Here is a 54815-nt window from a genome sequence, read left to right as displayed (position 1 = left end):
CTGCAGCAACGCGGGCCTTGTCGGCGGCGCCTTTGGCAGCAACGTCACGGTCGACGAATTCGATGATCGCCATAGGCGCCATGTCACCATAGCGGAAGCCCGCTTTCAGGATGCGAACATAGCCGCCCTGACGGTCTTTGTAGCGGGGGCCAAGCACGTCAAACAGTTTGGAGACATACTGGTCTTCTTTCAGGCGCGCGTTGGCCTGACGACGGGCGTGCAGGTCGCCGCGTTTTGCCAGGGTGATCATCTTTTCGATGATGGGGCGCAATTCTTTTGCTTTTGGCAGAGTCGTTTTGATCTGCTCGTGCTCGATCAGCGAGCCTGCCATGTTTGCAAACAGGGCCTTACGGTGCTCATGAGTACGGTTCAGGCGGCGGTAACCACGTGCGTGACGCATTGTTGAATTCCTTCTTTCGCGTTTTTGCTTTGTCTGTCAGCCGATGCGTGTCAGCCGATCTCCTTGGGGCAGATGCCCGGATCTTCCCCGCACTTGCGGGCATTGTTTAAGGGCAGACCGGGGCCTGCCCTTATAACCGGTGTGGTCAGAGGTTCTTAGAACGTGTCTTCGAACTTCTTGGCCAGATCTTCGATGTTGTCCGGTGGCCAGTCCTCGACGTCCATGCCGAGGTGCAGCCCCATGCCAGACAGAACTTCTTTGATCTCGTTCAGCGACTTGCGGCCAAAGTTTGGCGTGCGCAGCATTTCTGCTTCGGTCTTCTGGATCAGATCGCCGATGTAAACGATGTTGTCGTTCTTCAGGCAGTTTGCAGACCGCACAGACAATTCCAGCTCGTCCACTTTCTTGAGCAGAAGCGGGTTGAACTCGAGACCATCGTCTTCGTCCTGACGGTTGGCCGACTCGGGCTCCTCAAAGTTGACGAAGATCGACAGCTGGTCCTGCAGGATGCGTGCGGCATAGGCCAGCGCGTCATCCGGGGTCACGGACCCGTCTGTTTCGATTTTCAATGTCAGCTTGTCATAGTCCAGCACCTGGCCCTCACGGGTGGGCTGCACGTCATAGGAGACCTTTTTCACCGGCGAGTAGATGGCATCGATTGGGATCAGACCAATGGGTGCATCTTCTGGCTTGTTCTTATCGGCAGAGACATAGCCCTTACCGGTGTTCACGGTGAGTTCCATGAACAGGTCGGCACCATCATCCAGGTGGCAAATCACGTGCTCGCGGTTCAGAACCTCGATGCCTGCGGATTCGGAGATATCACCAGCTGTAACAACCGCTGGGCCCTTGGCATTGATCGACAGGCGCTTGGGGCCTTCGACTTCCATGCGCAAGGAAACACCTTTCAGGTTCAGGATGATGTCAGTGACGTCTTCACGAACGCCAGCAACGCTGGAGAATTCATGCAGAACATTGTCGATCTGTACGGATGTGATCGCGGCACCCTGCAGCGAGCTCATCAGAACACGGCGCAGTGCGTTGCCCAGCGTCAGGCCAAAGCCACGCTCAAGCGGTTCGGCAATAATAGTTGCCTGACGTGCGGGATCATTGCCCGGCTTAGCTTCAAGCTGTGTTGGCTTGATCAGCTCTGCCCAATTTTTATGGATCATGCAGTCCCTCCATTCCTGTCTGTACCTCATGTCCGAAGGTGCAGACGCCCGAGGTTTAAAATGACGGACTGGGGCCCAGCACACAAGCGGGGCCCCAGCGTAATTCTCGACGTCTTAGACGCGACGACGCTTAGGTGGACGGCAGCCATTGTGTGCCATCGGTGTAACGTCGCGGATCGAGGTGATGTTGAAGCCGATTGCGGCCAGAGCGCGCAGAGCGGATTCACGACCGCCACCGGGGCCCTGGACTTCAACTTCAAGAGTTTTAACACCGTGATCCTGGGCCTTTTTGCCTGCATCTTCTGCTGCCATCTGAGCCGCATAAGGAGTCGACTTACGCGAGCCCTTAAAGCCCATGGAACCAGCAGAGGACCATGCAATAGCGTTACCCTGAACGTCAGAGATCAGGATTTTGGTGTTGTTGAACGAGGAATTCACATGCGCCACACCAGTGGCGATATTCTTACGTTCTTTTTTCTTCGTACGAGTCTTATCGCGTGCCATTGATCAAACCCTCCCTTACTTCTTCTTACCAGCAATGGCCTTTGCAGGACCTTTGCGAGTGCGAGCGTTGGTGTGGGTCCGCTGACCGCGAACGGGCAGGTTACGACGATGGCGCAGGCCGCGATAGCAACCAAGATCCATCAGGCGTTTAACGTTCATCTGAACTTCACGACGCAGATCACCTTCAACGGTGAAGTTTGCATCGATGTACTCACGGATGGACAGTACTTCGGCATCAGACAGTTCGTTGACGCGACGAGTCACATCGATGCCAACGGCTTCGCAGATGGTCGCGGCCGAGGTGTTTCCGATTCCGGTGATATATGTGAGGGCGATAGGCACCCGCTTAGCAGCGGGGATGTTTACGCCGGCAATACGTGCCACGTGTCACTTTCCTTTTCGTTGCGGTTCCGTAGTCCCAGAACCTTTTTTCACAACGCTTGACCTTGGCATTCAGCCGTTCAGCCCAGCATTTTGAGGTGGTCATGTGAGCAAAAGAATCCGCCCACATGGAATCATCCCGCGAAGGGATGGGCTTGCGTATGAGGATTTCAACAAAGCGTCAACCCGTCATTGGACCAACCAGTCATTTTTCCTCAAAGCATGGGCTTTTCAGGCAATTGGCCTCACAATCCGCAGGCATAAAACCGTTGCGGCTCGCCCTCACCTGTAAAAATCGTGACCTCCCCTGGACTATAGGGATCCAGCAGGATCGAAAACAGCTGTGGCATGATATAGGGGCCAGGTTCTTCGCAATAGCCCACATGGGTGGTGACTTTCGCCTCACTCCAATCAAAGCTGAACGCAGGTTCAAAACTGCAATGGTATTCGATGGAGGAATAGCCAGTTTCGTCAAGAACCATGCCGCCCTCACTGGCGAAATCAAATACCCCATCAGGATTGCCTGCGATCATGGCGCAGCCTTCCAGATCATTTACGTATATATCTTCACACAGGGCGGCCTGTGCGGATGCCACGACGATCAAACTTGCAATTAAAGCGCGCATAGCTGCCCCTTTGGATAAAGATATCTATCTAGATACATCCAAGGCTCCCGCAGAACGGGAAGTTTCTAAACATGCCCGCTAGGAACGTGGCTTGCAGGCAACAAACCCCGGCTGCCGCAAATGAAAATGGGAGGGCCCAAAGCCCCCCCCACCTAGATCTTTCGCTCTCTGTCGCTGAGATGGTTAACCCAGAACCTTGGCGATATCCTCACGAACGGCGTCCATGGAGCCGAGGCCATCTACTGAGGTCAGGTCGCCTTTGGCATAGTAATAGCCCAGCAGCGGCGAAGTCTTCTTGTAATACTCCATCAGACGAGTCTTGAGGCTTTCCTCATTGTCATCTGTACGGCGCTTTACCTCAGTGCTACCGCAATTGGTGCATTTGCCATCTTCAGGCCAAGGCTTGGTCTCATCGTGGTAGACCTCGCCGCAGCCCCCACATGTCGAACGACCGGTGATGCGGGCAACAAGCGCAGTGTCATCGACAGCCATTTCGATCACTGCATCCAGGGAAAGCCCCATTTCAGCAAGCAATTCACCCAAAGCGTCTGCCTGCCCGAGCGTCCGGGGGAAGCCATCAAAGATGAAACCACCCTCAGCACCCTCGGCGATCTTCTCGCGGATCAGTCCGATAACGATCTCATCTGTGACGAGCTCGCCGCGCGCGATAACATCAGCCACCTTCTTGCCCATCTCAGAGCCATTGGCCTGGGCTTCACGCAGCATGTCACCAGTAGAAAGCTGCACCATGCCGCGGCTATCTGTCAAATGGCGTGCTTGGGTGCCCTTACCCGCACCGGGTGGTCCAAGTAGAATAATGTTGGTCATCGACGCGAGGGCCCCCGTTTTGCACGTTTCTTGTTACGGCCCCGCAGTTGGCTCTTCTCGATGAGCCCCTCATATTGGTGCGCCAACAAATGGCTTTGGGCTTGCTGAATGGTGTCCATGGTCACAGAGACCACGATCAGCACAGATGTGCCGCCAAAATAGACTGGGAAGGCAAACTGCCCACGCAGCACTTCGGGCAACAGGCAAACAAGCGCCAGATACAACGACCCCAGAACCAGCACACGGTTCACGACATATTCAATATATTCTGCGGTCTTCTTGCCAGGGCGAATACCGGGAACAAAACCGTTCTGGTTTTTGAGGTTATTCGCAACATCCTCGGGCTTGAAAGCCACATTGAAGGTGTAGAAATAAGCGAAGAACACAATCATCGAGACGAAGAACAACAGGTACAGCGGCTGGCCGGGGCCAAAGTTGGCCAGGAGCCAGGACATTACTGGACCGTTGGTTGCCCCGGATGAGAAGGCCGAGATCGTGGTTGGCAGCAACAAAAGCGAGCTGGCAAAGATCGCCGGGATAACGCCTGCGGGGTTCACTTTGACCGGCAGATGCGAAGAGCCACCATCATAGACCTTCATGCCGACCTGGCGGCGTGGGTACTGGATGTGAATCTTACGCAGGGCACGTTCCATGAAGACAACAAACATGATCACAGCAATCACCATCAGGATCACACCAATGATCACGGCAGGGCTGATCGCGCCGGAGCGGCCAGAGGCAAAGAACTGGGCGATGGAGGCAGGAACCTCGGCAATGATGCCAACAAAGATAATGAGCGAAATACCGTTGCCGAGACCACGCTGGGTGATCTGCTCACCCAACCACATCAGGAACATGGTGCCACCCACCAGGGTGATCATGCAGGCCATGCGAAAATACATGCCCGGATCGGTCGCCAGATCACCGGCTTCCAGCGATACCGCAAGGCCATAGGCCTGGGCTGTTGCCAGCGCCACGGTACCGTAACGGGTGTATTGGTTGATTTTCTTCTGGCCCTGGGCACCCTCTTTTTTGAGTTGCTCAAGTGCCGGAACCATCGAGGTCAGCAACTGGACAATGATCGAAGCCGAGATATAGGGCATGATCCCGAGGGCAAAGATACCCATACGGCCAAGTGCGCCACCGGTGAACATCGACACCATGCCGCCAATGCCCTGCCCCGCCGCTTCCATAAAGTTGCGTAGGGCGTTCGCGTCGATGCCAGGAACCGGAATAAAGGTGCCGAGGCGATAGACGATCAAAAGGCCAAGCGTAAACAAGATGCGATTGCGCAGATCCGTGGCTTTGCCAAGTGCGGACCAGCTGGTGTTCGCTGCCATTTGTTCTGCTGCTGATACCATGAAATGGGTCTCTTTTTGCGAAAACGCCGCCCGGAGCCATTTTCCGGCTCGGACGGCGTACTGGAAAACTGATGACCTATGTAAGCGGCATTTTCGCCGCTCACAAGGTGTTACTCAGCTGCGGCTGCTGTTGCCACGGTCAATGCGCCACCGGCCTTTGCAACTGCTTCTACTGCAGCGGCGGAGGCACCGGTTACGGCGATGGTTGCCTTTGCCGTGAATTCACCCTTGGCCAAAACGCGGACGCCGTCTTTTTTGCGGCGGATCAGACCGGAAGCCACCAGAGTGTCTTCGGTGATCGAAGCTGCGTCCAGCTTGCCCAGGTCGATGAATTTCTGGATCAGGCTCAGGTTTACAACGGCGAATGCCTTGCGGTTTGGCTTGTTGAAGCCACGCTTAGGCAGACGTTGGTACAAAGGCATCTGACCACCTTCGTAGCCATTGATCGAAACACCCGAACGGGATTTCTGACCTTTGATACCACGGCCACCCATTTTACCCTTGCCGGAGCCGGGACCACGGGCAACGCGCATGCGTTTCTTGGCGGCGCCTGGATTGTCGCTGAGTTCGTGAAGTTTCATTTCGCTTCTCCTTCGCCGGATGTGATCCCAGAAGCGTAAACAGGATCAACCACGGCATGTCTTTGATGTATGATTCCATGACCCCAAGAGGCCACCGTGTGCCTATAGCCCCCCTGCCCGAATGGTTCAAGCCCCAAGCGTGTGGTCGACTATCAGCCAAGCAGCAATATGACGCGTGGTCCTTCCCCCGTATCCAGCCCCAGAGACCGAAACGCCAAACGCCCCCACATAGCTGCAGGGGCGCTGGGTCAAACCAAAACCGAGGGAGGAGATCTCAGGCTGGTTAGAAACTCTGATGAACATGTTTGCGGGCGATATCGGCGATATCGCAGCGCCGTACACCGATGTCCGCCAGTTCACGATTGGTGAGCCGGGACAGCTGCGCATAGGTCCGCTTGTATTCGCGGTTCATGGCCCAATTTGCAGCAACCTTCGCCACAACGGCGCGCAGGCGCGACATGAGACCGAACTCGGTGGTGGTGTTTTGAACAAAAGCCAAATCAGTATTCCTTATCTCTGGCCGAGACCCATTTCTCAGCCCTTTTCAAACCTGTTTAGGTGTCTCTGGAATAAAGGAATAAATTTGTTACAAACAACCACTGCAACAAGACAACCCGCTATGCATCCGGCGCATAGGCTTGGCTTAAGACAGCTGCAACGGCTTTGTTACGCGTGAAGCAAACCACACCCTCCCACACAAAAAGACGCCCCCGGTTTCCCGGAGGCGTCCATAATCATTCGCTCGAAAGAGGCTTAGTCGCGCTCTTCGATGATCTCCACCATGTGAGAGACCTTGCGCACCATGCCACGAACCGAAGGGGTATCTTCGAGTTCACGGGTTTTGTGCATCTTGTTCAGACCCAGACCGATCAGCGTTGCGCGCTGGTCGGCGGGGCGGCGGATCGGGGAGCCGATCTGCTTAACAACGATTGTTTTAGCCATCTGTCCGTTTCCTTACGCTTCTGCTGCTTCAGCAGCAGGTGCTTCGTCCCGCTTGGGCAGGATGTCGGCAACCTTTTTACCACGACGCTGAGCAACCGAACGGGGGCTCTGCTCTTTGGTCAGGCCATCAATGGTGGCGCGGATCATGTTGTATGGGTTCTGCGAGCCAATCGATTTGGACACAACGTCTTTGACGCCGAGCATTTCGAAAACTGCACGCATAGGACCACCAGCAATAATACCGGTACCTTCAGGAGCCGTCCGCATGACAACCTTGCCGGCGCCGTGGCGACCGTTCATGTCGTGATGCAGGGTGCGGCCCTCTTTCAGAGGTACACGGACCATCTGACGCTTGGCCTGTTCGGTGGCCTTGCGGATCGCCTCGGGGACTTCTTTGGCTTTACCTTTGCCAAAGCCAACACGGCCCTTTTGGTCACCAACAACAACCAGTGCTGCAAAACCAAAGCGCTTACCGCCTTTTACAGTTTTGGATACACGGTTAATCGCAACCAAACGATCCGCAAATTCAGGTGTCTCATCGCGGTCGCGACGGTTGCCCCGACGGTTTTCACGTTCTGCCATAAAGCATTCCTTTGTATGTGGCGACTGGCGCCAATTGTTCCAATCCTGGTGAGGCACGCCTTACGACGTACCCCCCGGATCATCGGGGCGGCGCTATCGCCGCCCGCAGGTCTTTAGATCTTGAGGCCACCTTCACGCGCAGCGTCGGCCAGAGCCTTCACCTTGCCGTGAAACAGGAAGCCGCCACGATCGAAATAGGCCTCGGTGACGCCAGCAGCCTTGGCACGCTCGGCGATAACCGACCCTACTTTGGTTGCAGCTTCGATGTTGTTCTTGCCAACAAAGCCGAGATCTTTTTCCAGGGTCGATGCGGACGCCAGTGTCTTGCCTGCCAGATCGTCGATCAGCTGAACCGAAAGGTTCTTGTTCGAACGGTGGACGGAAAGACGCAGACGGCCAGCGTTGACCTTGCGAAGTTTGTTCCGGACGCGCAGGCGACGCTTCAGAAACAGGGTACGTTTGCTGTTTGCCATTGTGCTGGTCCTTACTTCTTCTTGCCTTCTTTGCGGAAGACGAACTCACCCTTGTAGCGGATGCCTTTGCCCTTGTAGGGCTCGGGACGGCGCCAATCACGGATCTTCGCCGCGACTTCGCCCACCTGCTGCTGGTCGTTCCCTTCCACAACGATTTCTGTCTGCTTCGGTGCGGTGACAGTGACACCTTCCGGAGCGACAAACTCGACATCGTGGCTGTAACCGAGGTTCAGCTTCAGGGTGTTCCCCTGCATCTGAGCCCGGTAACCCACACCCTGGATCTCCAGCTCTTTCTTAAAGCCGGTGGTCACGCCGGTTACCAAGTTGGCAACCATGGTGCGGGACATGCCCCACTGCTGACGGGCGCGCTTGGACATGCCGCGAGGCGTGACCGAAACAGCGTTGTCTTCAACAGTCAGAGTGACATCGTCGGTTGCAGTGAAGCTACGGGTCCCTTTGGGGCCCTTCACTTCGATGCTTTGGCCGGAAACGCTTGCGGTAACACCGCTGGGCAGTTCGACCGATTTTTTACCAATACGGGACATCGATTAGGCCTCCTTAGAAGACGGTGCAGAGCACTTCGCCGCCAACATTGGCTGCGCGTGCTTTTGCGTCCGACATCACACCCTGGGGGGTGGAGACAATCGACACGCCCAGGCCCTGACGGACCGACGGGATGTCATTGACGCCCATGTAAACGCGACGGCCAGGCTTGGAAACCCGCTTCACTTCGCGAATGACAGGATCGCCATCGTAGTACTTGAGGCTGATTTCCAGCGACGGGTGGCCGCGTTCGTCAGTGGATTTCTCGTAGCCGCGGATGTAACCCTCGTCTGCCAGCACGTCCAGAACCCAAGCCCGCAGCTTTGACGCTGGGGAGCTTACGGTGGATTTGCCACGCATTTGCGAGTTACGGATACGGGTGAGCATATCGCCGATAGGATCGTTCATATCTGTCTCTCCCTTACCAGCTCGATTTCACCATACCGGGGATCTGGCCATTCGAGCCCAGTTCCCGCAGCGCGATCCGGCTGACCTTCAGCTTACGATAGTAAGCGTGGGGACGACCGGTCAGCTGACAACGGTTGTGCAGACGAGTTGCCGAGGAATTCCGCGGCAGTTTGGCCAATGTCAGGCGCGCTTTGAAACGCTCTTCCATCGGTTTGGATTCGTCATTCGCGATTTCTTTCAGCTCGGCGCGTTTTGCGGCATATTTTGCCACCAGACGCTCGCGCTTTTTCTCGCGTTCGATCATGCTTTTCTTAGCCATGTCTCTACTATCCTTCCCGCGCTCAGCTATTGAAGGGCATGTTGAAAGCTTTCAACAGCGCCTTAGCTTCGGCATCGGTTTTCGCGGTGGTGGCAATCACGATATCCATGCCCCAGTTCTCGTCGATTTTATCAAAATCGATTTCTGGAAACACGAGATGCTCTTTCAGACCCATGGCGTAGTTGCCACGGCCGTCAAAGGAGGTACCCGATACGCCGCGGAAGTCACGGATACGGGGCATCGCGATGGTGATCAGACGGTCGAGGAATTCGAACATCCGGTCGCCGCGCAGAGTTACCTTTGCGCCCATCGGCATGCCTTCACGAACGCGGAAGCCAGCGATGGAGTTCTTTGCCACGGTGGTCAGAGCTTTCTGGCCAGCGATGGTGGAAAGATCGGCCTGAGCGGATTTGGCTTTTTTGCTGTCACGAACAGCAGCCCGGCCGCAGCCGATGTTCAGAACGATTTTTTCCAGCTTGGGCAGCTGCATGTCGTTCTTGTAGCCGAACTCTTCTTTCAGGGCACCACAGATGGTTTCCTTGTAGAGAGTTTTCAGACGTGGAGTGTAGGTTGCGTTATCAAGCATCAGACAGTCTCCCCAGTCGTTTTGGCGAAGCGCACTTTCTTGCCATCTTCCTCACGGAAGCCAACACGAGTTGCTTTGCCTTTGGAGTCGAGCAGAGCCAGGTTCGACAGTTCGATTGGCAGTGCCTTGGGCAGACGTCCGCCCTGTTCGTTCTGCGACTGACGGGTGTGGCGGATCGCCATGTTCACACCATCAACAACAGCCTTGCCAGCCTTTGGGTCAACAGAGGCAATGGTGCCCTCTTTGCCCTTGTCCTTGCCGGCCAGTACGACAACCTTGTCGCCTTTGCGGAGTTTAGCAGCCATTGTTACAGCACCTCCGGAGCAAGCGAGATGATTTTCATGAAGTTCTTGGCGCGCAGCTCACGAACAACTGGTCCAAAGATACGTGTACCTACGGGCTCGTTGTTGGTGTTCAGGATGACGGCGGCATTGCGATCAAAACGGATCGCGGTACCATCGGCACGACGGACTTCTTTGGCGGTGCGAACGACGACGGCCTTACGGACATCACCTTTCTTAACGCGACCGCGGGGGATGGCTTCCTTAACCGAGACAACAATGATGTCGCCTACGGATGCGTATTTACGCTTGGAACCACCCAGAACCTTGATGCACTGAACTCGGCGAGCGCCGGAGTTGTCAGCAACATCCAGGTTTGTTTGCATCTGGATCATGTGGTTTCTCCCGACCTATGGGGCAGCGATGCGTGCTGTTATCCCCCAGGGTTTCGACAAACTGGTCAGTTTGCCGCTTATGGGACCTTACGGTCTCTTAAGCGGTCAGAACTTCCCAGCGTTTCGTTTTCGATTTCGGCGCGCATTCGATGATGCGGACTTGGTCGCCGACCTTGAAAGCGTTCTGCTCATCGTGCGCCCGATACTTTTTGGACTTACGAATGGTCTTTTTCAGAACAGGGTGCGTGAAGCGGCGTTCAACCGAAACTGTTACGGTCTGGGCGTTGGCGTCGCTGGTCACGGTGCCTGTGAGAATACGTTTGGGCATCTGTCAGGCTCCTTATTCTGCAGCTGCGGCTGCAGCTTTTTCGTTCAGGATGGTTTTCACACGGGCAGCATTGCGGCGTGCCGCTTTGATGCCTGCAGTGTTTTCCAGCTGACCGGTAGCTTGTTGAAAACGGAGATTGAAGCTCTCTTTTTTCATGTTGGCAAGCACATCGCGGAGTTCATCCACGGTCTTGTCACGCAGATCATTGGCGTTCATCGCCTTTGTTCCTTGTCCAAAGCACCAGAAGGCCCCGTGAGGGTCACCTTTTCATCTGGTGGGTTATGTAAAAACCGCACTTAAGAAAGTGCAGAAAAGAATCACCAAGCCCAAATCCAAGGAGGATTTAGCCCAAGCGATGTGCCCTTATAGGGGAGATAGTGCGTGGGGGCAAGGGAAAGGTTGGGGAGGCCGTGACTAACCTCGCAAAACTATTCTTCTCAATGCCGATTGGAGAAAACCCACTTTCTGCCTATGGTAGCCGAAAACTATTTCCAACGGTTTTTGACATGGAAACACTATCCAAGTTCTCGGCATCGGAGCAGGCTTCCGCCAGGAACTATACCCACCCCGATATTTGGGAGCGCCAGAACTATCCCGGTTGGTCCCGTCTGGCCATAGGTCCAAGACTGCATGAAATCCCTCTGCTCCTTGACTTGTGCAAGAATTGGGATGGCCCATTTGGGGTGTTGTATGTCCTATCGGCACCTCGCACGATTGAAACCGGGGGGCGCTTTCAAAGCCCTCATCCCGTCAGCTACGAAGACCTTGAGCTATTCCTCTACTCATTTCAGGAGTTTTTCGAACAAGATGGCCGCCACGACATCTGGGTGATCTCACTCCCCACCCAGAACCAACTGATTTTAGATCGGCACAATGTTATCTACGCGTATGGAAACCTCGACACACTGGAGCGAGCGCTCGAGGAGAGAGAGTTTTCTCCGGCACCAATAGAGACGCCCGTACCCCACACGCACCACTATCACCCGGAGTTTGACACCGCCGAGAGAGAACTGCTCACCTATTGGGATTGGATACAGTACGAACTGCTTCCATCGGATGAAGTGTGAGATCTGCCCGTGCGATGGTCGCTTTACCTGCGGAGCCTCACTCCCACTTGTAGTTAAAGCTCACCGAAATCCGCTCGTCTTCGGCCATGTTCATCGGCACCTCATGGCGCAGCCAGCTCTCCCAGAGCAACACATCCCCCACGGCAGGCTTCATGTAGATAAAGGGCTGCAGCTCGCGCCGGGCCTCCTTGGTGCGGGTGGGGGCGGCCATCATCCGGCCAGAACGGGGATCTTCCAGTTTCAGCGCCGAGGCGCCTTCGGGCATCGCCACATAGGTGGTGCCGGAAATGACGGAATGCGGGTGAAGATGTGAGGAATGCATGCCGCCTTCTGGTAGGATATTGATCCAGAGATCCTCAAGAACCAGCTTGCGGCCATCGAGATCAAACTCCAGATCCTTGGCAAAATTGGCGACATGCGCGTCCAGTGACTTCACCAGATCGGCAAAGACCGGAAAGCGCCAAGGCAGATCGGTCAGGGAAGCATAGGAGGTATAGCCGGGATAGCCGTTCTCCTCGCACCAATCCTGTCCGGCCTCGTCATCTTCAGCGATAACAATGCAAGAGGTTTCCATTTCCTGCGCATCAATGGCCGGTCCGCATTCGGACAGGGCAGCGCGGTACAAGCGGGTCACAAAGAGGGATTCTATCTGGGCCATGGCCTCACCTTTACCGCAGCGAGGCGGCAGAACCAATCCGCCTTAGCCAAGGAAGTTGCACTGCAAGGCGCCTCCACCTAGGATTGCGGAATGACAGAAGCGAGCAACCAAATATACCGCCCTCCGTTCAGCTATCCGAGCGAAGATGACACCGCCTATCTGGATCATTTCGCGGGTAAGTTTTCCTCTGTCTTTATCGCTTTGAACCCCTTCCTCAGGCTCCCCGATCACCCACCATTCAAAAATAGTGATCCGGTGCCAGACAGTGCCATTCAAGATGCGTTGAAATTAGGACCTTCCTGCGGAGTCAGCTGGCAGGAGGTTGCGGAGCTCTGCGGCTTTGCCTCGATCCACCAAGTCAACCGCGCCCTGCGGCTGACCGGCTCAAAGCGTATATCCACCAGATATGCCAGTCAGCATGAAACAGACCACATGCTAGGGATCTGCGCTGCTCGAAGTATCTACCCACCAGATGAAGGCTGCTCCTCTCCCCTGCTGGAACTCTCCCTGGGAAGTTTTGCGAAAGCTGCGGGCCACGACAGCCTGATCAGCGCGGGCCATTTTGGATCTTTTCCGGAGGAATTACAGGTCGCGACCCTCTTGGATAGGCAAACTGAACACGGATGTGTAGAGCTCTGGGCTGAGGACAAATCACTCTATTGCGCGATCTATATTGATTATCATTACTTTCTGATCTGCCAGAGCGATGAGAGCCTGAAGCAGGTCAAGCCCCGCGACTATTTCGAAGGCTTCTATGCCGATGGTCGGACCAATGATTTCTGGGGCGTTGGCAATTTCTCTGGCAACGAGCTGCAAAAAAAACGACTGACCTCCCAACGACCTAAAAAAGAAAACCCCCGCTGATTGCTCAGCGGGGGTTTCTGATTTTTCTCGATGACCGGGCTTACCAGTCTTCGCGAACCACGACACGGGTTTTCACCGGCAGCTTCATCGCAGCAAGACGCAGGGCCTCACGCGCGATGTCGTCGTTGACGCCGTCGATTTCGAACATCACGCGGCCAGGTTTGACCTTGCATGCCCAATAATCCACGGAACCTTTACCCTTACCCATACGAACTTCGACAGGTTTGGAGGTTACTGGAGTATCTGGGAAGATACGGATCCAGACACGACCCTGACGTTTCATGTGACGGGTCATGGCACGACGGGCAGCTTCGATCTGACGCGCGGTGACGCGCTCAGGTGTGGTTGCCTTGAGGCCGTAGGTGCCAAAGTTCAGATCAGAGCCGCCTTTGGCTTCGCCCTTGATCCGGCCTTTGTGCATCTTGCGGAATTTTGTACGCTTTGGTTGAAGCATCTATTCTCTCCTTAGCGACGACCGCCACCAGCACCACGAGGTGCAGGGCCGTCCTGGAGTTCCTGTGCTTTACGGTCACGTGCCTGAGGATCGTGTTCCATGATCTCGCCTTTGAAGATCCAGGTTTTGATCCCGATGATACCGTAAGGTGTCATGGCTTCGTTGTGAGCGTAATCGATGTCGGCGCGCAGAGTGTGCAGAGGCACACGACCTTCGCGGTACCATTCGGTACGGGCGATTTCAGCGCCACCCAGACGGCCAGCAACGTTCACCCGGATACCCAGGGCGCCCATACGCATGGCAGACTGTACGGCACGCTTCATCGCGCGACGGAAGGATACACGACGTTCCAGCTGCTGAGCAATGGACTCACCAACCAGCTGCGCGTCCAGCTCGGGCTTGCGCACTTCAACGATGTTGAGGTGCAGTTCCGAGTCTGTCATCGAGGCCAGCTTCTTGCGAAGCACTTCGATGTCAGCGCCTTTTTTGCCGATGATCACGCCAGGACGTGCAGTGTGGATTGTCACACGGCATTTCTTGTGAGGGCGTTCAATGATCACGCGAGCGATGCCAGCCTGCTTGCACTCATCTTTGATGAAGTCACGCAGTTTGATGTCTTCCAGCAGCAGATCACCAAAATCTTTGGTGTCGGCGTACCAGCGGCTGTCCCAGGTGCGGTTGATCTGCAGGCGCATGCCAACCGGATTGACTTTATGTCCCATTAGGCTTGCTCCTCAACTTGACGCACCTTGATGGTGATCTCAGCGAACGGTTTCAAGATCTTGCCGAAACGACCACGCGCCCGTGGACGACCACGCTTGAGGGTCATGTTCTTACCAACCCAAGCCTCGGCAACGATCAGCTCGTCAACGTCCAGGTTGTGGTTGTTTTCAGCATTGGCAATCGCGGACTGAAGGCATTTCTTCACGTCCTGAGCCACGCGCTTGTTCGAGAAAGTCAGGTCGGTCAGAGCCTTGTCAACTTTCTTGCCGCGGATCATTTGCGCAACCAGGTTCAGCTTTTGCGGGGAAGTACGCAGCATGCGAGTTTTCGCCATTGCTTCGTTGTCTGCCACGCGGCGGGGATTTTGTACCTTACCCATGACTTACTTCCGCTTCGCTTTTTTGTCAGCGGCGTGGCCATAATAGGTACGAGTTGGCGAATATTCACCGAACTTCTGACCAATCATGTCTTCCGAGACGTTGACAGGAATGTGCTTCTGACCGTTGTACACACCAAATGTCAGACCCACGAACTGGGGCAGAATGGTGGAACGACGAGACCAGATTTTGATGACATCATTGCGGCCCGACTCGCGCGCAGCTTCGGCTTTTTTAAGCACGTAGCTGTCGACAAAAGGACCTTTCCATACAGAGCGAGACATAAATTAACGTCCCTTCTTCTTGGCGTGACGCGAGCGGATGATCAGCTTTTGCGACGCTTTGTTTTTGTTACGGGTACGCTTACCTTTGGTTGGCTTACCCCATGGGGTTACCGGGTGACGACCACCAGAGGTACGACCTTCACCACCACCGTGTGGGTGATCGATCGGGTTCATAACAACACCACGAACCGAAGGACGCTTGCCCTTGTGACGCATACGGCCAGCTTTACCGTAGTTCTGGTTCGAATTGTCTGGGTTCGACACGGCACCAACGGTGGCCATGCATTCCTGACGCACCATGCGCAGCTCGCCCGAGGACAGGCGGATCTGAGCGTAGCCACCATCACGACCAACAAACTGAGCATAAGTCCCAGCTGCACGGGCGATCTGGCCGCCTTTGCCTGGTTTCATCTCGATGTTGTGGATGATGGTACCGATTGGCATGCCAGAGAAAGGCATTGCGTTACCGGGTTTGATGTCAGCTTTTGCCGAAGCAACAACCTTGTCACCAACTGCCAGACGCTGAGGGGCCAGGATATAGGCCTGCTCGCCATCGTCATATTTGATCAGCGCGATGAATGCGGTCCGGTTCGGGTCATATTCGATCCGTTCAACGGTTGCCGCAACATCCAATTTGTTCCGTTTGAAGTCAACGATCCGGTAGAGACGCTTTGCGCCACCGCCGCGGCGGCGTGAAGTGATCCGTCCGGTGTTGTTCCGGCCGCCCGATTTCGTCAAACCCTCAGTGAGAGACTTGACGGGACGTCCTTTCCAAAGCTCCGAACGGTCGATCAGAACCAGCCCACGCTGGCCCGGCGTCGTCGGCTTATACGACTTGAGTGCCATGCTTTCTGTCTTCCGTTTAGCGTGCGGATCCCTAGGTTTTTGTCTTTGGACCCGCTATGTGTAAGCCCCCCGTCCGCCTGCCCCTATGGAACAATGACTACTAAGGTGGCCAGTCTTTAGGGCCCCGAAGGTCCCCAGCTCATGTGTTTCCCACAAAGATAACGGCCCCAGAACGAATCTGAGGCCAGTAGGATTGGGCGGATGTAGCAGGGTTGGAGGTGGGTGGCAATGGGGAAGCCGCCACAACTGCGCGCTTTCTCAACAGCGGATATGTGCACCAGCGCTCCGTGTGCCGGTGAACTTTTCAATTCATATTTGGCTTCGCCAAGGCCTAGCGAATTTTTCACCCCTGATCAGCTTGGAATACAGGGGAACATATATATCACCGGGCTTTCATCTAGCGAAAACCGAATGGGTTTTAGCGTGATGGGCTTGCCATCTAGGCGCACCGTATTTGGCGAAAAGACGATGCGGACATTGTCCTCCACTCCCGAAGGCGATGGAAAGGCAACGACAAGGGATGTTCCTATGTCGAATGTTCGGGTGTCGTCTAACCGACCGCGCAGAACGCGCCCCCCTTCTTCCAGTCTAATCCGGGACGCGCTCAGCGATACCTTCGAGAGTCTACCGTTGGCATTTCGTTCCGACACCGAGAGCGACAAGATAGCCCGTGGCGATGCACCCTCTAGGTCTCGGGTATACAGTCGGCTTTTGAATTCGACGCCTCCAACCCGCTGCAGGCCCCAGTCAGAGTTTTCATTAAAGGCGCATCCGCTTCGGTGGCCACGCTCCACAGTCACATCTGCCTTGTTGGGTTGGTAGTATCTCTGTGCAAACGGGATCGGCACACAGCCGGCAAGCGATGCAACCAGCACCAAACCGGTCATCGAAATACGTCTTGTGAAGCGCTGGAGGTCTGTTTTGCGCGTTTTGTTCATTACCGTATCCTGTCCTGTCTTAAAGGCCTGCGCGCAAGTACAGTAACAAAGTGTCTTGGTGGTACCTTCGCCTTATACGCTAATTACACACGCAATCATCGCAGACCATGGGACAGCCGCACAGTACGCTATACCGGACCCTACCAAAGACACCGTAACAATGAAAAAGGCCCCCGCTTCGCAGCGAGGGCCTCTCTCGTCAGGTCAAAAACCTCAGTCTCAGAGTCCGGTGGACACGTCGATTGTGTTGCCCTCTTCGAGCGTCACATAGGCTTTTTTCACGTCTTTGCGACGGCCAATCTGGCCGCGGAACCGCTTTTGCTTACCCTTGGTGATGGTGGTGTTGACCGCCTTCACTTTCACACCAAAGAGGCTTTCAACAGCTTCTTTGATCTGGGGTTTGTTGCTGTCGATCGCAACTTCAAAAACAACCGCACCGTTTTCGGATGCCATGGTGGTTTTCTCGGTGATGATCGGCTTGCGGATCACATCGTAGTGTTCTGCTTTAGCGTTCATTTCAAACGAGCCTCCAGTGCTTCGAGACCAGCCTTGGTGATAACCAGGGTGTCACGCTTCAGGATGTCGTAAACGTTTGCACCCATTGTTGGCAGGATATCCAGACCTTCAATGTTGCGCGAGGCTTTCAGGAAGCCTTCGTTTACTTCGGCACCGTCGATGACCAGCGCGCGTTTCCAGCCCAGGTTTGCAACCTGTTTGGCCAGAGCACCGGTTTTGCCTTCGGCAGCGGCGTCAGAGATCACCACCAGTTCGCCGGCTTTTGCCTTAGCGGAGAGTGCGTGACGCAGACCCAGCTTGCGGAACTTTTTGGTCAGCTCGTGGCCGTGCGAACGCACAACGGGGCCTTTGTAGATACCACCACCGCGGAAGATCGGAGCAGAACGTGCGCCGTGACGTGCGCCGCCGGTGCCTTTCTGACGGTAGATCTTCTTGGTCGAGTATTTGACTTCCGAACGGGTCTTTACCTTGTGGGTACCGGCCTGTGCGTTGTTACGCTGCCAGCGGACCACACGGTGCAGAATGTCCGCACGTGGCTCCAGACCAAAGAGGTCAGCGTTCAGCTCGATGTCGCCAGCTTTGCTGCCGTCGAGATTCATCACATCAAGTTTCATGCTTCACCACCTTCCGCAGGGGCTTCGCTCGCAGCGGCTTTGATACCAGCTGGGAAGGGAAGACCTTCAGGAGCTTTCTTCTTCACGGCATCCTTGACGGTAACCCAGCCGGATTTCGGACCAGGTACGGCGCCTTTGATGAAGACCAGACCACGGTCGGCGTCAGTTTTGACGACTTCCAGGTTCTGTGTGGTAACGCGGGCAGCGCCCATGTGACCAGCCATCTTCTTGCCTTTGAAAACCTTACCGGGATCCTGACACTGGCCGGTGGAACCGTGCGAACGGTGCGAAATCGAAACACCGTGTGTCGCGCGCAGACCACCAAAGTTCCAGCGCTTCATCGCACCGGCAAAACCTTTACCGATCGAAGTACCGGTCACGTCAACTTTTTGACCTTCCAGGAAGTGCTCGGCCGAGATTTCGGCGCCAACTTCGATGAGAGCATCGGCAGGCACGCGGAATTCCACGAGCTTACGCTTAGGCTCTACTTTGGAGGCCGCAAAGTGACCGCGCATCGCTTTGGATGTGCGTTTTGCTTTGGCGGAACCCGCACCGAGCTGAACAGCTGTGTAGCCGTCTTTGTCATCGGTACGCTGAGACACGACCTGCAGGCCGTCCAGGTGAAGAACGGTCACAGGGATCTGCTGACCATCTTCCATGAACAGACGGGTCATGCCGACTTTTTTTGCAATAATACCAGAGCGCATTATCTATACCCTCCGATCTTAAGATTGCAGCTTGATCTCGACGTCCACACCAGCGGCCAGGTCGAGCTTCATAAGCGCGTCCACGGTCTGGGGGGTCGGATCAACGATGTCGAGCATACGCTTGTGCGTACGGATCTCGAACTGGTCACGAGATTTCTTGTCAACGTGGGGACCACGCAGAACAGTGAATTTCTCGATCTTGTTTGGCAGTGGGATCGGGCCGCGAACAGTCGCGCCGGTCCGCTTGGCAGTGTTGACGATCTCTTGTGTGCTGGCGTCCAGTACACGATAGTCAAATGCCTTGAGCCGAATACGGATATTTTGGCTTTGCATTAGTCAGCCTTTATCTAGGCGTGAAGGTTGAGAGGAGGGGCAGCGACCACCGCTTACCCTCATCGAACCCAAAAGGCGGGAATCACCCCGCCTTCATTCGCACGAAGCGAACTAGCGCCCTATACGCCTGAATAGCGAGTCAGGCAAGAGACATCGCCATGCTGGAAGAAAAAAGAAAGACGGGCTTTTAAGGTAGCCCTTAGATGGATCTCTTAACCAATAAAACCAGGCCCCCCGAGACAAGGGGCCCTGGCTACACTTTTGAAAATCAGAACGGCTTCATCAAGCCCACGCGGAGCCCTACAGATTTGTAGTTGCTGTCAAAGCCGCCGGGCTGGTGGGAGGACCGAAAGTCATCATAGATCACTTCGGCAAAGATTTTTCCGAACTTTTCGACCTCACGAGCAGCACCCACAGCCACAGTAGCGCCTCTTATCGAGCCGCTAGCCTGAGTGTTGGTGTTTGTCGCAAAATCACCAAAAGCCGCGCCGTACCCCAATTTACCGTAGAGATCGAAACCATCAAACTCCTTGCCGATAACCCCGTAAACCCGAACCGCTGCTGTTTGGTCACACACATATGGGCCGCTAGCGCTGGTGGAGCAGCGAGTGCCGTTGTTATCGAAGTCCTTACCAAAGTTCATTGTGGCACTGCCTTCAATACCCCAAAAGAAGTTCCCAGTTTCATAGGTACGGCCCACAATAACCGAGACACCTGGAACGACCGCCTTCGAGACATGTCCACTTACACTTCCGGTCGTTGTTGATTCCGCCGACATGCCCTCAATCGCGAAACCAAAATAGTTTTCGGCCGATACGGCTGGTGTTGCGGAAACAGCAATAAGGGCCAAAGCGGCAATAGTTTTCTTAGTCATATTTTCCCTTAGAAATTATATCGATCAAAATCGACCATTGTAATCGCGTGTATTGTCTAACGAACGCAGGTGTTTGTCTGAATACTGGGTGTGCCTACGCGTTTTTCCTGCACACTAAAATGGCACCTCAATCCATGCAGGCGCGCGCTCTACCGCCCGTGCCCATTTCGCAACACTACTAAAGACCCTTGAAACCTTCATTGTTTGCAAAACCAATAGAGGAGGGAACCACACAGCTACCTTTTCAAACCCAAGCACATCCGCAGCGCCTCATAGTTTTTCACGCCGACCACTCACTTCAAATGAGAATGAAGCCTTTTCTTGCTGTTTGATGCGTCGTTCTTCTGTCAGCAGTTCGAGGCGCTGCCCCTCGGCATTTTTGGGAAAATGAAAAAGCCTCCAATAAGGGATTGATTGCTTTGCGCCAAAAACCAAAGGCAGCATTGACATTAACAGGGCTATAGCCAGCAACAGGGCTATAGCCAGCGCCCCCTCCCCCATCATCTTTCCCCAAATATTCCGGAGCGCGAGGCAGAGCCTCGCAAATTCCCTACCCTGCACAGAAAAAGGGCGCCCCTAGGGACGCCCTTTCTTTCTTTTCACCGGTGTGGCTCTCGGTGATTTCCCCCGCTGGGGAAGATCACCTGTCACCGCTGTTTCAAAATCACTCGGTGATTTTGGAAACGACGCCGGCGCCAACGGTGCGGCCGCCTTCGCGGATCGCAAAGCGCAGACCGTTTTCCATCGCGATCGGGGCGATCAGTTCAACGTCGAACTTCAGGTTGTCGCCTGGCATAACCATCTCGGTGCCCTCGGGCAGAGTAACGGTGCCGGTGACATCTGTGGTCCGGAAGTAGAACTGTGGACGGTAGTTCGCGAAGAACGGCGTGTGACGGCCACCTTCATCCTTGGTCAGGATATAGGCTTCAGCTTCGAACTTGGTGTGAGGCTGAACCGACTTAGGTGCGCACAGAACCTGGCCACGCTCAACAGCTTCACGGTCGATGCCGCGCAGCAGGGCGCCGATGTTGTCGCCAGCTTCACCGCGATCCAGCAGCTTGCGGAACATTTCAACACCGGTACAGGTGGTGGTCTGAGTGTCTTTGATGCCAACGATTTCAATGCTGTCACCAACATTGATCACGCCACGCTCAACACGGCCAGTCACAACGGTACCACGACCAGAGATCGAGAACACGTCTTCAACAGGCATCAGGAAGGGCTGGTCAACCGCACGCGCAGGCGTGGGGATATACTCGTCAACCGCTGCCATCAGCTCTTTGATTTTCTCTTCGCCGATTTCAGGGGTGGTGCCTTCCATCGCCGCCAGAGCGGAACCTGCGATGATTGGAATATCGTCGCCAGGGTACTCATAGGAGGACAGCAGCTCACGGATTTCCATTTCAACCAGCTCGAGCAGCTCTTCGTCGTCGACCTGGTCAACTTTGTTCATGAAGACAACCATGTAAGGGATGCCAACCTGGCGACCCAGCAGGATGTGCTCACGAGTCTGAGGCATAGGGCCGTCAGCCGCGTTCACAACCAGGATGGCGCCATCCATCTGCGCCGCACCGGTGATCATGTTTTTCACATAGTCAGCGTGGCCGGGGCAGTCGACGTGCGCGTAGTGGCGGGTCTCGGTTTCATACTCAACGTGAGCAGTCGAGATGGTGATGCCGCGCGCTTTTTCTTCTGGTGCGCCGTCGATCTGGTCGTAGGCTTTGAAGTCACCAAAGTATTTGGTGATCGCTGCGGTCAGAGTGGTTTTACCGTGGTCAACGTGGCCGATGGTGCCGATGTTGACGTGCGGCTTATTACGTTCAAACTTTTCCTTAGCCATTCTTTAGGCGCCCTTTTGAAAGAGAGGGCCGACAACCGACCCAAAGATTTCCTCTGCGCGCGCCGCATATTTGGTTTGGAGAGGAAAATCAACCCGTACCTGTTTGATCAGGCAGCTTTTAGCCATCTTCCCGCAGCTTGTTTTTACTCTGCAACATCCTCGGCCACAGGACGAGGTTCAGGCTGGGTGGACGGGGCTGCGGCGCTGGCGCTGTCATCAGCGGGTTGCGCCCCGCCAAACCAGCCTTTTTCAACACGTTGCTCGGCCATGTATTCTTCCAGCCCATCAACAATTTTCAGGGCGAGCCCATCGATTTGCTCTGCCTTGGTGCGGCTGTAGCCCGATCCGATAATGGCGCTCTCGCCAGTGGTGTCTTCAAATATTTTCATTTGATGCTCTTTGAGCAGGTAGGTCTTGGTGTTCACATCATAGACAAAGACATTCACCACAGCAGCGCTTTTGGGGTTCATCAGGACCGGGATGCCGCCAGTGGCCAGCAAGAAGCCTTCCAGCGTGATAGCCACATCATATTTGCCGGAGCCATTGTAGCGCCCCAGCCGCGCCTCCAGGGCGCGCTCAATGGGCTCGTTCCATTCAGACGTTTCGGCAGCCCGTGACAGCGGCCATTGCAGCGCCTTGTCGGTATAGACGAACGAGACCCGCATGTTGAAATCGCCAAGGTCCTCTTTGGCCTCGTTCAACTGGGTTTCTTCGCAGGCCGCCAGCAGGACCATCGAGGCCAAAAGAGCAAGAATTCGGATCATCAAAGGCCTCATCGGGTAACAACTATGGGTTTTGGTCTAGCGTCAGATAAACCAGAGCCGCCCAATCGGTAAACCGGATGGGGCGGCTCTGACAATTTCGGTGGCCTAAGGGTCACAGATCATAGGCGAAAAACGTCCCACTATTTGAATTTGTAGTTCCGTGGGAAGCCATAGGGGGGCCGCTTGCCGATGCCGGCGCGTTTGCCCAGCCACTGGCTGAGGTCCGTTTCATGGCGGGTCTTGCCACCGCCCATTTCCCAGGAGATACCTTCGTCCCAGTTGAAGGTGGTGATATCGCTGAGCCCACCGTCGAGCTCAAGCGAGCCCTGTTTCCCGCGCGCCATATTGTATTTTTGCAGCCGCACGCCCTTGCCGCGGGTCAGCTCTGGCATCTCTTCGACCGAGAAGACCAGAAATTTGCCGTTTTCCGAAACAATCGCCACGTGGTCGCCCGTCACCGGAATACAGATCTGGGCACGGTCGTCATCCTTGACGTTCAGCACCTGCTTGCCGGTTCGGGTCTGGGCCACGATGTCCTTCTCGGCGCAGATAAACCCGTTGCCTGCCGAAGAGGCCACCAGAAGCTTTCCTTCTGGGTTGTGGATCAGGATGTCGACGATCTCGACCTCATTGGGCAGATCCACCATCAGGCGCAGCGGCTCCCCCATGCCGCGCCCACCGGGCAGATTGGCGGCGCTGACGGTGTAGAAGCGGCCATTGCTGCCAAAGACCAGCAAACGGTCAGTGGTTTCCGCATGGAAGATAAACCTTGCACCATCGCCATCTTTGAACTTCAGCTCGCGATTGAGATCGATATGGCCGGTCATCGCCCGGATCCAGCCCATCTGGCTACAGACAACGGTAATCGGTTCGCGGTCGATCATGGCCTCCAGCGGCACCTCTTCGACCTCGCCAGCCTCGGCAAAGCGCGAGCGACGGGCGCCACCGACATAGTCTTTGCCAAACTGTTTCTTGGTGGCCCGCAGCTGTTCGGTGATCTTGCTCCATTGCAGATCGTCAGATCCCAACAGCTCCACCAGCCCAGCGCGCTCTTCGCGTAGGGCGTCGCGCTCCTTGGTCAGCTCCACCTCTTCGAGGCGGCGCAACGAGCGCAGACGCATGTTGAGAATCGCCTCGGCCTGAACTTCGCTCAGTTCACCCTCCCCCGGTGCTGGGGTGACATAGTCTGATTCTTCATAGGCCCGCGGGTGATCCAGCCCCCAGTTCTCCCGCATCAGAGCAGATTTTGGATCCTCGTCATATCGGATGATATCAATCACCCGGTCCAGATTGAGGAAGGCGATGATAAAACCATCCAACACCTCCAGCCGGTGATCAATCTTGCCCATGCGGTATTCAGACCGGCGCCGCAACACGTCGCGACGGTGATCGAGGAAGGCGCGCAGCACTTCCTTCATCGAGCAGACCTTGGGCGTCACACCGTCGATCAGCACATTCATGTTGAGGCTAAAGCGCAGCTCCAGATCGGAGTTGCGGAACATCATGTTCATCAACACATCCGGGTCGACATTCTTCGACTTCGGTTCCAGAACGATGCGGATGTCTTCAGCACTTTCGTCGCGGATATCGGCGAGAATCGGCACCTTCTTGGTCTGGATCAGCTCGGCGATCTTTTCGATCAGCTTGGATTTCTGAACCTGGTAGGGGATCTCGGTGACCACGATCTGCCACTGCCCCCGCCCCAGGTCTTCGACTTCATGGGTGCAGCGCAGGCGGAAGGACCCGCGCCCGGTGCGATAGGCCTTGGCGATGTTGTCGCGGGGTTCCACGATAATGCCACCCGTGGGGAAATCAGGCCCCGGCACATATTTCAACAGGGTGTCATCATCCGCGCCTGGCGATTTGATCAGGTGGATGCAGGCATCAATCAGCTCCGCAATGTTGTGGGGCGGAATATTTGTCGCCATGCCCACGGCAATCCCCGCCGCCCCATTGGCAAGGATATTGGGGAAGGTTGCAGGCAGTACCGCAGGCTCTGTCAGGCGGCCATCGTAGTTGTCGCGAAAATCTACCGAATCCTCATTCAGCCCTTCCAGCATCGCCTCGGCGATGAAGGTCATCCGCGCCTCGGTGTAGCGTGAGGCCGCCGGGTTGTCGCCGTCGATATTGCCAAAATTGCCTTGGCCATCAACCAGCGGGTAGCGGACGTTGAAGTCCTGCGCCAGGCGGGCCATGGCATCATAGATCGCGGCATCGCCATGGGGGTGAAAATCCCCCATGGTATCGCCCGAAATCTTCGCCGATTTCAAAAACCCCCCGGTCGAGCTGAGCCGCAGCCGATTCATCGCATAAAGGATCCGCCGGTGCACCGGCTTCAACCCATCGCGCGCATCAGGCAGGGCCCGGTGCATGATGGTACTCAGCGCATAGGTGAGGTAGCGCTCCCCAATGGCGCGGCGCAGGGGTTCCAGAATCTCGCCGTTTTGCGGCATAGGGGCATCGGTATCGTCTTGGGTGTCGCTCATACCTTTGTGATACTTCCACCTCCTGCTGCGGTAAAGCGATGGTTCATATTTATCCACCGCCTTGCAGCAGATGGTGCCTTTGCAGCATCCTTTGCACCCGCCTGCCCGCAAATCGGTTTGTGCTGAGAGCGCCCAAAGGGGGAGAAGCCCGAGCACTCTCCCCTGTGCTCTGCAACGATTCGAACTATATTAAGGAGATCAGATTAGGCTATGGCGGCCTTTACGTGCTGCCGCAGTGGTCCAATGCCGTGTTCCAGCTTATTTGGACGTGCCGCCAATTTATGCCGCTATTGATTTATTGTTCAGGGGGATGCGCTATGTCGCGCTTTGCTATTGTATCTTTTGCGTTCTTGGGCTGGGGCTTCTACGAGATAAGCGGCGGGGCTGATTTTGTTGCACCTGAACGCCCGCCTGAGCAGTTGGCTGAAGTCTCTACCACCTCCGCTCCCCTCGCAACCACGTCCCCTGCGACCAACAAATTCCAACGCAGTGCCAAAATTCGCGCTGCCTCTTTGGTTCCAGCGCCTGTTTTGCAGCCAGCCGCAACTGCCCAGCCTGCAGCAGGATCGCGCCCCGGCGCAGATCCTGCCCATCGCCAGACGGTGGCCTTGGAAAAAATTGCCGCTGCTGGAGCAAACCTGCAAAGCTCCAGCAGCGCCTTTGCACCAAGCGCCGAAACCGGGCTCCTGCATATGGACCACATCCAGGGGGGTCTCATCGCTATGAGTAACCGCCAAGACATTCAAGGTGGCACTGGCGGCTTGGCCCTAAACACCGGGCTGGCGGGCGCCGAACCCGCCCAGCCTGTTGCGCCAGCCGAAAGCTATCTCGACATTCGCGAAATCCGCGCCTCGCGCGTCAATATGCGCCAAGGGCCAGGAACGATCTATCCGGTGACCGCACGGCTGTTGGCGGGGGATGAGGTTCTTATTGTCGAAGACAACGGCACTGGCTGGCTGCAGCTTAGAACCCGCATTGGCAACAAGATCGGCTGGGTTGCCGCTTCCCTGGTGAGCAAGAAACGCTCATAACTCTGGCCAAAGGGCTTGGCATACTTCTGACCAGGCGATTGGAAACAGGGTTTAGGGATGCAAAAAACCATATTGATCACTGGCTGCTCCTCTGGGATCGGCCTAGACGCCGCACGCGGCATGCGGGATCGCGGCTGGCGCGTTTTTGCCTCTTGCCGCAAAGCCGAGGACTGCGACCGGCTACGGGCCGAGGGCTTTGACAGCCCCCGCATCGATTACGCAGATACGCAAAGCATCACCACCGGGCTGGCAGAGGTTCTAAAGGCCACTGGCGGCACCCTGGATGCACTGTTTAACAATGGCGCCCATGGACTGCCCGGCGCAGTAGAGGATTTGGCCACCGAGGGGCTGCGCGAAATTTTTGAGACCAATGTCTTTGGCTGGCATGAACTCACACGGCAGGTGCTGCCCATCATGCGAGCACAGGGTCATGGCCGCATCGTGCAGAATTCATCGATCCTCGGGCTGGTGTCCTTTCCCTGGCGCGGTGCCTATGTGGCGACAAAATTTGCCATCGAAGGGCTCACCGACACGCTGCGGGTGGAATTGGTCGACACGGATATCAAAGTCGCCCTGATTGAACCCGGCCCGGTGACCTCAAAATTCCGCGAAAATGCCATTCCCCATTTTGAGCGCTTCATAGATTGGCAGAATTCGCCCTTTCGCCCGCTCTATGAGAAGAAGCTGCTCAAGCGGCTTTATGAAAGCAAAGGCCCGGACCAGTTCGAACTGCCCGCCTCTGCGGTCACCGCCAAATTGATCCACGCGTGCGAATCGTCACGCCCCCGCGCGCGCTACTATGTGACCACGCCAACCCATATCGCCGGTTTCCTGCGCCGCATCCTGACAACCCGGGCAATTGACCGCATCCTAGCCCGGCTTAGATAGGTATTTCCCTGTCGCCAAGCCCGGCGGCAGGGGCTAGACCAGTGCCCAGGCAAACGCGAAGGAAGACATCAAATGGGTGATCCGCTCTATCTACTGGCAATATTGGCAATGGCCGCCGTGGTTGTGGTGCTTGTTCTTGGGCTCGGCGGCTTTGGAAAAGGCGGGGCCTTCAACCAGAAATACGCGAATAAGCTGATGCGGCTGAGGTTGCTGTTTCAATTCATCGCCGTGGTGCTTTTGGTCGCCTATGTCTATCTGCGTGGTCAGGGAGGTCAGTAACCATGGTAGTCCTGAACAAGATCTACACCCGCACCGGCGATAAGGGCGATACCGCGCTTGGCAATGGAGCGCGGGTCGCCAAACATGACGCCCGCGTCAACGCCTATGGCACCTCGGATGAGCTGAACGCCTGTATCGGCGTTGCCCGCCTTTCAAGCTCTGATGACGCCAAAATGGACAGCGCCCTGTCGCGTATCCAGAACGACCTCTTTGATCTGGGCGCCGATCTGTGCCGCCCCGAAATGGATAAAGACGCTGAGGCAGAATATCCGCCACTACGCATTGCCCAGTCTCATGTCGACCGGCTGGAGAGCGAAATCGACGCGATGAACAAAGATCTGGCCGCGCTGCGCAGCTTTGTCCTGCCCGGGGGCTCTGCCCTGGCGGCGCATCTGCATATCTGCCGCACCGTAGCGCGGCGCGCTGAACGGCTGACAACAGAACTCGCGACAGCGGAAGACATCAACCCGGTGGCTGTGACCTATCTCAATCGCCTGTCGGATTGGTTTTTTGTCGCCTCGCGCCATGCCAATGACAACGGCGCCAGGGATGTGCTCTGGGTGCCCGGCGCCAATCGCTAAGGGGACCTTTGAGGCAGATTCTGGCGCAGGGTTTTCCCAAAGGCACCCAGCGTCACATGCTGCGCCGCAGCGTCACCTGCCGCAAAACCCATCGACAGAGCGGCGATTCGCGCCTAGCTAACTCTTGTTCCGGAACCCGTCACACCGGAGCAAGCCGCCAGCCGGTTTCGCGTCACCATGCGAAATGCGAGCAGCCACCACGAAACATTCTTGCAAGATTGTCGTGGCAAAAGACAAAACACGACGTCTGCGAACTGCAACGTGACGATTTTTCCCTGTTGTGCCCCGGTCTGACCCGGTATCAACAGCGCGAGAGCATAGAGGGTGCCCGTTTCGGCGGTGTGCCGTTTGTTAAGGAGAGAACGCAAAATGAAGGTACTCGTGCCTGTCAAGCGCGTGATTGACTATAACGTGAAAGTCCGCGTCAAAGCGGACGGCAGCGGTGTCGATCTCGCCAATGTAAAAATGTCGATGAACCCCTTCGACGAAATCGCTGTAGAAGAGGCCATCCGCCTCAAAGAAGCAGGCAAGGCTGATGAAGTCGTTGCTGTTTCCATCGGCGTTAAGCAGGCTCAGGAAACCCTGCGCACCGCTCTGGCCATGGGCGCCGACCGCGCCATCCTGGTTGTGGCCGCTGATGATGTGCACAGCGACATCGAGCCACTGGCGGTTGCCAAGATCCTCAAAGGCATCGTCGACGAAGAGCAGCCCGGCCTGGTTCTGGCTGGCAAGCAGGCGATCGACAACGACATGAACGCCACTGGCCAGATGCTCTCGGCCCTACTGGGCTGGTCGCAAGGTACCTTTGCCTCTGAGCTGGACATCGACGGCGACAAAGCTGTTGTGACCCGCGAAGTGGACGGCGGTCTGCAAACCATCAAGGTGAACATGCCCGCCATCGTCACCGTCGATCTGCGTTTGAACGAGCCACGCTATGCTTCGCTGCCAAACATCATGAAGGCAAAGAAGAAGCCCATGGCCGAGAAGACCGCCGCCGATTACGGCGTCGACGTCACCCCGCGCCTGGAAGTGGTTTCCACCTCCGAGCCAGCGGCCCGTGCCGCCGGTATCATGGTTGGCTCCGTTGACGAGCTGGTCGAGAAACTCAAAGAAGCGGGGGCTGTGTAATGGCTGTTCTTCTCCTTGCTGAAGTGACCGATGGCGCCCTGGCGCTGGACGCAACCGCCAAGGCCGTTTCTGCGGCTGCCGCTCTGGGTGATGTGACCGTTCTGGCCGCTGGCGCCTCTGCTGCGGCTGCTGGTGCCGAAGCCGCCAAGATCGCTGGCGTTTCACGGGTTCTGGTCGCCGAAGATGCCTCCCTGGGCCACCGCCTGGCGGAACCCACTGCGGCGCTGATCGCCTCGCTGGCTGGTGACTATGAGCACATCGTCGCCCCTGCAACCACCGACGCCAAGAACGTGCTGCCCCGCGTGGCTGCGCTGCTGGACGTCATGGTGATCTCGGACGTCACAGCTGTTGTTGACGGCTCCACCTTTGAGCGTCCTATCTATGCAGGTAACGCGATCCAGACCGTCAAATCCTCGGATGCAAAGAAAGTTATCTCTTTCCGCACCGCGACCTTTGACGCGGCTGGCGATGGCGGCTCTGCCTCCGTTGACACCATCGGTGCTGCCGAAAACCCCGGTCTGTCCGAATGGGTCGAAGACAAGGTTGCCGAATCCGACCGCCCCGAGCTGACTTCAGCTGGTGTGGTTGTTTCCGGTGGTCGTGGCGTTGGCTCTGAGGAAGACTTCAAACTGATCGAAGGTCTGGCGGACAAGCTGGGTGCTGCGGTTGGTGCCTCGCGTGCTGCAGTTGACTCCGGCTACGCCCCCAACGACTGGCAGGTTGGTCAGACCGGTAAGGTCGTCGCGCCTGACCTCTATGTCGCTGTTGGCATCTCCGGTGCAATCCAGCACCTGGCCGGTATGAAGGACTCCAAAGTGATCGTTGCGATCAACAAGGACGAAGAAGCACCCATCTTCCAGGTTGCTGACTTTGGCCTGGTTGCGGATCTCTTTGCCGCCGTACCTGAGCTGACCGAAAAGCTCGGTTAAGCCGATCTTGACTCTCTGGGGGCCCCCCAGGACACAAATGAAAACGGGGCCTGCATCAATTGCGGGCCCCGTTCTTTTTGCTTGTGTCCACATATGCGGCCTCTACGCCCCTTCAGTAGAGCGGCTTCAGGTTTTTCCCTGCAGGGTCTCCGCCAGCCTGCAGCCGATCCGCGCATGTTCCTTTGGCCCCAGCATGTGCTGCGCCGCTGGAAAATCCAGCTCCCCCATGATCATCCCGTCAAAGTCATCGACCAGACCCGCAGGGGCCACCGCGACCTCTACCACCGCCGCAACTCGGCTCCGTAGCGCCTCGACCATGCTGCGCTCCACCAGCACCGGCTCGTGATTAAACGCGCCATTGCCCTTCAGATCATAACTGACCCAAAGCAATACAACCCGCCCTTCCAGCTCGGCAATCACCTGCCCCATCGTCTCAAGCCAGGTTTCCTGCAGATGGTCACGTACCTCTGCAAAACGCTCAGCTGAGATCCCCTGCAAGGTGGTCAGAAGATGTTTGTTAAAATGGAACTCGGTATAGTCCACTTCCGGGAACAGCGTCTTTAGCGCTGGTTGCGCCTGCAAGAAGCGGTCGTTGCGCCGGGGATGCACCCGGTAATAGCGGTTAGAAACATTCTGCGCTCCCAGCACCTGCATCACAGAAAGGCGCGCCTCTCGCGCCACCCCCAGCAATGCCTTGTCGCTGGCAAAGGTATCCAACCCCGCGTTCACTGCCGCGAGATTGACACAAGGCATTTTTAACAAAGCCTCACTAACATCCGAAAAAGGCGTTTTCACAAACCGCCCAAAAACCTCTGTCCCACCAAGAAATGCGAGGTATGGACTGTCCAGATCCCGTTTGGGGCCACGTACTGGCAAGCGCGATCCCGCATAGCAGCACGTCCCCCCCGAAAGCACACCTGCGCTTTTGAGTTCGTAACTCATAGTTCCCACCAATTTATTCACCCAAGGATCACTGTGGTGGTGAAAGATTGCAAATTCCCTAAAGTTAAATTTCACCTAAAATTCCAGATGTGCAGCCTTGTAACTGCCCCAAAGCCCCCGATAAGGTTGCCAAGCAGGCAAATTGGGAGCCCCTGGTATGGATATCAAAAAGATTGGCATCATCGGCGCAGGCCAGATGGGCAATGGCATTGCTCATGTCATGGCATTGGCGGGCTACGATGTTGTTTTGAATGACATTAGCCAACAATCCCTTGACGCTGCAATCAGCGCAATTCACAAAAACCTGGCCCGCCAGGCCAGCCGAGGCAAGATCGCTGAGGCGGCTGTCACCGAGGCGCTGGCTCGGATCACCACAACGCTGGTATTGGCGGATATTGGCGCCACGGATTTGGTGATCGAGGCCGCAACCGAGCGTGAAACCGTCAAACAGGCGATCTTTGAGGATCTGCAACCGCATTTGCTGCCGCATACGATTCTCACCTCCAATACCTCATCGATCTCGATCACCCGCCTTGCCAGCCGCACCGATCGCCCTGAACGCTTCATGGGCTTCCATTTCATGAACCCGGTGCCCGTGATGCAGCTGGTGGAATTGATCCGCGGCATTGCCACCGATGAAGAGACCTTTGCCAGCTGCCAGGCGGTAGTCGAACGTCTGGGCAAAACAGCAGCCAGCGCGGAAGATTTCCCCGCCTTTATCGTCAACCGTATTCTGATGCCGATGATCAACGAGGCGGTCTACACCCTTTATGAGGGCGTCGGATCGGTAAAATCCATCGATGAGTCGATGAAACTGGGTGCCAACCACCCGATGGGCCCGCTGGAACTGGCCGATTTCATCGGTCTGGACACCTGTCTCGCCATCATGAATGTGCTGCACGAAGGCCTGGCGGATACCAAATACCGCCCCTGCCCGCTGCTGACAAAATACGTCGAGGCCGGTTGGCTGGGCCGCAAAACCCAGCGCGGTTTTTACGACTATCGCGGGGAAACTCCCGTCCCTACCCGCTGATTCACCTCTCCTTGAGCTGCTGCTTCGGAGTCCTCATCGCCTGGGCCCCGCAGGACGGCGGAGCGGGCCGGGATCAAGCCAAATTGCGGAGGCTCCGCGCCCTTTGGGCGTGGATACCGTCATTTTGCTTGGGACAGGACCAAGGCGCTGTCACGCAGGGATCAGGCGATGAGGGCTTTGATATTGCTGCTTTGGTGACTTAGGAAACTGAAAAGCCCCTAAACGCCTGGCTCAGCTCTTCTTACCGAGGCTCAGAGTGTGCTCACGAAGCCAGGCCATAAACCCACGCGGATCGCTTTGCAGCTGCGCCATCTGTTCATCCGTCAGCGGCTGCCCCACCACCGGCGCCTGTGGCTTGTTACAGGAGCGCACAATTTCATGCAGCAATAGGCCCTGGCGCAGGATCGGCGAAAGCTTATTGGCAATCTGATAGCTACGGGAATTGCTGCCAGGGAAGAGGATCGGTACCACCCGCGCCCCGGATCGACGGATCAGCTGCGCTGTGAAAACATTCCATTCCTGCTCAATCGCCGGACCGAACCAGGTCTCTGAGGACATCACCACGCCCGACGGGAAAAGCGCCACAACTCCACCAGTTTTAAGGTGCGTCATGGTTTTGGCGCGCATCTCGACCATTTTCTTCTGTGCTTCGGGATCATGCGGAAAGGGCACCGGGATCATAAAGGAGGTCGCTGCCTCATCCAGCCCCGTCAATACAGAGCGGGTCAGGATCCGGTAGTCCTGGCGCACACGGCCGATGAGATCGGCAAAGATCATACCATCAACCATACCATGGGGATGATTGGCAACAATCACCACCGGTCCCTCTGCTGGGATGCGTTGGATCTGCTCTTCAGGGGTCTCCAGTTTGATCCCCATGATATTGAGCGCCCCGCGCCAGAACTTCTGGCCACGATACTCCGCGTTTTGGTTTTCAAACTTGTTTACCATGCGCAGAATGGTCAGCTTGCCAGTCATCCATTCAATGGCTTTGATCGCCAAAGAGGTCCAGCGATCATCAAAGGAATTGGCATAGGTCAGGGTGCGACGGTCATAGACCTCGCCAGTGCCCTGATCGCTTTCCGGTGTTACCCCGGTGTTTTGCTCATGTGCCGTATCCGCCACCGTGCCATTCCTGTTAGTTGGAGGGCAAAGACTAGAACCCCTCGCCGAATTTATCAGCCACAAGGGCCTCGACCGCAGCAGCTAGAGCAGCAGCATCTGGTCCTGAAGTCTCGACGTCAATAGTCGTTCCTTTCGAGGCTGCCAACATCAAAAGCCCCATAATACTGTCCCCAGAGGCAGACATGCCATCCTTGGAGACCTCCGCCGTGGCATCGAAGCCTTCGACAACCTCCACCAGTTTGGCAGAAGCACGGGCGTGCAGCCCCTTTTCATTCACAATTTTTAACGTCTTCAAAGCCATTTACTGCGCCTGCTCCCCATCGGGATTGATATTTTGAGAATTAATATACTTACGTCCGGCTTCCATGGCCTGGCGTACGGCCTCCCCCACAACAAGATGGCGAGACTTGGCCAGCTTGATTAGAAGCGGCAGATTGGCACCATAGAGAATACGCCTATTCACCGGCTTGCAGGCTCGCAGGCTCAAATTGGACGGTGATCCGCCATAGAGATCTGTCACCACCACAACGCCGTCGCCGGTATCAACCTGATCCGCTGCGGCGCAGATTTCACATTGCTTGTCTTCCCGATCATCATCAGGTGCGATGGCGATGGACAAAAGGTTGGGCTGAGGCCCCACAACATGCTCCACTGCCGCCAGGTATTCCCCAGCCAGCCCGCCATGCGCCACGATCACGATCCCGATCAATCCTGCAACTCCGTATCCCTGCTAGCTTTGCAGCTCGCGATGTCTAATTGACACCTGCTGGCCCTCTTCTGCAAGGGCTTTTGCAAGCGTTTCTGCCAGGGTGACGGACCGGTGTTGCCCGCCGGTACAGCCAAAGGCGATGGAAAAGTGGGATTTGCCCTCATCGCGGTAGGCTGGTAGCAGGAATCGCGTGAGGTCCAGCACGCGTGCAAAGAAGCCTTCATAGCGCTGGTCCGCCTGCACATGGGCCTGGACCGCCGCGTCGCAACCATTCAACCCGCGCAGGTTTTTATCCCAGTAGGGGTTGTCCAGAAACCGGCAATCAAAAACCATATCAACGCTGCGGGGCACGCCGCGTTTGTAGGAAAAGCTCTGGATCGACAGCGCAAGGTTGCGCCCGCCAGGGGCAAAGAGGTGCTCAATCTCGGCCTTGGCCTGATGCACATTCATGTCTGAGGTATCCAGCAAAAGGCTAGCCCTATCGCGGATCGCCCCCATCAGGCTCAATTCCCGCTGTACGCCCAGTTCTGGTGTTTCCCCCGGAGCCAGCGGATGACGGCGGCGGGTTTCGGAATAGCGACGCAACAGGACCTCTGGCCGGGCATCCAGATAGAGCACCGACAAATCGCACCCTTCACGGGCCTCCAACATGTCAATCACCTCCAGCAAGGCCGCTGGAGAAAAATCGCGGTTGCGACTGTCCAGCCCAAGCGCCATCGGTGCAACATTGCCAGCCGCCGAAACCAGTCCGGGCAGCAGCCTGAGCGGGAGGTTATCAATGGCTTCAAATCCGAGATCTTCCAGCACATTGATCGCAGTGGTGCGCCCGGCTCCAGAAGGACCAGTCACCAGAACAATCGAGGTTACTTTAGGGTCAGACATTGGCTCTCCGCCACTCAGAGTTTTGTATCATGCGGTTTGGCATCTGGATCCAGGCAACCGGATTTCAGAAACTGTATCAACGCTGCCGCAAAATGCGGACCCTCTACCCGGCGAAAGGCCGGGATCTTTTGTCCTAAGATACTCTCGTAGCGCAGGGGCGGCAGTCGCTCCGCCTCCACTTCATCGAGATCGACGATAGCACAGATTGCAGTATCTTTCACAAAGGCAGCCGTCAATATCCCGTAGTTGCGTGCCTCAATCAGCCCCGACAGCGCAGCGGGCGGACCAGCCCATACTGTGGCACCTTGCTGCCAGATCTGCACCTGGTCATCTGCAACCAGATCCGCCCCATAGGCCATCAGCTGCAAAGCCAGGGCCGATTTGCCGCTGCCTGAGGCCCCCCGGATCAAGAGACCACGCCCCGCAAACGACACGCAACTGGCATGCAGGGTGAGGCTGGACCCTTGCGCAGGCATCACGGATCAGACAGGCAGGCCAACAACAAAGCGTGCACCCAAGGGTTCAGAGGTGACATCTGCCTCGGTAGGGCGAATGTTTTCTGCCCAAACAACACCGCCATGCGCCTCAACAATCTGTTTGGAGATCGCCAGGCCAAGGCCGGAGTTATTGCCAAAATGCTCTTCTGGGCGTTGCGAGTAGAACCGCTTAAAGATCTTTGCCAGGGCCTGCTCGGGAATGCCGGGGCCAGTGTCTTCGACCACGATCAGCACACGATTGTCGCGCCGACGCGCCCAGACCCGGATTGCGTCGCCTTCTTCGCAGAAGGAAATGGCATTGGTGATGAGATTGACAAAGACCTGCGCCAGACGCGCCTCGAGCCCCTGGATCATCACAGGGCGCTGCGGCAGGTCGGTAATATAGTCGATCTTCTTGGCCCGCGCGTCCTCGCCCAGATATTGGTTGATGTTGTTGAGCATCTGCAAGAGGTCGAATTCGTCCTCTTCTTCTTTCACCAGCTCCGCATCCAGACGCGAAGCATTGGAGATATCGCTGACCAAACGGTCCAGACGGCGCACATCATGTTCGATAACTTCCATCAGCTTCTCGCGCTGCTCATCGCGCTTGACCATCCGTAGGGTGCCAACGGCAGATTGCAGACTGGCCAGCGGGTTCTTGATTTCATGGGCCACATCTGCGGCAAACTGTTCGTTGCTGTCGATCCTGCTATAGAGCGCCTTGACCATGCCACGCAGCGCGCGGCTCAAACGGCCGATCTCATCGGGGCGCGCGGATAGGTCAGGGATTCGGATACGGCCAGACTGGGCCTTACGGGAATCCCGCTCGCGCCCCAGTTCAGCCGCCTCGGCCAGATCCGCCAGCGGGTTGGCAATAGTCGAAGCCAAAACCAGGCTCAGCCCAATCGAGACCAGTAGCGCGATGATAAAGATCTGCAAAACCCGCTCCCGCTCTCCACGTACCAAGGCGTCGATCTCACCCGAGGGCGAGGCCAGCGCCACCACCCCGATCGCTGTGCCATTGCTCAGGATCGGAGCCACCGCAGACAACACTGTGCCACCGCTGGTATCACCGACCACTTCGATCTTGGCGGTTCCAGTCAAAGAATGTTGGACGAGTGTCTGCAACTGTTCCTGCAGCGGCTTGATATAGGCTTCTTCGCCGGTCTGGGATTGGAACACACCGCCCAGCGTCGCCCAAAGGCTCGACAATCCATCAGAGATCAAAGTCCTGCTCTTGGAGCCTTCGTTCAGGACATTCAGGGCATCCGGCCGATTGATACCAGTCACCTGCGCCACCAACACGCCGGAGGTATCAAAACAAATGCCTCAACCCCGCCTCGCAGCGAGAGCCCCTCAAGCACCTGCTCCGGATCAATGCCGTCGCCCGTCGTGAGGCTAACCGCACCTGAGGACGGCAGCACCGCCTCAAACACATCGGCGATCAGCGAGACCTCAGCCACCAAGGCCCCAGCCCGCTGTTTGACCAGACTTTGGCGAGAGGAGTTAAGGTAGAGAATGCCAGCAACCAGAATGATCAGAGCGATCAGGTTGAAGGTGATAATCTTGCGCGTCAGCGGTGAGCCTTTCAAAGAGAAAAAACCACGACGGGCGCGCTTTACCTGCATTTCAGCCGCAACAGTCTGATCCGGTGCGACCCAATCGTCGCCCAGAACCACATCTCCATCTTGCTGACGCGGTGTCAGGCCAGTGTCACGCATTGTTGCACGCCCCTCTGGAAAAGACTGCAGGTCTTACTCTTCATTATAGCGATACCCGATCCCGTAAAGGGTCTCGATCGCGGCAAAATCCGTATCTGCTGTGCGCATCTTTTTGCGCAGCCGTTTGATATGGCTGTCAATGGTCCGATCATCCACATAGACCTGATCATCATAGGCCACATCCATCAGCTGGTCGCGGCTTTTGACAAAACCGGGACGCTGCGCCAGGGCTTGCAGCAGCAGGAATTCGGTGACGGTCAATGACACATCCTTGCCCTTCCAGCTCACCGCGTGGCGCAAGGGGTCCATTCGCAGATTGCCCCGGTCCATCACTTTGGTCTCAGGGGCCTCAATGCCGGCCTCATCACTGTTGAGCGCATCCTGACGACGCAACAGGGCGCGGATACGCTCTACCAGCAACCGTTGTGAGAAGGGCTTTTTGACGTAATCGTCCGCCCCCATGCGCAGACCCAACACCTCGTCGATCTCATCATCTTTGGAAGTGAGAAAGATCACCGGCATCTGGGTTTTCTGACGCAGACGCTGCAACAGATCCATACCATCCATGCGGGGCATCTTAATGTCCAGCACAGCCATATCCGGCAGTTTCTTGTTAAAGGCATCCAGCGCGGCCTGCCCATCGTTATAGGTCTCTACCTCAAACCCTTCGGCTTCCAGTGTCATTGCCACGGAAGTCAAAATGTTGCGGTCATCATCCACCAAAGCAATCTTCGACATTGGATTTGCCCCTAAATCTGCTCTTTATATTGTCGTTGTTTTTTCCCTTTCATCGCCCGTCTTGCGTGGCGAATCAATCCCCATTGGCGAATCAGGCCCTTCTTTGGCCACAATTAGGGCAAAAATGTCTTATCATTCGCTGAATGGTGAACAGCGACCAGGCAAGCAGGACAATGGTTGCGCTAAACTCCGCCTTGGTGGCGCTAACTGCGCCAAACCGTCCTGTTCAGTCATGGAAACGTCATGTTATGAGCTGCCTAACCGGTGGCGATACCGGCACTTTTGCCCCGATCTGCCTTGGGGCGCAGCTTTTAATCTATGCGGCACACAAAGCCGGCACGGGAGAGAGAACACATGGCATCTGGACGGGTTAACCCGAATTTCCGCCTCGAGGATCAAGGTATCGAGGGTCTGGGCAATGTCCATTACAACCTCATGGAGCCTGCACTTGTGGAGGCAGCCCTGAAGCGCGGCGAAGGCACTCTGGGCAATGGCGGCGCCTTTCTTGTGACGACCGGCAAGTTCACTGGCCGCTCGCCCAAGGACAAGCACGTCGTCAAATCCGACAGCGTCAAAGATACCATCTGGTGGGAAAACAACGCCGAAATGTCTCCTGAAGGGTTCGATAATCTCTATGTCGACATGCTGGAGCACATGAAGGGTGGCGACTACCACGTACAGGATCTGGTTGGCGGCGCTGACCCCAAGCACTCGATCAATGTGCGCATGGTCACCGAACTCGCTTGGCATGGGCTTTTCATCCGCACCATGCTGCGGCGCCCCGAACGCGAAGACCTGGATGATTTCATTGCTGACTTCACCGTCATCAACTGCCCCAGCTTCCAGGCCAATCCAGAGCGCCACAGCTGCCGCTCGGAAACAGTCATTGCGATGAACTTTGATCGCAAGATGATCCTGATCGGTGGCACTGAATATGCGGGCGAGAATAAAAAATCCGTCTTTACCCTGCTGAACTATCTCTTGCCCGAAAAAGGCATCATGCCGATGCATTGCTCGGCCAACCACGCCAAGGGCAACCCTGTCGACACTGCCGTGTTCTTTGGTCTGTCGGGCACCGGCAAAACCACGCTCTCTGCCGACCCTGATCGCGTGCTGATCGGCGATGATGAGCACGGTTGGGCCGACAACGGCACCTTCAACTTTGAAGGCGGTTGCTACGCCAAGACCATCAGCCTCAACCCCGAGGCCGAGCCAGAGATTTATGCGACCACGACAAAGTTCGGCACCGTGATCGAGAATATGGTCTTTGACGAAGAGACCAAAGAGCTGGATTTTGAAGACGACAGCCTGACCGCCAACATGCGGTGTGCCTATCCGCTGCATTACATCTCCAATGCCTCTGCCTCCGCAACCGGTGGCCACCCCAAGAACATCATCATGCTGACATGTGATGCCTTTGGCGTGCTGCCTCCAATTGCGCGCCTGACCCCGGCGCAGGCGATGTATCACTTCCTGTCTGGTTTCACCTCCAAGGTGGCAGGCACCGAGCGCGGTGTGACCGAGCCCGAGCCCACCTTCTCTACCTGCTTTGGTGCTCCGTTCATGCCGCGTCGCCCCGAGGTTTACGGCAACCTGCTGCGCGAAAAGATCGCGGCCCATGGCGCAACCTGCTGGTTGGTCAACACCGGCTGGACCGGCGGCGCCTATGGTGTTGGCTCGCGGATGCCAATCCGCGCGACCCGCGCCCTGCTGACAGCGGCGCTCGAAGGCACCCTGGCCCAGGTTGAATTCCGCAAAGACAGCAACTTTGGCTTTGACGTGCCAGTCTCCGTACCCGGCGTTGCCGAAGTCCTGCTGGACCCACGCCGGACCTGGGACGATCAGGCCGCCTATGACAAACAGGCCGCCAAACTGGTTGAAATGTTCTCCAACAACTTCCAGCAGTATCTGCCCTATATCGACGAAGACGTAAAAGCCGCCGCCATCAGCTAAGGCTCCTTCGCTCGCACCAACAGAAAACCCGGCCATTGGCCGGGTTTTTCTTTAGCACCCTCAATCGAGAGCTATTCGATCTCAACGATATAGCTCGGCCCATAGCCGCTGGTGCCATCGTCCCAATAGCGCAGCCTTGCGCCAGGCCTGTTCATTTTTTGCTTCAGATAAAAGCGGGCGATATGCTGCCGCCCCCGGTAGTTGTCAGGATTGCCCGGACTCCAGGCTTTGAAGGTCAGCGGATCGCCGTTGTCCCACTCCCAGCCCCCGGCGGGCTCGCGGCTGCGATCCGCCTGATACAGCCCGATTGTGGGCCCCAGCTGGGCGCCATTCCATTCCTTTTCGATGAACCTTGGATCGCCGGAGAACAGGTTGACCAGAAAATCATTCTCGGCGCGGCTGTTGATCGCCACCAGATAGCCGCCCGCCTCTCTGGCCTTGTTACTGGCGGCGCGCCAGGAGTTGCCGGTCAATTCGGTACTGATCACCAGATAGAGGTGCCCTCCAAAGTAATCAAAGACGAGGTTCTTACCGGCGAAACTCAGCAGGGCCTTGCGCAGACGCGGCTCCAGGCTCTCTGGCAGGTCTTCGGGCTGATAGCTGCGTGCCGTTTCCGATCGCAGGCCCAGCACCGCTTCTGCATTGGGCAGGACCTTCAACAGCGCGACATCAACCCTATTACCGGGTGTCAGCCCAGCCTTCGCCCGCGCTTTGGCGATAGCACTGCGGGATCTGGGCCCAAACTGCCCATCCACGCCGCCGGTATCAAATCCCATCATGTTCAAGGCATGCTGGATAAGGCGCCGGTCGGACCGGGTGAGTTCAACATTGGCTCCATCCCCCTGAATGGCCGTGGCGAGCCAGGGCTCGGACACCCGGTAGCCGCGAGCAATATCCTGATCCAGAGTCAATATTTCCACTTTACTGGCAGCTAGAACCACCAAGGGATGTTCGGGGTAATTGCTGTATTTCTGCAAAAAGCTCCGCCAGCCGGCCAGATGCTTTTGCTCCGTGGCCAATGCAAAATCCGTCGAAATGATCTGCTCGTTCCCTGCGGCGCGCGGCAGCGCCGCCACCTGCTCGGGCGGCTCCTCCGCCTCCTCAACAACCGGCGGTGCAAACGGCTGATCCAGCGGCACCAGATTTGTTTGCGGAACATTCTGCAAAAGTGGCCAGGGCTGTGCAGTGGGTTTTGTTTCGGGTTCAGGCGCAGGGGTCTGCTCCGGTGCCGCCTCAATCGGCGCAATCAACGCGACCGGTTCGACCAGAAAAATATCGCGCCCTGGCAGGGAGCCATAGACAAAGGGTTCCTGCTGCCCACCGGTTGCGCCAAACACGGTGTCACGCACCTTGCGAAACAGTTTGCCCAGCTCCAGCCCCGGCGTTTCAAGATGCTGCAACAGCGCTTCGGCATAGGGGCTGTTGCGGGCCTCCCCGTCCAAAGCATAGGTGCCGCCCTTGGCCGCATAACCAACCAGCACCCCCGAGGGCTCCACCCGGGCCAGCCCGCGCCCGATCGAGCGGCGCGCCCCGGTCTGCTGCATCGCCACTTTGAACGGGTTGTCACGACAGGCATCAATCAGAACAATCTTCAGCCCTTTGGGCGCTTCCAAGGCTGAAACCAAAGTATCCAGCCGCAGGGCTTCAAACTCGACATCTGCGGCGCGCTTCAGCTCGGCCTTGACCGGGATCAGGTAATTGGTGTTCTCGATCTCGATCCCGTGTCCGGCGTAATAGACCACTGCCACATCTGCGGTCTCGGCCCGTTTCGCAAAATCACGAACGGCCAATCGCATATGGCGGTAGTCGAGGTCATGCTCTTCAACCACGTCAAAACCGATCCGCCGCAGCGAGTCGGCAATGTCAGCGGCATCATTGGTCGGGTTAGGCAGTTGCGGGACATGGGCATAGCTGGAATTTCCGATGACCAGAGCAACCCTAACAGGAGCCGTCTTTTCCTCGGCGCTGGTCTCGGCGCTGATGGGGCTGCACCAAAGCGTCAAAATCAAAAAGAGGGTCACAAAACCGAGCAATCCAACGGCACGGCAGCCTAGGCAGGAAACAAATGCAAACATGGGAACACCAAACTAGAAATCCCTGAAAGCGTACCACGGAACGGCCTTCAATCCAGTCTTGTGACCTTGGCAGTTTTGCCCTAGATTTTTCCGCTGACCATATCGCGCACTTTAACGGCATAGCGGTCGGTCATGCCCGATACAAAATCCGCCAGACTATGCATGGCCGTGTATTCATCCCCGATGCCGCGCAGGTCCAGATCCACCGCCCGCACCAGTTTAGCCCAATATCCATGCTGCGCCAGAAACGCTTCCACATCCCAGCCACAGCTGCGCAAATCATCATACAGCCCGTGGAAATGATCCAGCACTGCAAAGATCACCTGACGTCCGGAGATTTCCAGCTCCGTCTTGCGGCGGGCCGTAAAGATCCGCGCGTTTGAGATCTCTTTCATCTGGGCAAAAGCCTCTGCTTTGGAGGAAACCTCCATCAGCCCATCGTTGAACGCCCCCGCCATGATGGTTTCGTAGTTGTCCATAAAGGCCTCAACCGCAGCTTTGATGGCCTGGTGGATGGCGCTGGCGCGCCGCATCGCCACCACCTCGCGGGTGCTCATCAGCGGGTCATCCGCCCGATTGGGTTTACCTGCGATCAGTTCCAGGCAGTCGATCACCTGGGCCGTGCTGAGATCCCCCACCGTGGCAGCGTCTTCCAGATCCAGAATCCGGTAGCAAATGTCGTCTGCCGCCTCGACCAAGAAGGCCAGCGGGTGGCGTCGCCAGTATTTGCCCGCTCCCGTTCCTTCACTGCGCAGCCCCGTGGCCTCAGCCACCTCGGCGAATAGTTTAGCCTCTGACTGGAAGACGCCAAATTTCTTGAGCCCCACATAGCCCGCGGGTGTCATTTGCCGGGCCTCTGCCGTGCAGGGGTATTTCATAAAGGCAGCAAGGGTGGCATAGGACAGTCGCATACCCCCATCCCGTCGCGCCATTTCCAATTGCCCGGCAATGCGGAAGCCCTGGGCGTTACCCTCAAACTCCTTGAACTCTGCCTGTTGCGCTTCAGGGATCGCGCCCGCCACCCCGTAGCCTTCCTGAAATTGTTTAGTGAACCACTGGCCAATGCTGTCTTCGCCGGAATGGCCAAAGGGCGGATTGCCGATGTCATGTACCAAACAGGCCGCTTGAACCGTGCCTGCGATCACGTCACGCTGATCTTCGGAGATATAGCCCTGATCAAGCATCGCCTGCCCTGCCAACACCCCCAGGGAACGGCCAGCGCTGGCGGTCTCCAGGGAGTGGATCATCCGGTGATGCACATGGTCATGCTCATAAAGCGGATGCACCTGGGTTTTTTGTGCCAGACGCCGAAAGGGCTCAGAGAACAAGATGCGATCATAGTCCTGCAAGTAGGCGGGGCGACCTGGTTCCTCTGGGTAGTCCGGGCGACACAGCCGCCCCGCGTTCAACAACCTGTCCCATTCCATCGCCCGAGCTCCCGTGACTGCCATTCTCATGGAGGCGGTTAAACGGGAGCCTGCACAAGAATGCAAATGCTTCCCTCACGGCGCCTGGGGGAGAGCGGCCTTGAGAAGTCAGCCCGGCGCAATACCCGATGGCTCCAGCTTGTGTTCTGGCTCCACATGAATAGTAACCTGCGCCTCTGGAAAGGTGCTGCGGATCGCCTCTTCGATGTGGTCACAGATCGTATGGGAGGCCTGCACGGTCATGGAGCCGTCGACCACCATGTGGCATTCGACAAACAGAGCAACTCCAGCGCGGCGGGTCTTCAGCCCGTGCACCTGAAGCGCACCCGCAGCCGCATGGTGCAGCAGCTCTTCAATCTGATCACGTTCTTCTTCAGGGGCGGCGGAATCCATCAATCCATTTACAGAAGAGGCCACAACGCCGTAGCCCTCACGCAGGATGTTCACCGCCACAAACAGCGCCAAGAGCGGATCTAACACGGTCCAACCCGTCGCCAAGGCCAACAATAAGCCCAACAGTACCCCAACCGAGGTCCAGACATCGCTCATCAAATGCCGCCCACCCGCGGTCAAAGCCGGCGACTTCAGCGCTCCGCCTCGCGCGATCAACAGCCGCGCCCAAAGCAGGTTCAACACCAAAGCCACCGCATTGACCAAAAGCCCGGCGCGGCCCCATTCAACCGTCTCACTCAGGTTGCCAAGCGCCTGTACCGACTGCTGAAGGATCAGCAACGCGGCGATGATGATCATGATCCCTTCAAGAACCGCCGAAAAATACTCTGCCTTGTAGTGACCAAAAGGATGGCCGGCATCTGCAGGCCTTTTCGCGTAGTGCACCGCCATCCAGGCCATCACCGCACCACCGACATTGACCAAAGACTCCAGCGCATCCGACAAGAGCGCAACGGACCCCGTCAGCCACCAGGCCACCAACTTCAGGCCCAGGACCAGCACAGCCACCAGGATCGTGCCCAGAGCCAGTCGTTCTGCGTTCATCCCCTGCATCACGTTTTCAGCATTCCTTGGTTACGCCACCCTTGTCCGGCCGGGCTACAACATCAACCCGCGTCTAAGCAGATTTAGAGCGGCCAGCAAAAGGACAATTAGCGTGGCTTGCTTAAAAACTCTTTGATCAATGCGATCATGCAGTTTCCCACCAATCCACATGCCCAATACTGCGGGCGCTATCAGCATTACTGAGAACGGCAGGGTCTCGCTGCGCATGACACCCGAGCCCATATGGGCAAATAGCAAGGCAAAAGCCCCCATACCATAGATAACACCCTGCACCCGGATCTGTTCGTTCTTTTCAGTCCCAAGCGCGGTCAGGTAGGCCACTGTTGGTGGCCCCCAAACGCCAGACACGCCGCCTATCAATCCGGCAATGGCTCCAACCATCACCTCCACACGCGGTGTCGGCTTGGCGAGGGTCAGCGGCACGCCAATGAGCTGCAACAATACAAATAGGGTTACCGGCACGCCAATCGCCAAAAACATTACCTGTTGCGGCAGAACTCGCACCATCTGCGCGCTCAGCAGCAAACAGACCAGCCCCACCAACAGGAACAAACGAAACCGCTTAAGCGAGGCAAAGGCCGCCCCGCCGCCCTGCCGGAAAGCCTGCATCCAATTGGTGACCAGCGTCGGCAAGATCAGCCCGGCCAAAGCCAGTTCGGGTGCGAGAAAGAGGCTCAACCCAGAGACCAGAATCATCGGCATAGCAAAACCCACCATGCCCTTGACCGTCCCGGCAAGCAGCGCAATGCCAAAGGCCATAGCCAAATCAGTGGCGGAGAGAAGCGAAAAGAACTGGTCCATAGCCCTGACCTATCACCCCATTCGTGCAGTGAGAACCACGACCGGACGCAAACTTCCGTCACGCAACTTTTTATCATATTGCCGCAGTGCGGCGTATTTTTGTTGCGCTGCACCTGCAAAGTGATTTACCACCAAGCGACCACAGAAGGACGTGATTCAATGGCTCATGACGGACAGGACCTGCAAATGAAACCGATTGTGCTCCCAGAACTGCTGAGGCTCACCGCCGCGACGATGGCCCCGCTTGAGGCCACTTTGGAAGCCGCACGAATCGCCGTGCGCGCAACTGTGAGCAAAGAGGACCGCGTTTCTGGCCAGCTGATCGAAGAGAACCAGACCGCCGCCCATGGGCTTTCCTGGCTTGCGACCTATGTCTACGCGCTACGCCAGATGCAGCAATGGGCCGAAAAGCTGCAAAGCGATGGCGCCTTTCATGAGATGGAGCAACTGATCCACCAGATCGCCTTTGGCGAATATCTGGCGCAGGTTCAGGGCGGCATCCAGATGAACCAGGGTGAAATCCTGCGCCTGCAGGACCTAGGCCTTGGGCAGGAGGTGCTGACAGCACTGCGGACAGACGCCGTAGTGCATCTCACCGAAGGCGGTAATACGCAAGCGGCCCGCACCCGTCTGGCGGAGCTGATGCAGGAACAGGCCGGCGCCACCATGTTTGGCACCTCTGGCCTGGAAGAAGAACTGGAAATGATTCGCGATCAATTCCGCCGCTATGCCATGGAAAAGGTAGAGCCCCATGCCCATGACTGGCACTTGAAAGATGAGCTGATCCCAATGGAGGTCATCGAAGAGCTGGCTGAAATGGGTGTCTTTGGCCTCACCATCCCAGAAGAGTTTGGCGGTTTTGGCCTCTCTAAGGCCTCGATGGTCGTGGTCTCCGAAGAACTGTCGCGTGGCTACATCGGTGTCGGCTCTCTCGCCACCCGGTCGGAAATCGCCGCTGAGCTGATTCTCTGTGGTGGCACGGATGACCAAAAAGAGCAGTGGCTGCCAAAGATCGCCAGCGCCGAGATCCTGCCCACGGCTGTGTTCACCGAACCAAACACCGGCTCCGACCTTGGCGCGCTGCGCACCCGTGCGGTGAAGACCGAAACCGGCGATTATGAGATCACAGGCAACAAGACCTGGATCACCCATGCCGCCCGCACCCATGTAATGACCCTGCTGGCACGCACCGATCCCGAAACCACTGATCACCGTGGCCTGTCGATGTTCCTGGCAGAAAAGACCCCCGGTACCGATGAGGCACCTTTCCCAACCCCCGGCATGACCGGCGGCGAGATCGAGGTTTTGGGGTATCGCGGCATGAAGGAATACGAGCTGGGCTTTGACGGTTTTGCAGTAAAACAGGCAAACCTGCTGGGCGGAGCAGAGGGCAAAGGCTTTAAACAGCTGATGGAGACCTTTGAGAGCGCCCGCATCCAGACCGCCGCGCGCGCTGTTGGCGTGGCGCAATCAGCCTTGGATATCTCCATGCAATACGCCCAGGATCGCAAACAGTTTGGCAAAAGCCTGATCAACTTCCCCCGCGTTTCCGGCAAGCTGGCGATGATGGCGGTTGAGATCATGGTGGCGCGTCAGCTCACCTATTTCTCTGCCTGGGAGAAGGACCACGGCCATCGCTGTGACCTGGAGGCTGGCATGGCCAAGTTGCTGGGCGCGCGTGTCGCCTGGGCGGCGGCCGACAACGGTTTGCAGATCCATGGCGGCAATGGCTTTGCTCTGGAATATAAGATCTCTCGCGTGCTGTGCGATGCGCGGATCCTGAATATCTTTGAAGGGGCTGCGGAAATTCAAGCGCAGGTTATTGCCCGCCGCCTGCTGGCCTAACCCTCCAGTTGGCCGGACATGTTCTGATGGTTTGCCCTGTTGTCTTGGGCTGACCACTACTTCCACCAGGCCGACGAATGCCCGACCATTGGTCGGGCATTTTTGATTTCAGGCCTCGCCTATTGGTCCTGCAATCGACCTCCTTGCCTCACAATTGCCTCGGCTTTGCCTTACCCCCTACGGTGCTGCTAATTATTGGTTAATGCACTCGCTCTGATTGCTTTATCTGTTTCACGTCCAACCCAAGTTAGCCCCATGTTCATGCCACACCTCCTGTCACGACTTTTCTGTATCTTCGGCACATTGCTTGCCCTGTCCGGCTGTGGCGAGCGGGTCGCCAATACCCATGCTGAGGGGCAGATTCTGGTCATGGGTGATTCTCTCCTGGCCTGGAACAGGGCCTCTTCTCGGGCCATATCAGACGTTATGGAGAAACATCTCGAGGTTGAGGTGACAGACAGATCCGTGATCGGTGCGCGGATGATCTATCGTTTGCCGATCAGCGGGGCGGCAGGGCTGAGCATTCCCAAACAGCTGCCCAAGAGGATGCGTTGGGATTGGGTGGTGCTGAACGGGGGCGGCAATGATCTGTGGCTTGGCTGTGGTTGCACGGCCTGTCGGCGGAAAATGGACCGGCTTACCTCGGAGGATGGCAGCAGCGGCGCCATTCCAGATCTGGTGAACCAGCTGCGCAGCCGAGGCGCCAAGGTGATCTATACGGGCTATCTACGTAGCCCAGGACGGGGGTCTCCGATTGAATACTGCAAGGATGAAGGCGAAGAGCTGGACCGGCGCGCCGCCCGGATGGCGCAACTGGATGACGGCGTCTTCTTTCTGTCCCTTGCAGATCTTGTTCCCCATGGCGACCGCAGTTTTCACGGGCTGGACATGATCCACCCCTCGATCAAAGGCAGCCACGCGATCGGCACCCATATTGCAGATCTGATCAAGATCGAGGCCGATGCGGTCCAAGCGGATTAGGTTCTCTCTGCGCCCATAGCAAAGCCTTGGCCATGTACCCAATCACCGAGTGTTTGGGCTCAGCTGTCCGGCAAACGACGCATGAAAGCATCTATGAATCGTCCACGTGCCTCTGGCAGGGGCTGGTTACCCAGATTGGGCGCCAGACGTTCCGACAGAAAGAACCCGGTTGTCCGCAACCCCTCGGCCACCTCGTGATCTGGTGCCTCCCCCAACCCGCGTAAAACCGGGGGCAGCGGCAACAGGCGGTTGACCCATTGCCCCGCTTCTTGTCGGGACACCGCGCGCCCCGTCTTTGGCGAAATATAGGCCAGATCCTCGTTGCTCCCGGAAACCGCGCAGGCGCTCAGGTCGAGGCCAAAGCCCATTGCTGCGAGCAGGGCCATTTCCCAGCGCAGATATGCCAAAGGCCAGATTTCCTCCTGCTCCAGTAAATCCAGTAACTGCTCAGACTGCTTATAAAGATCCGGGTAGGCTGCCCGTTCTGGCAGGCAGAACCCCAACAGGCCAGTCACCGCATTCAGCCCCGCCAGCGCCAAACGCCCAGAGAGCGCCGCAGCTGCGCGACTGCGCAGGGGTTCGGCCTGATAGCTGCCCAGGTGTTCCTGCAATCTGGCCCGCCACAACAGATCCAGTTGCGCGCCGGGCTGTAGAACTGGCGCCTTTTTGCGACTGGCACCGCCATGTACAATACCGGCGTGGCGGCCGTGGTGTTCCGTGAAAACATCAATGATCGCAGCCCCTTCACCGTGGCGCCGCCGGGTCAACAGAATGCCATGATCACGCCATTCCATTGCTTATCCCCATGATTGCACACTCCAGTCGCAAGCATCAGACCCCAATAAGGCAAGCGCGGCAAGTCCCCTTAAAGGTACTCATCAGAGCGAGTTGCCTGGTATGGCTCAGGTCATTCCAACCCTGGTTCATCCAGCAGATGGTGGCCCTGACGGTCTTCGACTTCGATGACCCAAAGATCCGGGTCGAACTCCTGCTGGCGGCGAATGGCAGCATCCACATCCGCCTCAGCGCCACTGGCATGTTCGATCCATTTGCGCATTCCACTCATCAGGTCATAGGAGCGGTGAAAGCTCTGGGCCTGGCCATCCAGCGTATTCAGTTTAACCAGAACCGCCCCTGCGGTGTCATCACCATGGGAGGTGACAAAAGCCGGGATATCCTGAAAGCGCAGGCGGGCAAGATAGGCATCTACCCAGAAGCGGGCGGTCAAACGGGTCATGGGGTCTCTATCTGGGGCTGAGCTGCTAGGCGCGGAGTATACGGCAGGGTCTGGATACCTCCGGCGGGGATATTTACGGCCAAATGAAAACTGGGCGGCGGCGGGGCCACCCAGATCACGATCAATTTCCGTCTTTGAAATCAAGGCCCATTTCGGAATACCGTTCGGCCTCTTCCAGCCAGTTGGGGCGCACTTTGACCTGCAGGAAGAGATGCACCTTGCGGCCCAGGAATTCAGTCAGTTCTTCGCGGGAGGACTGCGAAACGGATTTGATTGTTTCGCCGCGTTTGCCCAACACGATGCCCTTGTGGCCATCGCGGACCACATAGATCACCTGGTCGATCTTGGCGGAGCCATCTTTGCGCTCTTCCCAGTTTTCGGTCTCGACCGTCATCTGGTAGGGCAATTCCTGATGCAGCCGCAACGTCAGTTTTTCACGGGTGATTTCTGCCGCGATCATCCGCATCGGCAGATCAGCGATCTGGTCTTCCGGGTAGAGCCAGGGACCTTCGGGGAGTTCCTGGGCCAGCCAGCTGCGCAGATCATCAACCCCATGGCCGCGTTCCGCAGAAATCAGAAAGGTCTCGGCAAAGTCAAAGCGCTCATTGAGGTCCTTGGTGAGGCCAAGCAGGACCTCGGATTGTACGCGGTCGATCTTATTGATCACCAGGCCAACGGTTCGGCCCTGGGCCACATCCGCGAGCCCCTCAAGAATGCGTTCCACGCCTTCCGTGATGCCGCGGTGCGCCTCAACCAGCAGGAGGACAATTTCGGCATCCGCCGCGCCACCCCAGGCAGCTGCCACCATGGCGCGGTCCAGGCGGCGCCGCGGCTGAAACAGGCCTGGCGTGTCGACAAAAACGATCTGGCTTTCGCCTTCCATCGCCACACCACGCACCCGGGCGCGCGTGGTCTGGACCTTATGGGTAACGATAGAGACCTTGGCCCCAACCATGCGATTCAGCAGGGTCGATTTACCCGCGTTGGGTTCTCCGATCAGGGCGACAAAACCGGCGCGTGTAGTCATGATGTTTGCTCCAAACGTGCCAAGAGCGCCTTGGCTGCGGCCTGTTCGGCGAGACGTTTTGAACCCGCAGTCGCGCGCTCTTCGGTGCCGTCTTCCAGCCGAACGGCAATGGTAAAGATAGGTTGGTGATCCGGGCCTGTACGTGCCACTTGCACATAGGCAGGTGGGTTTTGGCGCCGGGCCTGTACGTATTCCTGCAAGGCGGTTTTTGGGTCACGGGCATCGGCTTCGACCTGATGAATCCGCGCGCCCCAAAGCCGCAGGATCATCGCCTGAGCCACCTCAAAACCGGCGTCCTTGTAGACAGCGGCGATCACCGCCTCCATGCCGTCGCCCAACAGGGCCAGTTTACGACGCCCCCCAGACATCATTTCGGAGCGACCCAGTTTCAACACCTCCCCCAGCTCGATCTCGCGCGCCACATCTGCGCAGGCCTCCTTACGCACCAGCGCATTGAAGCGCGGCGCCAGCTGGCCTTCGCTAGCGTCTTTGTCGTGATCCAACAGGGCTGTTGCCATCACCAAACCAAGCACCCTGTCGCCCAGAAATTCCAGGCGCTGATTGTCCTTGCGATTTGGCGAGGAGACCGAGGGATGGGTCAAGGCGCGCACCAAGAGTTCTGGCCGGACAAACTGGTGCCCGATTCGTTGTTCAAAGATGCGCATTTCTTTGGATAGTTTCACTCGATCCCCTTGAAGTAACGATCCGAACGCCAGGTCCAGAAGAACAGCATCGACCGTCCGGCGGAAGAGAACATGATCCGGTCTGCGCGGCCAATCAGGTTTTCCAGCGGCACAAATCCTACACCACCTGCGGTCTGCGGCAGGCGGCTATCGCTGGAGTTATCACGGTTATCCCCCATAAAGAAGAAATGCCCCTCTGGCACCTGATAAACACCGGTGTGATCTGCCGACTGGTCGCCAATATTGAGGATCACGTGTTGGGTGCCCCCCGGAAGCGTCTCGATTTGGCGGGACTTGAGACAGGCGCCCCCTAGGCCAACAGGTGCATTTTCACAGCGTGGACGGGAGCCCTGTGGACCTTGTGGCGCCATAGCTTCTTCGAAGTTGCCGGCATCTTCCAAACCTACGGCTTCGCCGTTGATGATCAAAACCCCATTCTTAACTTGGATCTTGTCACCTGGCAGACCGATCAGGCGCTTGATGAAATCGGTGCCTGTCACGGGATGACGGAACACAACAACATCGCCGCGCTCAGGCTCAGAGCCGAGAAAGCGCGCGTTTTCACTGTCCAGGAAGCCACAGATGTCTTCAGCATCAATATTCAAGCCAATGGCCCCAATGCGTACGCTGGGGCAAGAGGCATAGGAATAGCCATAGGCCATCTTGTTGACGAAGAGGAAATCGCCAATGAGCAGCGTCTCCTTCATCGAGCCCGAAGGGATCCAGAAGGGTTGGAAAAACAGGGTCCGGAAGACCCCTGCGATCAAAAGGGCATAAACAATGGTCTTTACCGTTTCGAGGATCGATTGGCCGGCCGTGGGTTTTGCCGTCATCAGGCTCTCCGGGGTATAAATTAAAGGGTCCGGCGCTACATGAGGGCGTGAGAGGCCTGAGTCAAGCTTCACCAGTGGTTTCAATCGCCTGATCCTGAGAATGCGCCTCAGACTGAGCCAAAATTGGCCGGGCCTCAATGACCACAAAGGCCTGCGCCCAGGGGTGATCATCGGTCAGGGTCACGTGAATAATCGCTTCATGACCCGGTGGTGTCATGCTAGCCAGGCGCTCGGCAGCCCAGCCTGTGACATGCATCACCGGTTGCCCGGTGCGCAGATTGCTCACGGCCATGTCTTTCCAAGCAATCCCCATGCGTAGCCCGGTGCCCAGGGCCTTGGAGCAGGCCTCCTTGGCGGCCCAGCGCTTGGCATAGGTCCCGGCCACATCCCGTCGCCGCTCTGCCTTGCGCTGCTCCACCTCTGTAAAAACCCGGTTACGGAACCGGTCACCAAAGCGATCCAGTGTTCCCTGAATGCGTTCGATATTGGCCAGATCAGTTCCGATGCCGAGGATCATGAGGAGCCTTTCACAAACGTGAGGAAGCCATGCCGCCAAGCAGGGAGGCACCCCAGCAAAAGAGCTTTGCAAAGACTGCTATTTCTTTGCATCCGAATTCTTTACGCCGGGGCTGGTCGCCGGGCTGGCGCCACCTGTCTCAATCCTCAATTCACCAGAAGCCTGATTGATCCGTATCTCCACAGATTCAATGCTTGCCGCATCCACACCACCGGTGTCTGGGTCTAACCGACCAACGGGAATGGTAAGCAACAAGCCCTGGCTAGGATCATAGCCACTGTCGCTCTGCTCCAGAAAGACTTGGCGAAACCCTGTTCCCGGCTGATCCGACAGGATGTTGCAGGCTTGACCATACTCAGGGTCCGGCGACAAGATGAGCAGATGGCTAGAACAGCAGGCGGGCTCGCCGCCAGTATCCAGCAGCGCAATGCGCACCGCGCCATCCCCATAGGTTCGCGTGGTTTCGGCCCAGGGCTCCACCAGATTGGCAGCAGAAGCCACCCAGTCACAGCTTTCAATCGTTTGTGCGCCTGCAACGGACAGCCCCAAGAAAGAGGTGGCAGTGCAGATGCCAAGAAACGGGACGAATTTCGCCATGTTCGGTTACCCTTGCCGCGCCAGATCCATTTGGCGGCGCATCTCGGCCAGGGCGGCTGGCAGTCCAACAAACATCGCCTCTCCCATCAGGAAATGACCAATATTCAACTCCTTGACCTCTGGCAGCGCTGCAATCGGACCGACGCTTTCATAGGTCAGACCATGGCCAACATGGACCTCCAATCCCAACCCATGGGCAAAGGTTGCCATTTCGGTGATCTTTGCCAGCTCCGCGTCGCGTTCTTCCCAGCGCCCTTCGGCCCAGGCGTCCGCATAGGCCCCTGCGTGTAGCTCAATCACCGGAGCGCCAATGCGATGGCTGGCCTCAACCTGTGATTTCTCGGCGCCAATGAACATCGACACCCGACTGCCCGCCGCGCGCAATGGAGCGATATAGTCGGCCAGCGCATTGTCATTGCCCGCCACGTCGAGGCCACCCTCGGTGGTACGTTCTTCACGCTTTTCCGGCACCAGGCAGACCGCATGGGGCTTATGACGCAGGGCAATCGCCTGCATTTCCTCGGTCGCAGCCATCTCGAAATTCAGCGGAATACGCAGTGCTGCCATCAAGCCGTCAATATCGGCATCAACAATGTGGCGGCGATCTTCGCGCAGGTGAGCGGTAATCCCATCTGCACCGGCGTTTTGTGCGAGTACGGCGGCCCGAACCGGATCCGGATTATCACCGCCGCGAGCATTTCGCACCGTGGCCACGTGGTCGATATTCACACCCAAGCGCAACGCGTTGTGAGCCATGTCATTTGTCCTGAAATCACTATCTGTTGCGCTGAGATTAGACCCCGCACCGCCAAGGGCAACCCCCCGCGATCAGAGTAAGCAACCTATTTCGCCTTGCGCACCCGCGACAGCGACAGCTTGGGCTTGGGCTTTGCCGGTTCCACGACTGGAGTGATCCCGGCGGCCTCCATCTCGGCACGTTTTTTGATAGCCTCAAACTTGGCCTTAATACGTGAGCGGCGGTGCTGCTGATAGGCGCGAATTACTGGCAGGCTAATCAAGTAGCAGATGGTCGCCGTGATGACGCCAGGAATGACCCCCCCTACCAGATAGGGGAAAAATACTTCATCATAGAACCGATCCAACCCGTCCCAATCTGCAGGTCGATCGCGAAACAAGGCCATAAGATTATCTTTTAGATCCTTGCCTGCATCCAGGAACTTACCGACGAGGGTTTTGTCGACTTCCTCATATTCGGTGCCAAGCATCCAATGACCTGTTTGCAGAGCCGCAACGCCAATGGGCACATAGGTCAGCGGGTTGCCAAAAAACGTTCCGCTCAGAGCGGCCAGGATATTGCCATTCATCAGCCGTGCGATCAGTGCCGCAACGATGAAATGCATCGCGTAAAACGGTGTGAAGGTGGTGAAAACGCCGGCCCAGACCCCCCGTGCGATACGTTCCGGCGAATCAGGCAGACGGCGCACCCGGTGCTTTACGTATAAAAACGCCCGTCTCCAGCCCCCACGGGGCCAGATGAAATCCGCAACCGCGCGATGAAGCGGGCGTCTATCACGGCGCCTGAATACCAAAGCCCTGCGTCCTTCCTCGTTTTAACCGAGCCTCAGCCCGCAGCCAGACGATTCTCCGGCTTTTCCCGGAACCGCGCAACTTCCGCGACATCGCTTTCGGCCTCCAACGTTAGCATCAGCGAATGCAGCTGTTCCACATCCCTGAGTTCAACATTTATCATCAGCCGGTAAAAGTCTGGTTTCCGATCCGAGAATTCAAGGTCGGAGATATTGGCCTTTTTCTCACCAATCAATGTGCAAATTCGTCCCAGCACGCCTGCGTCATTGCCGATGGTCAAGCCCAGGGTTACACCGTAGACCGCCGGATGGGTGCCGCTGTGCCAATGCACATCGACCCATCGTTCGGGCTGATCCTCAAACTCGCCCAGACGATCACAGTCGGCGGCATGCACCACAACCCCGCGGCCGCGATAGGTGATACCGATGATCCGCTCACCTGGCAGCGGCTGACAACAGGGGGCGCGTTCAAAACTCTGCCCTGTTTCCAGACCAATCACCGCCCGCCGAGGGGAGATCACATCTCCCTCTTGTGAGGTGAGTTCGGGATAGACCGCCTGCACGACATCATGCGCGGTGATTTCTGCCGCGCCCAGGCGGGCCAGCAGCTCATTAACCGAGCTGATCCGCAGGGCCCGCGCCGCCGTTTCCAGAGTCTTGTCCGTGGACTTACGCTCTACATGTTCAAAGGCCGACCGCGCAAGCTCGCGTCCCAGTTTGACAAAACGAGCCCGGTCCGCTTCGCGCAGGCGCGGCGA

The 54815-nt window shown here is 57.0% G+C and carries 69 protein-coding genes and 1 pseudogene (1 of these 70 cut by a window edge); 12 read left to right on the top strand and 58 right to left on the bottom strand.

Going from position 1 to position 54815, the window contains the following annotated elements; translation table 11 throughout:
• The 20 genes from rplQ to rpmC form a co-directional block, all read right to left on the bottom strand.
• Window positions 1-400 carry the 5' portion of a 50S ribosomal protein L17 gene (rplQ, locus tag MED193_RS16225; RefSeq protein WP_009810845.1) on the bottom strand. 26 nt of this gene lie to the left of the window's left edge, so 400 of the gene's 426 nt are visible here — the first part of the coding sequence; the start codon lies at window positions 398-400; its stop codon lies beyond the left edge, outside the window.
• 155 nt (window positions 401-555) lie between these two features.
• On the bottom strand, window positions 556-1572 hold the full coding sequence (locus MED193_RS16220; protein ID WP_009810844.1) for a DNA-directed RNA polymerase subunit alpha: 1017 nt from the start codon (window positions 1570-1572) through the stop codon (window positions 556-558).
• Between the two features lie 114 nt (window positions 1573-1686).
• Window positions 1687-2076: a 30S ribosomal protein S11 gene (gene rpsK / locus MED193_RS16215; RefSeq protein WP_009810843.1), complete on the bottom strand. Its 390-nt coding sequence runs from the start codon at window positions 2074-2076 to the stop codon at window positions 1687-1689.
• 15 nt (window positions 2077-2091) lie between these two features.
• Window positions 2092-2460: a 30S ribosomal protein S13 gene (gene rpsM / locus MED193_RS16210; RefSeq protein WP_009810842.1), complete on the bottom strand. Its 369-nt coding sequence runs from the start codon at window positions 2458-2460 to the stop codon at window positions 2092-2094.
• A 242-nt stretch (window positions 2461-2702) separates the two neighbouring features.
• Window positions 2703-3083 (bottom strand): hypothetical protein, encoded by a 381-nt coding sequence (locus MED193_RS16205; protein WP_009810841.1) that lies wholly within the window; start codon window positions 3081-3083, stop codon window positions 2703-2705.
• A gap of 183 nt (window positions 3084-3266) precedes the next feature.
• Window positions 3267-3911 carry an adenylate kinase gene (locus tag MED193_RS16200; protein ID WP_009810840.1) on the bottom strand — a complete coding sequence of 215 codons (645 nt, stop codon included), beginning with the start codon at window positions 3909-3911 and terminating at the stop codon, window positions 3267-3269.
• Window positions 3908-5272 carry a preprotein translocase subunit SecY gene (secY, locus tag MED193_RS16195; RefSeq protein ID WP_009810839.1) on the bottom strand — a complete coding sequence of 455 codons (1365 nt, stop codon included), beginning with the start codon at window positions 5270-5272 and terminating at the stop codon, window positions 3908-3910. Before secY ends, MED193_RS16200 begins: the two co-directional genes overlap by 4 nt.
• Before the next feature lie 110 nt (window positions 5273-5382).
• Window positions 5383-5853: a 50S ribosomal protein L15 gene (gene rplO / locus MED193_RS16190; RefSeq protein ID WP_009810838.1), complete on the bottom strand. Its 471-nt coding sequence runs from the start codon at window positions 5851-5853 to the stop codon at window positions 5383-5385.
• A gap of 283 nt (window positions 5854-6136) precedes the next feature.
• On the bottom strand, window positions 6137-6352 hold the full coding sequence (locus tag MED193_RS16185; protein WP_009810837.1) for a DUF1127 domain-containing protein: 216 nt from the start codon (window positions 6350-6352) through the stop codon (window positions 6137-6139).
• A gap of 254 nt (window positions 6353-6606) precedes the next feature.
• Complete coding sequence (gene rpmD / locus MED193_RS16180) at window positions 6607-6795, bottom strand: 50S ribosomal protein L30 (protein ID WP_009810836.1); 189 nt, start codon at window positions 6793-6795, stop codon at window positions 6607-6609.
• Between the two features lie 12 nt (window positions 6796-6807).
• On the bottom strand, window positions 6808-7377 hold the full coding sequence (gene rpsE, locus MED193_RS16175; protein ID WP_009810835.1) for a 30S ribosomal protein S5: 570 nt from the start codon (window positions 7375-7377) through the stop codon (window positions 6808-6810).
• Window positions 7378-7490: 113 nt separating this feature from the next.
• Window positions 7491-7850, bottom strand: a complete 360-nt coding sequence (gene rplR, locus MED193_RS16170) for a 50S ribosomal protein L18 (RefSeq protein ID WP_009810834.1) — start codon at window positions 7848-7850, stop codon at window positions 7491-7493.
• Window positions 7851-7861: 11 nt separating this feature from the next.
• The gene (rplF, locus tag MED193_RS16165; RefSeq protein WP_009810833.1) at window positions 7862-8395 is read right to left on the bottom strand and encodes a 50S ribosomal protein L6; all 534 of its coding nucleotides are present in this window, start codon (window positions 8393-8395) and stop codon (window positions 7862-7864) included.
• Window positions 8396-8408: 13 nt separating this feature from the next.
• A complete protein-coding gene (gene rpsH, locus MED193_RS16160; RefSeq protein ID WP_009810832.1) occupies window positions 8409-8801 on the bottom strand; it encodes a 30S ribosomal protein S8 in 393 nt (130 codons plus the stop codon).
• 13 nt (window positions 8802-8814) lie between these two features.
• On the bottom strand, window positions 8815-9120 hold the full coding sequence (rpsN, locus tag MED193_RS16155; protein WP_009810831.1) for a 30S ribosomal protein S14: 306 nt from the start codon (window positions 9118-9120) through the stop codon (window positions 8815-8817).
• A gap of 22 nt (window positions 9121-9142) precedes the next feature.
• Window positions 9143-9706, bottom strand: a complete 564-nt coding sequence (gene rplE / locus MED193_RS16150; RefSeq protein WP_009810830.1) for a 50S ribosomal protein L5 — start codon at window positions 9704-9706, stop codon at window positions 9143-9145.
• Complete coding sequence (rplX, locus tag MED193_RS16145; RefSeq protein ID WP_009810829.1) at window positions 9706-10011, bottom strand: 50S ribosomal protein L24; 306 nt, start codon at window positions 10009-10011, stop codon at window positions 9706-9708. The genes rplE and rplX overlap by 1 nt, the downstream gene beginning before the upstream one ends.
• Before the next feature lie 2 nt (window positions 10012-10013).
• Window positions 10014-10382, bottom strand: coding sequence for a 50S ribosomal protein L14 (rplN, locus tag MED193_RS16140; RefSeq protein ID WP_009810828.1), 369 nt, complete (start codon window positions 10380-10382; stop codon window positions 10014-10016).
• A 97-nt stretch (window positions 10383-10479) separates the two neighbouring features.
• Complete coding sequence (rpsQ, locus tag MED193_RS16135; protein WP_009810826.1) at window positions 10480-10710, bottom strand: 30S ribosomal protein S17; 231 nt, start codon at window positions 10708-10710, stop codon at window positions 10480-10482.
• Between the two features lie 12 nt (window positions 10711-10722).
• Entirely contained in the window at window positions 10723-10926 is a 204-nt protein-coding gene (gene rpmC / locus MED193_RS16130) for a 50S ribosomal protein L29 (protein WP_009810825.1), read from the bottom strand.
• A gap of 194 nt (window positions 10927-11120) precedes the next feature.
• Here rpmC and MED193_RS22345 point away from each other — a divergent pair, with 194 nt between their 5' ends.
• Complete coding sequence (locus tag MED193_RS22345) at window positions 11121-11777, top strand: hypothetical protein (protein ID WP_157041389.1); 657 nt, start codon at window positions 11121-11123, stop codon at window positions 11775-11777.
• Between the two features lie 37 nt (window positions 11778-11814).
• Here the strand turns inward: MED193_RS22345 and MED193_RS16120 are convergent, their stop codons facing one another.
• Entirely contained in the window at window positions 11815-12435 is a 621-nt protein-coding gene (locus MED193_RS16120) for a 2OG-Fe(II) oxygenase family protein (protein ID WP_009810823.1), read from the bottom strand.
• A gap of 90 nt (window positions 12436-12525) precedes the next feature.
• Between MED193_RS16120 and MED193_RS16115 the strand changes: the two genes are divergently transcribed.
• Window positions 12526-13299 (top strand): hypothetical protein, encoded by a 774-nt coding sequence (locus tag MED193_RS16115; protein WP_009810822.1) that lies wholly within the window; start codon window positions 12526-12528, stop codon window positions 13297-13299.
• Window positions 13300-13339: 40 nt separating this feature from the next.
• Here the strand turns inward: MED193_RS16115 and rplP are convergent, their stop codons facing one another.
• The 15 genes from rplP to MED193_RS16040 form a co-directional block, all read right to left on the bottom strand.
• Window positions 13340-13753 carry a 50S ribosomal protein L16 gene (gene rplP, locus MED193_RS16110; RefSeq protein WP_008207541.1) on the bottom strand — a complete coding sequence of 138 codons (414 nt, stop codon included), beginning with the start codon at window positions 13751-13753 and terminating at the stop codon, window positions 13340-13342.
• 11 nt (window positions 13754-13764) lie between these two features.
• On the bottom strand, window positions 13765-14475 hold the full coding sequence (gene rpsC / locus MED193_RS16105) for a 30S ribosomal protein S3 (RefSeq protein WP_009810821.1): 711 nt from the start codon (window positions 14473-14475) through the stop codon (window positions 13765-13767).
• The gene (gene rplV / locus MED193_RS16100; protein ID WP_009810820.1) at window positions 14475-14855 is read right to left on the bottom strand and encodes a 50S ribosomal protein L22; all 381 of its coding nucleotides are present in this window, start codon (window positions 14853-14855) and stop codon (window positions 14475-14477) included. Before rplV ends, rpsC begins: the two co-directional genes overlap by 1 nt.
• Before the next feature lie 3 nt (window positions 14856-14858).
• Entirely contained in the window at window positions 14859-15137 is a 279-nt protein-coding gene (gene rpsS, locus MED193_RS16095; protein ID WP_009810819.1) for a 30S ribosomal protein S19, read from the bottom strand.
• Window positions 15138-15140: 3 nt separating this feature from the next.
• Window positions 15141-15983 (bottom strand): 50S ribosomal protein L2, encoded by an 843-nt coding sequence (gene rplB / locus MED193_RS16090; RefSeq protein ID WP_009810818.1) that lies wholly within the window; start codon window positions 15981-15983, stop codon window positions 15141-15143.
• A 353-nt stretch (window positions 15984-16336) separates the two neighbouring features.
• Window positions 16337-16921, bottom strand: coding sequence for a hypothetical protein (locus MED193_RS16085; RefSeq protein WP_009810817.1), 585 nt, complete (start codon window positions 16919-16921; stop codon window positions 16337-16339).
• A gap of 219 nt (window positions 16922-17140) precedes the next feature.
• Window positions 17141-17437, bottom strand: coding sequence for a 50S ribosomal protein L23 (locus MED193_RS16080; RefSeq protein ID WP_009810816.1), 297 nt, complete (start codon window positions 17435-17437; stop codon window positions 17141-17143).
• Complete coding sequence (rplD, locus tag MED193_RS16075; RefSeq protein ID WP_009810815.1) at window positions 17434-18051, bottom strand: 50S ribosomal protein L4; 618 nt, start codon at window positions 18049-18051, stop codon at window positions 17434-17436. Before rplD ends, MED193_RS16080 begins: the two co-directional genes overlap by 4 nt.
• Window positions 18048-18758, bottom strand: a complete 711-nt coding sequence (gene rplC, locus MED193_RS16070; RefSeq protein ID WP_009810814.1) for a 50S ribosomal protein L3 — start codon at window positions 18756-18758, stop codon at window positions 18048-18050. Before rplC ends, rplD begins: the two co-directional genes overlap by 4 nt.
• An 18-nt stretch (window positions 18759-18776) precedes the next feature.
• On the bottom strand, window positions 18777-19091 hold the full coding sequence (gene rpsJ / locus MED193_RS16065; protein ID WP_008207555.1) for a 30S ribosomal protein S10: 315 nt from the start codon (window positions 19089-19091) through the stop codon (window positions 18777-18779).
• A gap of 268 nt (window positions 19092-19359) precedes the next feature.
• Window positions 19360-19965 carry an outer membrane beta-barrel protein gene (locus MED193_RS16060; protein WP_009810813.1) on the bottom strand — a complete coding sequence of 202 codons (606 nt, stop codon included), beginning with the start codon at window positions 19963-19965 and terminating at the stop codon, window positions 19360-19362.
• Between the two features lie 270 nt (window positions 19966-20235).
• Entirely contained in the window at window positions 20236-20469 is a 234-nt protein-coding gene (locus tag MED193_RS16055) for a hypothetical protein (RefSeq protein ID WP_157041387.1), read from the bottom strand.
• A gap of 160 nt (window positions 20470-20629) precedes the next feature.
• Window positions 20630-21805 carry an elongation factor Tu gene (tuf, locus tag MED193_RS16050; protein WP_009810702.1) on the bottom strand — a complete coding sequence of 392 codons (1176 nt, stop codon included), beginning with the start codon at window positions 21803-21805 and terminating at the stop codon, window positions 20630-20632.
• Between the two features lie 143 nt (window positions 21806-21948).
• On the bottom strand, window positions 21949-22569 hold the full coding sequence (locus MED193_RS16045; protein WP_039966276.1) for a hypothetical protein: 621 nt from the start codon (window positions 22567-22569) through the stop codon (window positions 21949-21951).
• A 140-nt stretch (window positions 22570-22709) separates the two neighbouring features.
• Window positions 22710-25055: a DNA topoisomerase IV subunit A gene (locus MED193_RS16040; RefSeq protein WP_009810809.1), complete on the bottom strand. Its 2346-nt coding sequence runs from the start codon at window positions 25053-25055 to the stop codon at window positions 22710-22712.
• A gap of 317 nt (window positions 25056-25372) precedes the next feature.
• On the opposite strand from MED193_RS16040, the gene MED193_RS16035 reads away from it, so the two are divergent.
• The 6 genes from MED193_RS16035 (at window position 25373) to MED193_RS16010 (ending at window position 29891) form a co-directional block, all read left to right on the top strand.
• Window positions 25373-26086, top strand: coding sequence for an SH3 domain-containing protein (locus MED193_RS16035; protein ID WP_009810808.1), 714 nt, complete (start codon window positions 25373-25375; stop codon window positions 26084-26086).
• Window positions 26087-26143: 57 nt separating this feature from the next.
• Entirely contained in the window at window positions 26144-26974 is an 831-nt protein-coding gene (locus tag MED193_RS16030; protein WP_009810807.1) for an SDR family NAD(P)-dependent oxidoreductase, read from the top strand.
• A gap of 72 nt (window positions 26975-27046) precedes the next feature.
• Window positions 27047-27253: a twin transmembrane helix small protein gene (locus tag MED193_RS16025; protein WP_009810806.1), complete on the top strand. Its 207-nt coding sequence runs from the start codon at window positions 27047-27049 to the stop codon at window positions 27251-27253.
• A 2-nt stretch (window positions 27254-27255) separates the two neighbouring features.
• Window positions 27256-27834: a cob(I)yrinic acid a,c-diamide adenosyltransferase gene (locus MED193_RS16020; protein WP_009810805.1), complete on the top strand. Its 579-nt coding sequence runs from the start codon at window positions 27256-27258 to the stop codon at window positions 27832-27834.
• A gap of 369 nt (window positions 27835-28203) precedes the next feature.
• The gene (locus MED193_RS16015) at window positions 28204-28962 is read left to right on the top strand and encodes an electron transfer flavoprotein subunit beta/FixA family protein (RefSeq protein WP_009810803.1); all 759 of its coding nucleotides are present in this window, start codon (window positions 28204-28206) and stop codon (window positions 28960-28962) included.
• Window positions 28962-29891, top strand: a complete 930-nt coding sequence (locus MED193_RS16010) for an electron transfer flavoprotein subunit alpha/FixB family protein (RefSeq protein WP_009810802.1) — start codon at window positions 28962-28964, stop codon at window positions 29889-29891. The genes MED193_RS16015 and MED193_RS16010 overlap by 1 nt, the downstream gene beginning before the upstream one ends.
• A 126-nt stretch (window positions 29892-30017) precedes the next feature.
• Here MED193_RS16010 and MED193_RS16005 read toward each other — a convergent pair whose 3' ends face one another.
• Complete coding sequence (locus tag MED193_RS16005) at window positions 30018-30833, bottom strand: DUF6473 family protein (RefSeq protein WP_009810801.1); 816 nt, start codon at window positions 30831-30833, stop codon at window positions 30018-30020.
• Window positions 30834-30990: 157 nt separating this feature from the next.
• Here MED193_RS16005 and MED193_RS16000 point away from each other — a divergent pair, with 157 nt between their 5' ends.
• Window positions 30991-31866: a 3-hydroxybutyryl-CoA dehydrogenase gene (locus tag MED193_RS16000; protein WP_009810800.1), complete on the top strand. Its 876-nt coding sequence runs from the start codon at window positions 30991-30993 to the stop codon at window positions 31864-31866.
• Window positions 31867-32097: 231 nt separating this feature from the next.
• Here the strand turns inward: MED193_RS16000 and MED193_RS15995 are convergent, their stop codons facing one another.
• From MED193_RS15995 to MED193_RS15965, 7 genes and pseudogenes are all read right to left on the bottom strand, one after another.
• Complete coding sequence (locus MED193_RS15995; RefSeq protein ID WP_009810799.1) at window positions 32098-32991, bottom strand: lysophospholipid acyltransferase family protein; 894 nt, start codon at window positions 32989-32991, stop codon at window positions 32098-32100.
• A 31-nt stretch (window positions 32992-33022) separates the two neighbouring features.
• Window positions 33023-33292 (bottom strand): HPr family phosphocarrier protein, encoded by a 270-nt coding sequence (locus tag MED193_RS15990; RefSeq protein ID WP_009810798.1) that lies wholly within the window; start codon window positions 33290-33292, stop codon window positions 33023-33025.
• Complete coding sequence (locus MED193_RS15985) at window positions 33293-33700, bottom strand: PTS sugar transporter subunit IIA (RefSeq protein WP_009810797.1); 408 nt, start codon at window positions 33698-33700, stop codon at window positions 33293-33295. It lies immediately after the preceding gene.
• Between the two features lie 21 nt (window positions 33701-33721).
• Complete coding sequence (rapZ, locus tag MED193_RS15980; protein ID WP_009810796.1) at window positions 33722-34582, bottom strand: RNase adapter RapZ; 861 nt, start codon at window positions 34580-34582, stop codon at window positions 33722-33724.
• A gap of 14 nt (window positions 34583-34596) precedes the next feature.
• On the bottom strand, window positions 34597-35058 hold the full coding sequence (locus MED193_RS15975; RefSeq protein WP_009810795.1) for an HPr kinase/phosphorylase: 462 nt from the start codon (window positions 35056-35058) through the stop codon (window positions 34597-34599).
• A 6-nt stretch (window positions 35059-35064) separates the two neighbouring features.
• Window positions 35065-36779 (bottom strand): annotated as a pseudogene (locus tag MED193_RS15970) (sensor histidine kinase).
• A 33-nt stretch (window positions 36780-36812) separates the two neighbouring features.
• Entirely contained in the window at window positions 36813-37517 is a 705-nt protein-coding gene (locus tag MED193_RS15965; protein WP_009810792.1) for a response regulator transcription factor, read from the bottom strand.
• Between the two features lie 354 nt (window positions 37518-37871).
• Here MED193_RS15965 and MED193_RS15960 point away from each other — a divergent pair, with 354 nt between their 5' ends.
• Window positions 37872-39470, top strand: coding sequence for a phosphoenolpyruvate carboxykinase (locus tag MED193_RS15960; protein WP_009810791.1), 1599 nt, complete (start codon window positions 37872-37874; stop codon window positions 39468-39470).
• Between the two features lie 71 nt (window positions 39471-39541).
• Here the strand turns inward: MED193_RS15960 and MED193_RS23280 are convergent, their stop codons facing one another.
• From MED193_RS23280 to MED193_RS15940, 4 genes are all read right to left on the bottom strand, one after another.
• On the bottom strand, window positions 39542-41545 hold the full coding sequence (locus MED193_RS23280; RefSeq protein WP_009810790.1) for a caspase family protein: 2004 nt from the start codon (window positions 41543-41545) through the stop codon (window positions 39542-39544).
• An 80-nt stretch (window positions 41546-41625) separates the two neighbouring features.
• Window positions 41626-42972, bottom strand: coding sequence for a dGTP triphosphohydrolase (dgt, locus tag MED193_RS15950; RefSeq protein ID WP_009810789.1), 1347 nt, complete (start codon window positions 42970-42972; stop codon window positions 41626-41628).
• A 108-nt stretch (window positions 42973-43080) separates the two neighbouring features.
• Window positions 43081-43977, bottom strand: a complete 897-nt coding sequence (locus MED193_RS15945; protein WP_009810788.1) for a cation diffusion facilitator family transporter — start codon at window positions 43975-43977, stop codon at window positions 43081-43083.
• A 45-nt stretch (window positions 43978-44022) separates the two neighbouring features.
• Complete coding sequence (locus MED193_RS15940) at window positions 44023-44790, bottom strand: sulfite exporter TauE/SafE family protein (RefSeq protein WP_009810787.1); 768 nt, start codon at window positions 44788-44790, stop codon at window positions 44023-44025.
• A gap of 159 nt (window positions 44791-44949) precedes the next feature.
• Between MED193_RS15940 and MED193_RS15935 the strand changes: the two genes are divergently transcribed.
• Both MED193_RS15935 and MED193_RS15930 read left to right on the top strand, forming a co-directional pair.
• Window positions 44950-46635: an acyl-CoA dehydrogenase family protein gene (locus MED193_RS15935; RefSeq protein ID WP_009810786.1), complete on the top strand. Its 1686-nt coding sequence runs from the start codon at window positions 44950-44952 to the stop codon at window positions 46633-46635.
• Between the two features lie 255 nt (window positions 46636-46890).
• Entirely contained in the window at window positions 46891-47616 is a 726-nt protein-coding gene (locus MED193_RS15930; RefSeq protein ID WP_009810785.1) for an SGNH/GDSL hydrolase family protein, read from the top strand.
• Between the two features lie 59 nt (window positions 47617-47675).
• On the opposite strand, the gene recO is transcribed toward MED193_RS15930, so the two are convergent.
• The 10 genes from recO to MED193_RS15880 form a co-directional block, all read right to left on the bottom strand.
• Complete coding sequence (recO, locus tag MED193_RS15925) at window positions 47676-48410, bottom strand: DNA repair protein RecO (RefSeq protein WP_009810784.1); 735 nt, start codon at window positions 48408-48410, stop codon at window positions 47676-47678.
• A 113-nt stretch (window positions 48411-48523) separates the two neighbouring features.
• The gene (locus MED193_RS15920) at window positions 48524-48853 is read right to left on the bottom strand and encodes a DUF1491 family protein (protein WP_009810783.1); all 330 of its coding nucleotides are present in this window, start codon (window positions 48851-48853) and stop codon (window positions 48524-48526) included.
• Between the two features lie 121 nt (window positions 48854-48974).
• Entirely contained in the window at window positions 48975-49880 is a 906-nt protein-coding gene (gene era / locus MED193_RS15915; RefSeq protein ID WP_009810782.1) for a GTPase Era, read from the bottom strand.
• Window positions 49877-50563 (bottom strand): ribonuclease III, encoded by a 687-nt coding sequence (gene rnc / locus MED193_RS15910; RefSeq protein WP_039966274.1) that lies wholly within the window; start codon window positions 50561-50563, stop codon window positions 49877-49879. Before rnc ends, era begins: the two co-directional genes overlap by 4 nt.
• On the bottom strand, window positions 50560-51396 hold the full coding sequence (gene lepB / locus MED193_RS15905; RefSeq protein WP_009810780.1) for a signal peptidase I: 837 nt from the start codon (window positions 51394-51396) through the stop codon (window positions 50560-50562). Before lepB ends, rnc begins: the two co-directional genes overlap by 4 nt.
• A gap of 61 nt (window positions 51397-51457) precedes the next feature.
• A complete protein-coding gene (acpS, locus tag MED193_RS15900; RefSeq protein ID WP_009810779.1) occupies window positions 51458-51913 on the bottom strand; it encodes a holo-ACP synthase in 456 nt (151 codons plus the stop codon).
• A 78-nt stretch (window positions 51914-51991) separates the two neighbouring features.
• Window positions 51992-52510 (bottom strand): hypothetical protein, encoded by a 519-nt coding sequence (locus MED193_RS15895; protein ID WP_009810778.1) that lies wholly within the window; start codon window positions 52508-52510, stop codon window positions 51992-51994.
• Window positions 52511-52516: 6 nt separating this feature from the next.
• Window positions 52517-53266, bottom strand: a complete 750-nt coding sequence (locus tag MED193_RS15890) for a pyridoxine 5'-phosphate synthase (RefSeq protein ID WP_009810777.1) — start codon at window positions 53264-53266, stop codon at window positions 52517-52519.
• A gap of 86 nt (window positions 53267-53352) precedes the next feature.
• Window positions 53353-54060 (bottom strand): DUF2062 domain-containing protein, encoded by a 708-nt coding sequence (locus MED193_RS15885; RefSeq protein WP_050757596.1) that lies wholly within the window; start codon window positions 54058-54060, stop codon window positions 53353-53355.
• Between the two features lie 32 nt (window positions 54061-54092).
• Window positions 54093-54815: RelA/SpoT AH/RIS domain-containing protein (locus MED193_RS15880; RefSeq protein WP_009810775.1), on the bottom strand; the 723-nt coding region annotated here is incomplete at its 5' end.

This window comes from Roseobacter sp. MED193 (assembly GCF_000152965.1).
In the GTDB taxonomy this organism is placed as follows: domain Bacteria; phylum Pseudomonadota; class Alphaproteobacteria; order Rhodobacterales; family Rhodobacteraceae; genus Pseudophaeobacter.
Note: the sequence above shows the minus strand (reverse complement) of the source record. Positions and strands in the feature narration are given on the sequence as shown.

Coding starts and splice junctions, on each gene's coding strand:
- MED193_RS16220 (WP_009810844.1), bottom strand. CDS start 1,572: ATGATCCATAAAAATTGGGCAGAGCTGATCAAGCCAACACAGCTTGAA.
- rpsK (WP_009810843.1), bottom strand. CDS start 2,076: ATGGCACGCGATAAGACTCGTACGAAGAAAAAAGAACGTAAGAATATC.
- MED193_RS16205 (WP_009810841.1), bottom strand. CDS start 3,083: ATGCGCGCTTTAATTGCAAGTTTGATCGTCGTGGCATCCGCACAGGCC.
- MED193_RS16200 (WP_009810840.1), bottom strand. CDS start 3,911: ATGACCAACATTATTCTACTTGGACCACCCGGTGCGGGTAAGGGCACC.
- secY (WP_009810839.1), bottom strand. CDS start 5,272: ATGGTATCAGCAGCAGAACAAATGGCAGCGAACACCAGCTGGTCCGCA.
- rplO (WP_009810838.1), bottom strand. CDS start 5,853: ATGAAACTTCACGAACTCAGCGACAATCCAGGCGCCGCCAAGAAACGC.
- rpmD (WP_009810836.1), bottom strand. CDS start 6,795: ATGGCTAAAACAATCGTTGTTAAGCAGATCGGCTCCCCGATCCGCCGC.
- rpsE (WP_009810835.1), bottom strand. CDS start 7,377: ATGGCAGAACGTGAAAACCGTCGGGGCAACCGTCGCGACCGCGATGAG.
- rplR (WP_009810834.1), bottom strand. CDS start 7,850: ATGGCAAACAGCAAACGTACCCTGTTTCTGAAGCGTCGCCTGCGCGTC.
- rplF (WP_009810833.1), bottom strand. CDS start 8,395: ATGTCCCGTATTGGTAAAAAATCGGTCGAACTGCCCAGCGGTGTTACC.
- rpsH (WP_009810832.1), bottom strand. CDS start 8,801: ATGAACGATCCTATCGGCGATATGCTCACCCGTATCCGTAACTCGCAA.
- rpsN (WP_009810831.1), bottom strand. CDS start 9,120: ATGGCTAAGAAAAGCATGATCGAACGCGAGAAAAAGCGCGAGCGTCTG.
- rplE (WP_009810830.1), bottom strand. CDS start 9,706: ATGCTTGATAACGCAACCTACACTCCACGTCTGAAAACTCTCTACAAG.
- rplX (WP_009810829.1), bottom strand. CDS start 10,011: ATGGCTGCTAAACTCCGCAAAGGCGACAAGGTTGTCGTACTGGCCGGC.
- rplN (WP_009810828.1), bottom strand. CDS start 10,382: ATGATCCAGATGCAAACAAACCTGGATGTTGCTGACAACTCCGGCGCT.
- rpsQ (WP_009810826.1), bottom strand. CDS start 10,710: ATGCCCAAACGTATTCTCACAGGCACCGTGACCAGCGACGCCAACGCC.
- rpmC (WP_009810825.1), bottom strand. CDS start 10,926: ATGAACGCCAATGATCTGCGTGACAAGACCGTGGATGAACTCCGCGAT.
- MED193_RS16120 (WP_009810823.1), bottom strand. CDS start 12,435: ATGGCCCAGATAGAATCCCTCTTTGTGACCCGCTTGTACCGCGCTGCC.
- MED193_RS16115 (WP_009810822.1), top strand. CDS start 12,526: ATGACAGAAGCGAGCAACCAAATATACCGCCCTCCGTTCAGCTATCCG.
- rplP (WP_008207541.1), bottom strand. CDS start 13,753: ATGCTTCAACCAAAGCGTACAAAATTCCGCAAGATGCACAAAGGCCGG.
- rpsC (WP_009810821.1), bottom strand. CDS start 14,475: ATGGGACATAAAGTCAATCCGGTTGGCATGCGCCTGCAGATCAACCGC.
- rplV (WP_009810820.1), bottom strand. CDS start 14,855: ATGGGTAAGGTACAAAATCCCCGCCGCGTGGCAGACAACGAAGCAATG.
- rpsS (WP_009810819.1), bottom strand. CDS start 15,137: ATGTCTCGCTCTGTATGGAAAGGTCCTTTTGTCGACAGCTACGTGCTT.
- rplB (WP_009810818.1), bottom strand. CDS start 15,983: ATGGCACTCAAGTCGTATAAGCCGACGACGCCGGGCCAGCGTGGGCTG.
- MED193_RS16085 (WP_009810817.1), bottom strand. CDS start 16,921: ATGAACAAAACGCGCAAAACAGACCTCCAGCGCTTCACAAGACGTATT.
- MED193_RS16080 (WP_009810816.1), bottom strand. CDS start 17,437: ATGAACGCTAAAGCAGAACACTACGATGTGATCCGCAAGCCGATCATC.
- rplD (WP_009810815.1), bottom strand. CDS start 18,051: ATGAAACTTGATGTGATGAATCTCGACGGCAGCAAAGCTGGCGACATC.
- rplC (WP_009810814.1), bottom strand. CDS start 18,758: ATGCGCTCTGGTATTATTGCAAAAAAAGTCGGCATGACCCGTCTGTTC.
- rpsJ (WP_008207555.1), bottom strand. CDS start 19,091: ATGCAAAGCCAAAATATCCGTATTCGGCTCAAGGCATTTGACTATCGT.
- MED193_RS16060 (WP_009810813.1), bottom strand. CDS start 19,965: ATGACTAAGAAAACTATTGCCGCTTTGGCCCTTATTGCTGTTTCCGCA.
- MED193_RS16055 (WP_157041387.1), bottom strand. CDS start 20,469: ATGATGGGGGAGGGGGCGCTGGCTATAGCCCTGTTGCTGGCTATAGCC.
- tuf (WP_009810702.1), bottom strand. CDS start 21,805: ATGGCTAAGGAAAAGTTTGAACGTAATAAGCCGCACGTCAACATCGGC.
- MED193_RS16045 (WP_039966276.1), bottom strand. CDS start 22,569: ATGATCCGAATTCTTGCTCTTTTGGCCTCGATGGTCCTGCTGGCGGCC.
- MED193_RS16040 (WP_009810809.1), bottom strand. CDS start 25,055: ATGAGCGACACCCAAGACGATACCGATGCCCCTATGCCGCAAAACGGC.
- MED193_RS16035 (WP_009810808.1), top strand. CDS start 25,373: ATGTCGCGCTTTGCTATTGTATCTTTTGCGTTCTTGGGCTGGGGCTTC.
- MED193_RS16030 (WP_009810807.1), top strand. CDS start 26,144: ATGCAAAAAACCATATTGATCACTGGCTGCTCCTCTGGGATCGGCCTA.
- MED193_RS16025 (WP_009810806.1), top strand. CDS start 27,047: ATGGGTGATCCGCTCTATCTACTGGCAATATTGGCAATGGCCGCCGTG.
- MED193_RS16020 (WP_009810805.1), top strand. CDS start 27,256: ATGGTAGTCCTGAACAAGATCTACACCCGCACCGGCGATAAGGGCGAT.
- MED193_RS16015 (WP_009810803.1), top strand. CDS start 28,204: ATGAAGGTACTCGTGCCTGTCAAGCGCGTGATTGACTATAACGTGAAA.
- MED193_RS16010 (WP_009810802.1), top strand. CDS start 28,962: ATGGCTGTTCTTCTCCTTGCTGAAGTGACCGATGGCGCCCTGGCGCTG.
- MED193_RS16005 (WP_009810801.1), bottom strand. CDS start 30,833: ATGAGTTACGAACTCAAAAGCGCAGGTGTGCTTTCGGGGGGGACGTGC.
- MED193_RS16000 (WP_009810800.1), top strand. CDS start 30,991: ATGGATATCAAAAAGATTGGCATCATCGGCGCAGGCCAGATGGGCAAT.
- MED193_RS15990 (WP_009810798.1), bottom strand. CDS start 33,292: ATGGCTTTGAAGACGTTAAAAATTGTGAATGAAAAGGGGCTGCACGCC.
- rapZ (WP_009810796.1), bottom strand. CDS start 34,582: ATGTCTGACCCTAAAGTAACCTCGATTGTTCTGGTGACTGGTCCTTCT.
- MED193_RS15975 (WP_009810795.1), bottom strand. CDS start 35,058: ATGCCTGCGCAAGGGTCCAGCCTCACCCTGCATGCCAGTTGCGTGTCG.
- MED193_RS15965 (WP_009810792.1), bottom strand. CDS start 37,517: ATGTCGAAGATTGCTTTGGTGGATGATGACCGCAACATTTTGACTTCC.
- MED193_RS15960 (WP_009810791.1), top strand. CDS start 37,872: ATGGCATCTGGACGGGTTAACCCGAATTTCCGCCTCGAGGATCAAGGT.
- MED193_RS23280 (WP_009810790.1), bottom strand. CDS start 41,545: ATGTTTGCATTTGTTTCCTGCCTAGGCTGCCGTGCCGTTGGATTGCTC.
- dgt (WP_009810789.1), bottom strand. CDS start 42,972: ATGGAATGGGACAGGTTGTTGAACGCGGGGCGGCTGTGTCGCCCGGAC.
- MED193_RS15945 (WP_009810788.1), bottom strand. CDS start 43,977: ATGCAGGGGATGAACGCAGAACGACTGGCTCTGGGCACGATCCTGGTG.
- MED193_RS15940 (WP_009810787.1), bottom strand. CDS start 44,790: ATGGACCAGTTCTTTTCGCTTCTCTCCGCCACTGATTTGGCTATGGCC.
- MED193_RS15935 (WP_009810786.1), top strand. CDS start 44,950: ATGGCTCATGACGGACAGGACCTGCAAATGAAACCGATTGTGCTCCCA.
- MED193_RS15930 (WP_009810785.1), top strand. CDS start 46,891: ATGTTCATGCCACACCTCCTGTCACGACTTTTCTGTATCTTCGGCACA.
- recO (WP_009810784.1), bottom strand. CDS start 48,410: ATGGAATGGCGTGATCATGGCATTCTGTTGACCCGGCGGCGCCACGGT.
- MED193_RS15920 (WP_009810783.1), bottom strand. CDS start 48,853: ATGACCCGTTTGACCGCCCGCTTCTGGGTAGATGCCTATCTTGCCCGC.
- era (WP_009810782.1), bottom strand. CDS start 49,880: ATGACTACACGCGCCGGTTTTGTCGCCCTGATCGGAGAACCCAACGCG.
- lepB (WP_009810780.1), bottom strand. CDS start 51,396: ATGACGGCAAAACCCACGGCCGGCCAATCGATCCTCGAAACGGTAAAG.
- acpS (WP_009810779.1), bottom strand. CDS start 51,913: ATGATCCTCGGCATCGGAACTGATCTGGCCAATATCGAACGCATTCAG.
- MED193_RS15895 (WP_009810778.1), bottom strand. CDS start 52,510: ATGGCGAAATTCGTCCCGTTTCTTGGCATCTGCACTGCCACCTCTTTC.
- MED193_RS15890 (WP_009810777.1), bottom strand. CDS start 53,266: ATGGCTCACAACGCGTTGCGCTTGGGTGTGAATATCGACCACGTGGCC.